At 72.1% G+C, this 57671-nt stretch carries 52 protein-coding genes (2 of these 52 running past the window's edge); 21 read left to right on the top strand and 31 right to left on the bottom strand.

Going from position 1 to position 57671, the window contains the following annotated elements; genetic code table 11:
• Nucleotides 1-543, top strand: the 3' portion of a protein-coding gene (locus ADK67_RS01655; RefSeq protein ID WP_053714524.1) for a YqgE/AlgH family protein. The gene continues 39 nt to the left of window position 1, outside the view; 543 of the gene's 582 nt are visible here — the last part of the coding sequence; the start codon falls outside the window, past its left edge; the stop codon is at nt 541-543.
• Nucleotide 544: 1 nt separating this feature from the next.
• Here ADK67_RS01655 and ADK67_RS01650 read toward each other — a convergent pair whose 3' ends face one another.
• Entirely contained in the window at nt 545-946 is a 402-nt protein-coding gene (locus tag ADK67_RS01650; protein WP_053714523.1) for an SdpI family protein, read from the bottom strand.
• Nucleotides 947-1047: 101 nt separating this feature from the next.
• Between ADK67_RS01650 and ADK67_RS01645 the strand changes: the two genes are divergently transcribed.
• Together ADK67_RS01645 and leuS are read left to right on the top strand one after the other, a co-directional pair.
• Complete coding sequence (locus tag ADK67_RS01645; protein ID WP_053714522.1) at nt 1048-2166, top strand: esterase-like activity of phytase family protein; 1119 nt, start codon at nt 1048-1050, stop codon at nt 2164-2166.
• A gap of 149 nt (nt 2167-2315) precedes the next feature.
• Entirely contained in the window at nt 2316-5117 is a 2802-nt protein-coding gene (gene leuS / locus ADK67_RS01640; RefSeq protein ID WP_053714521.1) for a leucine--tRNA ligase, read from the top strand.
• Nucleotides 5118-5151: 34 nt separating this feature from the next.
• Here leuS and ADK67_RS01635 read toward each other — a convergent pair whose 3' ends face one another.
• The 3 genes from ADK67_RS01635 to ADK67_RS01625 form a co-directional block, all read right to left on the bottom strand.
• A complete protein-coding gene (locus tag ADK67_RS01635; RefSeq protein ID WP_053714520.1) occupies nt 5152-5535 on the bottom strand; it encodes a hypothetical protein in 384 nt (127 codons plus the stop codon).
• Between the two features lie 143 nt (nt 5536-5678).
• Complete coding sequence (locus ADK67_RS01630) at nt 5679-6284, bottom strand: hypothetical protein (RefSeq protein ID WP_157619843.1); 606 nt, start codon at nt 6282-6284, stop codon at nt 5679-5681.
• A 163-nt stretch (nt 6285-6447) separates the two neighbouring features.
• On the bottom strand, nt 6448-7197 hold the full coding sequence (locus tag ADK67_RS01625) for a TetR/AcrR family transcriptional regulator (protein ID WP_053714518.1): 750 nt from the start codon (nt 7195-7197) through the stop codon (nt 6448-6450).
• Between the two features lie 123 nt (nt 7198-7320).
• Between ADK67_RS01625 and ADK67_RS01620 the strand changes: the two genes are divergently transcribed.
• Nucleotides 7321-9450: an MMPL family transporter gene (locus ADK67_RS01620; protein ID WP_053714517.1), complete on the top strand. Its 2130-nt coding sequence runs from the start codon at nt 7321-7323 to the stop codon at nt 9448-9450.
• A gap of 11 nt (nt 9451-9461) precedes the next feature.
• Here the strand turns inward: ADK67_RS01620 and ADK67_RS01615 are convergent, their stop codons facing one another.
• Together ADK67_RS01615 and ADK67_RS01610 are read right to left on the bottom strand one after the other, a co-directional pair.
• Complete coding sequence (locus tag ADK67_RS01615; RefSeq protein WP_053714516.1) at nt 9462-10475, bottom strand: YncE family protein; 1014 nt, start codon at nt 10473-10475, stop codon at nt 9462-9464.
• A 270-nt stretch (nt 10476-10745) separates the two neighbouring features.
• A complete protein-coding gene (locus ADK67_RS01610; RefSeq protein ID WP_082403130.1) occupies nt 10746-12839 on the bottom strand; it encodes a DUF2339 domain-containing protein in 2094 nt (697 codons plus the stop codon).
• Nucleotides 12840-12935: 96 nt separating this feature from the next.
• On the opposite strand from ADK67_RS01610, the gene ADK67_RS01605 reads away from it, so the two are divergent.
• The 3 genes from ADK67_RS01605 (at nt 12936) to ADK67_RS01595 (ending at nt 16439) form a co-directional block, all read left to right on the top strand.
• Nucleotides 12936-13799 (top strand): ribokinase, encoded by an 864-nt coding sequence (locus ADK67_RS01605; protein WP_053714514.1) that lies wholly within the window; start codon nt 12936-12938, stop codon nt 13797-13799.
• Between the two features lie 32 nt (nt 13800-13831).
• Nucleotides 13832-14740: a phosphotransferase family protein gene (locus tag ADK67_RS01600; RefSeq protein ID WP_053714513.1), complete on the top strand. Its 909-nt coding sequence runs from the start codon at nt 13832-13834 to the stop codon at nt 14738-14740.
• A gap of 67 nt (nt 14741-14807) precedes the next feature.
• On the top strand, nt 14808-16439 hold the full coding sequence (locus tag ADK67_RS01595) for a putative PEP-binding protein (protein WP_053714512.1): 1632 nt from the start codon (nt 14808-14810) through the stop codon (nt 16437-16439).
• Here the strand turns inward: ADK67_RS01595 and ADK67_RS01590 are convergent.
• Nucleotides 16433-17305, bottom strand: a complete 873-nt coding sequence (locus ADK67_RS01590) for a LysR family transcriptional regulator (protein WP_053714511.1) — start codon at nt 17303-17305, stop codon at nt 16433-16435. The genes ADK67_RS01595 and ADK67_RS01590 overlap by 7 nt on opposite strands.
• A 54-nt stretch (nt 17306-17359) precedes the next feature.
• Here ADK67_RS01590 and ADK67_RS01585 point away from each other — a divergent pair, with 54 nt between their 5' ends.
• Nucleotides 17360-17554, top strand: coding sequence for a hypothetical protein (locus ADK67_RS01585; protein ID WP_053714510.1), 195 nt, complete (start codon nt 17360-17362; stop codon nt 17552-17554).
• Nucleotides 17555-17558: 4 nt separating this feature from the next.
• Here ADK67_RS01585 and ADK67_RS01580 read toward each other — a convergent pair whose 3' ends face one another.
• The 6 genes from ADK67_RS01580 to macS all read right to left on the bottom strand — a co-directional run bounded on the left by ADK67_RS01580 (nt 17559) and on the right by macS (nt 23666).
• Nucleotides 17559-18737, bottom strand: coding sequence for a glycine C-acetyltransferase (locus ADK67_RS01580; protein ID WP_053714509.1), 1179 nt, complete (start codon nt 18735-18737; stop codon nt 17559-17561).
• Nucleotides 18737-19771 (bottom strand): L-threonine 3-dehydrogenase, encoded by a 1035-nt coding sequence (gene tdh, locus ADK67_RS01575; protein ID WP_053714508.1) that lies wholly within the window; start codon nt 19769-19771, stop codon nt 18737-18739. Before tdh ends, ADK67_RS01580 begins: the two co-directional genes overlap by 1 nt.
• Before the next feature lie 36 nt (nt 19772-19807).
• Nucleotides 19808-21271 (bottom strand): SDR family oxidoreductase, encoded by a 1464-nt coding sequence (locus tag ADK67_RS01570; protein ID WP_053714507.1) that lies wholly within the window; start codon nt 21269-21271, stop codon nt 19808-19810.
• Between the two features lie 68 nt (nt 21272-21339).
• Entirely contained in the window at nt 21340-21909 is a 570-nt protein-coding gene (locus ADK67_RS01565; protein ID WP_053714506.1) for a DUF1707 SHOCT-like domain-containing protein, read from the bottom strand.
• Between the two features lie 3 nt (nt 21910-21912).
• Nucleotides 21913-22563: a response regulator gene (locus ADK67_RS01560; protein WP_053714505.1), complete on the bottom strand. Its 651-nt coding sequence runs from the start codon at nt 22561-22563 to the stop codon at nt 21913-21915.
• Nucleotides 22560-23666, bottom strand: a complete 1107-nt coding sequence (gene macS, locus ADK67_RS01555) for a MacS family sensor histidine kinase (protein WP_053714504.1) — start codon at nt 23664-23666, stop codon at nt 22560-22562. Before macS ends, ADK67_RS01560 begins: the two co-directional genes overlap by 4 nt.
• A 224-nt stretch (nt 23667-23890) precedes the next feature.
• On the opposite strand from macS, the gene ADK67_RS01550 reads away from it, so the two are divergent.
• A complete protein-coding gene (locus ADK67_RS01550; protein WP_053714690.1) occupies nt 23891-25087 on the top strand; it encodes a GGDEF domain-containing protein in 1197 nt (398 codons plus the stop codon).
• Between the two features lie 5 nt (nt 25088-25092).
• Here ADK67_RS01550 and ADK67_RS01545 read toward each other — a convergent pair whose 3' ends face one another.
• Nucleotides 25093-26283, bottom strand: coding sequence for an AI-2E family transporter (locus tag ADK67_RS01545; protein WP_053714689.1), 1191 nt, complete (start codon nt 26281-26283; stop codon nt 25093-25095).
• A 131-nt stretch (nt 26284-26414) separates the two neighbouring features.
• On the opposite strand from ADK67_RS01545, the gene ADK67_RS01540 reads away from it, so the two are divergent.
• The 3 genes from ADK67_RS01540 (at nt 26415) to ADK67_RS01530 (ending at nt 33130) form a co-directional block, all read left to right on the top strand.
• Nucleotides 26415-28595 (top strand): hypothetical protein, encoded by a 2181-nt coding sequence (locus tag ADK67_RS01540; RefSeq protein WP_053714503.1) that lies wholly within the window; start codon nt 26415-26417, stop codon nt 28593-28595.
• A gap of 169 nt (nt 28596-28764) precedes the next feature.
• On the top strand, nt 28765-29562 hold the full coding sequence (locus ADK67_RS01535) for a hypothetical protein (RefSeq protein ID WP_157619842.1): 798 nt from the start codon (nt 28765-28767) through the stop codon (nt 29560-29562).
• A gap of 193 nt (nt 29563-29755) precedes the next feature.
• The gene (locus ADK67_RS01530) at nt 29756-33130 is read left to right on the top strand and encodes a hypothetical protein (protein WP_157619841.1); all 3375 of its coding nucleotides are present in this window, start codon (nt 29756-29758) and stop codon (nt 33128-33130) included.
• An 80-nt stretch (nt 33131-33210) separates the two neighbouring features.
• Here ADK67_RS01530 and ADK67_RS01525 read toward each other — a convergent pair whose 3' ends face one another.
• The 3 genes from ADK67_RS01525 to ADK67_RS01515 form a co-directional block, all read right to left on the bottom strand.
• On the bottom strand, nt 33211-33993 hold the full coding sequence (locus ADK67_RS01525; protein ID WP_053714500.1) for a sensor domain-containing diguanylate cyclase: 783 nt from the start codon (nt 33991-33993) through the stop codon (nt 33211-33213).
• Between the two features lie 66 nt (nt 33994-34059).
• Complete coding sequence (locus ADK67_RS01520; protein WP_053714499.1) at nt 34060-34944, bottom strand: exonuclease domain-containing protein; 885 nt, start codon at nt 34942-34944, stop codon at nt 34060-34062.
• A 25-nt stretch (nt 34945-34969) separates the two neighbouring features.
• Complete coding sequence (locus ADK67_RS01515; protein ID WP_053714498.1) at nt 34970-35527, bottom strand: TetR/AcrR family transcriptional regulator; 558 nt, start codon at nt 35525-35527, stop codon at nt 34970-34972.
• A gap of 193 nt (nt 35528-35720) precedes the next feature.
• Here ADK67_RS01515 and ADK67_RS01510 point away from each other — a divergent pair, with 193 nt between their 5' ends.
• Nucleotides 35721-37112, top strand: a complete 1392-nt coding sequence (locus ADK67_RS01510; protein WP_053714497.1) for a hypothetical protein — start codon at nt 35721-35723, stop codon at nt 37110-37112.
• Nucleotides 37113-37118: 6 nt separating this feature from the next.
• On the opposite strand, the gene ADK67_RS01505 is transcribed toward ADK67_RS01510, so the two are convergent.
• From ADK67_RS01505 to ADK67_RS01495, 3 genes are all read right to left on the bottom strand, one after another.
• The gene (locus ADK67_RS01505; RefSeq protein WP_053714496.1) at nt 37119-37307 is read right to left on the bottom strand and encodes a hypothetical protein; all 189 of its coding nucleotides are present in this window, start codon (nt 37305-37307) and stop codon (nt 37119-37121) included.
• A gap of 15 nt (nt 37308-37322) precedes the next feature.
• The gene (locus tag ADK67_RS01500) at nt 37323-37733 is read right to left on the bottom strand and encodes a VOC family protein (protein ID WP_053714495.1); all 411 of its coding nucleotides are present in this window, start codon (nt 37731-37733) and stop codon (nt 37323-37325) included.
• Nucleotides 37734-37819: 86 nt separating this feature from the next.
• Nucleotides 37820-38665, bottom strand: coding sequence for a helix-turn-helix transcriptional regulator (locus ADK67_RS01495; protein ID WP_082403129.1), 846 nt, complete (start codon nt 38663-38665; stop codon nt 37820-37822).
• 92 nt (nt 38666-38757) lie between these two features.
• Here ADK67_RS01495 and ADK67_RS01490 point away from each other — a divergent pair, with 92 nt between their 5' ends.
• Nucleotides 38758-39471: an SDR family oxidoreductase gene (locus ADK67_RS01490; protein WP_053714494.1), complete on the top strand. Its 714-nt coding sequence runs from the start codon at nt 38758-38760 to the stop codon at nt 39469-39471.
• Nucleotides 39465-39848, top strand: coding sequence for a hypothetical protein (locus ADK67_RS01485; RefSeq protein WP_197289223.1), 384 nt, complete (start codon nt 39465-39467; stop codon nt 39846-39848). The genes ADK67_RS01490 and ADK67_RS01485 overlap by 7 nt, the downstream gene beginning before the upstream one ends.
• 128 nt (nt 39849-39976) lie before the next feature.
• Here ADK67_RS01485 and ADK67_RS01480 read toward each other — a convergent pair whose 3' ends face one another.
• The 8 genes from ADK67_RS01480 to ADK67_RS01445 all read right to left on the bottom strand — a co-directional run bounded on the left by ADK67_RS01480 (nt 39977) and on the right by ADK67_RS01445 (nt 47852).
• A complete protein-coding gene (locus ADK67_RS01480; protein WP_053714493.1) occupies nt 39977-41029 on the bottom strand; it encodes an LLM class flavin-dependent oxidoreductase in 1053 nt (350 codons plus the stop codon).
• A gap of 55 nt (nt 41030-41084) precedes the next feature.
• Entirely contained in the window at nt 41085-43685 is a 2601-nt protein-coding gene (dnaB, locus tag ADK67_RS01475) for a replicative DNA helicase (protein WP_053714492.1), read from the bottom strand.
• Between the two features lie 412 nt (nt 43686-44097).
• A complete protein-coding gene (rplI, locus tag ADK67_RS01470; protein WP_053714491.1) occupies nt 44098-44556 on the bottom strand; it encodes a 50S ribosomal protein L9 in 459 nt (152 codons plus the stop codon).
• A 13-nt stretch (nt 44557-44569) separates the two neighbouring features.
• On the bottom strand, nt 44570-44809 hold the full coding sequence (gene rpsR, locus ADK67_RS01465; protein WP_015805710.1) for a 30S ribosomal protein S18: 240 nt from the start codon (nt 44807-44809) through the stop codon (nt 44570-44572).
• Nucleotides 44810-44862: 53 nt separating this feature from the next.
• Nucleotides 44863-45360, bottom strand: a complete 498-nt coding sequence (locus tag ADK67_RS01460) for a single-stranded DNA-binding protein (protein WP_053714490.1) — start codon at nt 45358-45360, stop codon at nt 44863-44865.
• 10 nt (nt 45361-45370) lie between these two features.
• A complete protein-coding gene (rpsF, locus tag ADK67_RS01455; RefSeq protein ID WP_082403153.1) occupies nt 45371-45712 on the bottom strand; it encodes a 30S ribosomal protein S6 in 342 nt (113 codons plus the stop codon).
• 127 nt (nt 45713-45839) lie between these two features.
• Nucleotides 45840-46763, bottom strand: coding sequence for a trypsin-like serine peptidase (locus ADK67_RS01450; protein ID WP_053714488.1), 924 nt, complete (start codon nt 46761-46763; stop codon nt 45840-45842).
• A gap of 84 nt (nt 46764-46847) precedes the next feature.
• Nucleotides 46848-47852 carry a hypothetical protein gene (locus ADK67_RS01445; protein WP_053714487.1) on the bottom strand — a complete coding sequence of 335 codons (1005 nt, stop codon included), beginning with the start codon at nt 47850-47852 and terminating at the stop codon, nt 46848-46850.
• Nucleotides 47853-48008: 156 nt separating this feature from the next.
• Between ADK67_RS01445 and ADK67_RS01440 the strand changes: the two genes are divergently transcribed.
• The 4 genes from ADK67_RS01440 (at nt 48009) to ADK67_RS01425 (ending at nt 51450) form a co-directional block, all read left to right on the top strand.
• Nucleotides 48009-48779 (top strand): deoxyribonuclease IV, encoded by a 771-nt coding sequence (locus ADK67_RS01440; protein ID WP_053714486.1) that lies wholly within the window; start codon nt 48009-48011, stop codon nt 48777-48779.
• Nucleotides 48776-50191, top strand: a complete 1416-nt coding sequence (locus ADK67_RS01435) for a glycosyltransferase family 87 protein (RefSeq protein ID WP_053714686.1) — start codon at nt 48776-48778, stop codon at nt 50189-50191. The genes ADK67_RS01440 and ADK67_RS01435 overlap by 4 nt, the downstream gene beginning before the upstream one ends.
• A gap of 153 nt (nt 50192-50344) precedes the next feature.
• Complete coding sequence (locus ADK67_RS01430; protein WP_063797472.1) at nt 50345-51217, top strand: helix-turn-helix domain-containing protein; 873 nt, start codon at nt 50345-50347, stop codon at nt 51215-51217.
• Nucleotides 51218-51231: 14 nt separating this feature from the next.
• The gene (locus tag ADK67_RS01425) at nt 51232-51450 is read left to right on the top strand and encodes a DUF397 domain-containing protein (protein ID WP_053714484.1); all 219 of its coding nucleotides are present in this window, start codon (nt 51232-51234) and stop codon (nt 51448-51450) included.
• Here the strand turns inward: ADK67_RS01425 and ADK67_RS01420 are convergent.
• From ADK67_RS01420 to ADK67_RS01410, 3 genes are all read right to left on the bottom strand, one after another.
• Nucleotides 51407-53014 carry a glycosyltransferase family 87 protein gene (locus ADK67_RS01420; protein ID WP_063797465.1) on the bottom strand — a complete coding sequence of 536 codons (1608 nt, stop codon included), beginning with the start codon at nt 53012-53014 and terminating at the stop codon, nt 51407-51409. The genes ADK67_RS01425 and ADK67_RS01420 overlap by 44 nt on opposite strands.
• Before the next feature lie 147 nt (nt 53015-53161).
• Nucleotides 53162-55768, bottom strand: coding sequence for a transglycosylase domain-containing protein (locus ADK67_RS01415; RefSeq protein WP_269435969.1), 2607 nt, complete (start codon nt 55766-55768; stop codon nt 53162-53164).
• A gap of 328 nt (nt 55769-56096) precedes the next feature.
• Nucleotides 56097-56501 (bottom strand): DUF5318 domain-containing protein, encoded by a 405-nt coding sequence (locus ADK67_RS01410; protein ID WP_197289222.1) that lies wholly within the window; start codon nt 56499-56501, stop codon nt 56097-56099.
• Nucleotides 56502-56668: 167 nt separating this feature from the next.
• Here ADK67_RS01410 and ADK67_RS01405 point away from each other — a divergent pair, with 167 nt between their 5' ends.
• Nucleotides 56669-57214 (top strand): PadR family transcriptional regulator, encoded by a 546-nt coding sequence (locus tag ADK67_RS01405; RefSeq protein WP_053714483.1) that lies wholly within the window; start codon nt 56669-56671, stop codon nt 57212-57214.
• 41 nt (nt 57215-57255) lie between these two features.
• A protein-coding gene (locus tag ADK67_RS01400; RefSeq protein WP_053714482.1) for an inositol-3-phosphate synthase crosses the window boundary here: on the top strand, nt 57256-57671 show its 5' portion. The gene runs 676 nt beyond the window's last position; only the first 416 of its 1092 coding nucleotides appear in the window; its start codon is at nt 57256-57258; its stop codon lies beyond the right edge, outside the window.

Genomic DNA, 57671 nt, shown 5'->3' with positions numbered 1-57671 from the left:
TCTCTGCTGGTCGCGGCACCGAGTCTGACCGACCCCAACTTCCGACGGACCGTGGTCTACGTCATCGACCACCGGGACGAGGGCAGCCTCGGCGTGGTGTTGAACCGCCCGAGCGAGGTCGCCGTCCACGACGTGCTGCCCGCGTGGGGCCCGCACGTGAGCAGGCCGCAGGCCGTCTACATCGGCGGGCCGGTGGAGCAGAAGACGGCGCTGTGCCTGGCCGCGCTGCGCACCGGCGAGGACCTGGCGTCACTCGACGGTGTGGTCGGCGTGCACGGACCGGTGGCGTTGGTCGACCTGGACGCCGACCCGGACGTGCTGGTGGCGAAGGTGCGCGGGATGCGCGTGTTCGCCGGCTACTCCGGCTGGGGCCAGGGCCAGCTGGGCAACGAGGTGGGGCGCGGCGACTGGATCGTGGTGAAGGGCCTGCCCGACGACGTGCTCACGCCGCCGAACGTCGACCTGTGGGGTCGGGTGCTGCGCCGTCAGGGCATGCCGACGGCGCTGATGGCGACGTTCCCGACGGACATCCGAAGGAATTAGTTCAGGCGCGGGTGAGGACGCTGCACCCGCCACCGCCGCACGCGCAACCGCCGCAGCCGGCCGGCGCCTGCTCGGGCATCGCCTCGGCGGCCCGGTGGCCCAGCACGCCGCCCGCGCTCGCGACCACGACGCTGCCGACGAGCCCGACCAGGCCGATGACCAGCGCCAACGCCGGGTTCACCGCCGCCGCGACGGCCGCCACGAGCGCGATCGCCCCCGCGGCCGTGTTGGGCACCCCGGCGACCTTGTTGGCCAGCGCGAACGTCTCGTCGTCGCGCAGCGTGGCCTTGGTGCGCACCCCGAAGAAGCGGTTGCGCTGCAGCCGGCCACGCACGCCGAGCACCCCGACCGTCGCGAACGCGACACCGATCAGACCCAGCACCACAGGCAGCACGATGTTCACCCTGACGAGGGTAGGCCGGTCCTCCGATCTTGGTCGGGCCGGCCCCGTGTTCACTCGATCTGCCCTTACGGGCGGCCGGACTCCTCGGCAGGCTCGACCCAATGAGACTTCGATCTTGTCTGATCGCGTTGGGTTTCGCCGCCACCGCGGTCGTCTCGACCGTTCCCGCCGCCTCCGCCGCACCCCACGTCCGGTTCCTCGGTGAGACGACCCTGCCGCACGGCCTGCAGTTCCAGGGCACCGCGGTCGGTGGCCTGTCCGGCGTCGACCGCGACCCGCGCACCGGCGAGTACGTGCTGATCAGCGACGACCGGGGGTACACGAACCCGCCCCGGTTCTACACCGCCGAGCTCGAAGTCGACGCCTCCGGAGTGCACGACGTCCGCCTCACCGGCACGCACGCCCTCCGGCACCCGGACGGTGGCGCCTACTCGTCACCGGCCCTCAACGACGGCCGCGCCGTGGACCCCGAGGAGATCCGGATCGACCCGCTGACCGGCGACTACTGGTGGAGCCAGGAGGGCGACCGCCCCACGGCCGCCGGGGCGCCGGTGATCCAACCGTCCGTCCAGCGGGCCCGTCGCGACGGCGCGTACGCCGCCGACCTGCCGTTGCCCGCGAACTACGCCATCACCCCGGACCGCGGCCCGCGCCGCAACCTCGCCCTCGAAGCGATCACGTTCTCCGCCGGCGGCCTGCTCGTCACCAGCGTGGTCGAGGGCCCGCTGGTCCAGGACGGCGACGTGCCGACCGCGACCGAGGGCGCGAACACCCGCCTCACCGTGCAGGGCCGCGACGGCACCGTCCTGCGCCAGCACGCCTACCCGCTCGAACCGCTGTTCGCCGCGCCCGAGCCCGGCCCGTGGGGTCCGGACACCGGCGTGCCCGCGATCCTCGCCGACCCGAAGGTGCCCGGCCGCTACTACGCCCTCGAACGCAGCTGGGTGCCCGGCGCGGACTACAAGGTCCGCCTCTTCCAGGTCGACATCGCGGGCGCGACCGACGTGCGCGACCAGGACGTCCTCGCCGACGACGTGCGCCCGGTGCGCAAGAAGCAGCTCGCCGACCTGGACGACTTCCCGCTCCCCGTGATCGACAACGTCGAAGGCCTCACCTGGGGTCCGCGCCTGCCCACCGGCGAACGCACCTTGCTGCTGGTCAGCGACGACAACTTCGCGGCCGAGGAGTTCACCCGGTTCATCGCACTTGCGCTGCGCTGATACCGTTGACGGCATGAGCAAGGCCCGCCTGCTCCTTAGCTAGCCGCGCAGACCTCGTCAACCAGGTCCGCGCGGCAACCCCTCACGCCCTTCCGGGCTGGGGGGTTTCGTCATGTCAGGGGCAGGTACCGATGGAGAGGGACATCCCGATGAGCACCGACGCGGCGGACGCGACGCCCGCCTACCGCTACACCGCCGAGCTGGCGGGCGAGATCGAGCGGCGCTGGCAGCAGCACTGGGAGGAGCAGGGCACCTTCCACGCGCCGAACCCGGTCGGGCCGCTCAAGGGCGACGTGCCCGCGGACAAGCTGTTCGTGCAGGACATGTTCCCGTACCCGTCGGGCTCCGGCCTGCACGTGGGCCACCCGCTGGGCTTCATCGGCACCGACGTGTTCGCCCGGTACCACCGGATGAACGGCCGCAACGTGCTGCACACGATGGGCTTCGACGCGTTCGGCCTGCCCGCCGAGCAGTACGCCGTGCAGACCGGGCAGCACCCGCGCAAGACCACCGAGGACAACATCCAGACGTACCTGCGGCAGATCCGCAGGCTGGGCCTGGGCCACGACGAGCGCCGGCGCATCTCCACCATCGACCCGGGCTACTACAAGTGGACCCAGTGGATCTTCCTGCAGATCTTCAACTCCTGGTACGACCCGGCGGCGGGCAAGGCCAGGCCGATCACCGAGCTGGAGGCGCAGTTCGCCTCGGGTGAGCGGGCCACGCCGGACAAGCCGTGGGCCGAGATGTCCCGCCCGGAGCGGGAGAAGCTGCTGGGCCAGTACCGCCTGGTGTACCTGTCCGAGGCGCCGGTGAACTGGTGCCCCGGCCTGGGCACCGTGCTGGCGAACGAGGAGGTCACCGCGGACGGCCGCAGCGAGCGCGGCAACTTCCCGGTGTTCCGGCGCTCGCTGCGCCAGTGGATGATGCGGATCACCGCGTACTCCGACCGGCTGGTCGACGACCTGGACCGGCTGGACTGGCCGGACAAGATCAAGGCGATGCAGCGCAACTGGATCGGGCGCTCGCACGGCGCCAGGGTCCGGTTCGCCGTGACCGGGCACGACGGCGTGGACGTCGAGGTGTTCACCACCCGGCCCGACACCCTGTTCGGCGCGACGTACATGGTGCTGGCGCCCGAGCACCCGCTGGTGGACGTGATCGCGTCCGCCGAGCAGGCCGGGGCGATCGCCGCGTACCGCGCCGAGGTGTCCCGCAAGTCCGAGCTGGACCGGCAGGAGAACAAGGTGAAGACCGGCGTCTTCACCGGCGCGCACGCGACGAACCCGGTCAACGGCGCGCAGATCCCGGTGTACATCGCGGACTACGTGCTGATGGGCTACGGCACCGGCGCGATCATGGCCGTGCCCGGCCAGGACCAGCGCGACTGGGACTTCGCCAAGGCGTTCGACCTGCCGATCATCCGGACCGTGCAGCCGCCCGAGGACTTCGACGGCGAGGCGTACACCGGCACCGGCCCCGCGGTGAACTCGAGCCACGAGAGCAGCGTCAGCCTGGACGGGCTGGACGTCGACGAGGCGAAGAAGAAGATCATCGCCTGGCTGGAGGAGCAGGGCCGCGGCGAGGGCACCGTGCAGTTCAAGCTGCGCGACTGGCTGTTCTCCCGGCAGCGGTACTGGGGCGAGCCGTTCCCGATCGTGTACGACGAGGACGGCACGCCGATCGCCGTGCCCGAGTCGATGCTGCCGATCGAGCTGCCCGACGTGGACGACTACTCCCCGCGGACGTTCGACCCGGAGGACGCGGACTCCGAGCCGTCGCCGCCGCTGTCGCGCGCCGGTGACTGGGTCACCGTCGAGCTGGACCTGGGCGACGGGCCGCGCGAGTACCGGCGCGAGACCAACACCATGCCCAACTGGGCGGGTTCGTGCTGGTACCAGCTGCGGTACGTGGACCCGTCGGAGACCGAGCGGTTCGTCAACCCGGAGAACGAGCGGTACTGGCTGGGCCCGCGCACGGCCGAGCACGGCGCGACCGACCCCGGCGGCGTCGACCTGTACATCGGCGGCGTGGAGCACGCGGTGCTGCACCTGCTGTACGCGCGGTTCTGGCAGAAGGTGCTGTTCGACCTGGGCCACGTGTCCGGTGACGAGCCGTACCGACGGCTGTTCAACCAGGGCTACATCGAGGCGTACGCGTACCGCGACTCGCGCGGCACCCCCGTGCCCGCCGAGCAGGTGGAGGAGCGCGACGGCAAGTACTTCTTCGAGGGCGAAGAGGTGCGCCGCGAGTACGGCAAGATGGGCAAGAGCCTGCGGAACGTCGTCACGCCGGACGACATGTGCGAGAAGTACGGCGCCGACACGTTCCGGCTGTACGAGATGTCGATGGGCCCGATGGACGTCTCCCGGCCGTGGGCGACGAAGGACGTCGTCGGCGCGCAGCGGTTCCTGCAGCGGCTGTGGCGCAACCTGGTCGACGAGACCACGGGCGAGCTGCGGGTCACCGACGAGGACCCGGGCGAGGACGCGCTGCGGCTGCTGCACAAGACGATCGCGGGCGTGCACGACGACTTCGCGAACCTGCGCTACAACACGGCGGGCGCGAAGCTGATCGAGCTGAACAACCACGTCACCAAGCACTTCCCGGGCGGCGCCCCGCGCGCGCTGGCTGAGCCGCTGGCGCAGATGCTGGCGCCGTTGAGCCCGCACGTCGCCGAGGAGCTGTGGGCCAAGCTGGGCCACGGCGAGTCGCTGGCGCACGGCCCGTTCCCGGCGGCGGAGGAGAAGTACCTGGTCGAGGACACGGTCGAGTACCCGATCCAGGTCAACGGCAAGGTGAAGGCGCGCGTGGTCGTGTCGGCGTCGGCGTCGGCGGACGAGGTCCAGGCGGCGGCGCTGGCCGACGAGAAGGTGGCCGAGCTGCTGAACGGCGGCACGCCGCGCAAGGTGATCGTCGTGCCGGGCCGGCTGGTCAACGTGGTGCTGTAGCGCGGTTCACGGAGGTTCGCGGACAAAGCGGGGTTCACGGACGGGGCAACTGGGCGGCCACTTCGGTCATCGCGTCGAGCAGGTCCGGCTCGACGTGCCCGGTTGCCGGTTCGGACTCGGCGATCGTGATCGTGTTCCCCCTCGTCTCCGACCAGTAGTGGTGGGCGGTGAACCGGATGTCCGCCAGACCGATCAGCGCGCCGTCGGCGTCACCCTCGCGCGCGTTCTTCTTGCTGTCCGCCTTGCGGGCGTTGAGGCCGGGGGTCGACCCTCCCGTCGCCGTGCCCGCGGACAACGCTGCTTCACCGCCGATGCCCGCCGCACCCGCGAGAGCCACGACGGCAGCCGCGATGACCGCGCCGCCCTTGCCTGCTCCGGGGTCGGAGCCGCCACCGGCGCCACCGATCCTGCGTCCCATGCCGCCTCCTGGTCGTCCCGCCCGTGGATGGAAGCGCGAATCGACCAGAGGTGTGGTGAGTACCGGCGGGTACCGCTCGAAAGGCCCAGCGATCCACCGCGATAGTGGTGTTCCGTCCGCGGCGCAGCCGTCGTTCGGCCGACCTACGGACGGGGCAGCTGGGCGGCCACTTCGGTCATCGCGTCGAGCAGGTCCGGCTCGACGTGCCCGGTTGCCGGTTCGGACTCGGCGATCGTGATCGTGGTGTCCTTGATCTCCGACCAGTAGTGCGTGGCGGTGAACCGGATGTCCGGCATGCCGACCACCCCGCCGCCCAGCGGTTTCACGTCGCCGGAGCCCGCGACGTCGATGACCCGGTCGAACTGCCGGGCCTGGTTGCGCCCTGGGAACGTCACCCACACCACCGACACCACGGCGGCGTTGCCCGCCTGGTCGCCGACGGCGAGGAGCAGGCGGTCCAGGGACGTGCACGGCGTGGTGGCGAAGAAGTCGCGCACCTGGCCGAACGAGTTGCCCAGGCAGTCGAGCTCCTGCTTGACGGCCTGCTTGCTGATCCCGACACCGAGGTGGCTCATCGCGCCTTCGGCGTCACCACCCCGTGCCGCGCGCTTGGCGTCCCACTTGCGGACGCCGATGCTCTCCACCGGGGCCGCCGCCCCGCCACCGCCGCTCGCGCCCGAGTTCAGCGCCGCGCCACCGGCCCCGCCCGCGCCCGCGAGGACGACGAGCACCGCGGCCACTAACGCCACGCCGCCGGATCCCTTGTCGGAACTCTTCCGTGCCACCATCCCCCCGCCCCGAGACGTTCTCGCCGTGCGGCCACCACATGCAACCCCGCCCGGGTGCCCCTGGTTGCGCCGCGGGTGCGAAAAGCGCTCGAACGGACCAGCAGGTATGCCCGGAAGTCGCAGCTCACGGACGCGTGAGGTGACGAAAACCCATCTCTCCCAGTATCTGCGCGAGCATCGAGTCGAACATGGGCTCGGGGTTGGACACCGCGAACGGGAAGCGGCCGAAGACCTCCAGGGCCACGTGGCCGTAGATCCGGACCCACGACTGCGTGACGTGGTAGACCGCGCCGAGCGGCAGCACGCTCTCGTCCACCTCGACGCCGCGGTCGTTGACGGTGGCCAGCAGCACCTGCTGGAACACCGCCAGGTCGGCGTGCAGGTCCTCCGGCACGTCGTCGCCGAGGTCGTCCGGCAGCGGGTGGCTCGCGATCAGCCGGCCCGCGACCTCCAGGAACACCCGGCCGAACTGGTCGCCGACCTGGCCGCGGTCGTCCGGTCCGCACGAGCCGAGGGCGTCCTCGGTGGACGCGAACACGAGCGTGAACTCCTGCGGGTGCGCGAGCGCCCAGCGCCGGAAGCCCCGGCACACCGCGTAGACCTGCGCGCTGACGTCGTCGGCGTCGATGCGGTCGAGCTCGGCTTCGAGTTCCGCGGCCAGGTCCGTGCAGATGTCCTCGGCGAGCCTGCGGAGCAGGTCCTCGCGCGAGTCGTAGTACCGGTACAGCGCGGGGGCGGTGATGCCGACCTCACGTGCAATGGCACGCAGAGTGACGGCGTCCCGGCCGTGCTCCACGAGCAGGGCACGGGCCTGTCGCCGAATGTCACGTTCGGTCTCAGCGCGTAGCCGCTCACGGCGAGTGGCCTCGGTCATAAGTCACCCAATCAGGTTGTGAGCGCTGTTCACCCGGGTATAACTTCGGGACGGTCGAGTGAACGGTGTTTACGTAGTTGACGCCATTCACCCAAACGGTAGCCCATCTGCCTGGGAGGACGCGTGTTCGCGAAGTGGGGATCGCTGGCGTACCGCCGCAGATGGGTGGTGTTGATCGCGACGGTGGCACTGGCGGTGGTCGGCGGCATCTGGGGACTCGGCGTGTTCGACCGGCTCAGCCAGGGCGGCTACGAAGCGCCGACGAGCGAGGCCGCGCGGGCCAACGAGGTCGCGCAGGAGGCGTTCGGCCGGCAGGGCGGTGACGTGCTGGTGGTCTACGACACCACCGACCCCGGCAAGCTCCAGCAGATCGCCGGCGAGCTGTCCGACCTCCCGGCGGACGCCGTGCTGAAGGTGTCGCCGCCGTTCCCGTCGCCGGCGAGCGGCAAGTCGCTCGTCGTGATCACGCTGACGTCGGGTGACTCGAACACGCAGCTCAAGCAGTACGACCAGATCGCCGACCGGCTCCAGGTCGACGGGCTGGACGCGCAGGTCGGCGGCCTCGTGCCGACCCAGAAGGCGATCAGCGACATGTCCGCCTCCGACCTCACCAAGGCCGAGGCCGTCTCGCTGCCGATCGTGCTGATCCTGCTGATCGTCATCTTCGGCGGCCTGGTCGCCGCGTCGCTGCCCGTGCTGGTCGGCGGCCTCGCGATCATGGGCTCCCTCGGCGTGCTGCACGCCGTCTCGCTGGTCGCCGACGTGAACTCGTTCGCGGTCAACGTCGCCAGCCTGCTCGGCCTCGGCATGGCGATCGACTACGGCCTGTTCATGGTCGGCCGGTTCCGCGAGGAGCTGGCGGCGGGCCGCAGCACACCGGACGCCGTGCGCCGGACGGTCATGTCGGCGGGCCGGACCGTGCTGTTCTCGGCGACGTTGCTGGTGATCGCGCTCGCCGGGCTGCTGCTGTTCCCGCAGGGCTTCCTGAAGTCCCTGAGCTACGGCGGCATGTCGGCGGTGGCGATCGCGGCGGTCGTGTCGCTCACCCTGCTCCCCGCGCTGCTGGCCGTCCTCGGCCACCGCGTGGACAAGCTCGCCATGCCGTGGCGCAAGAAGGCCGCCGGCGGAGCCGGCAATCAGACGACAGTGCCGTCCGAGCAGGGCTGGCGCAGACTCGCTGCTCGGGTGATGAAGCGGCCGGTGCTGTTCGCGCTGCCGATCGTGCTGCTCCTGCTCGCGCTCGGCTCGCCGTTCCTCGGCGTGAAGTTCGGCGAGGTCACCGAGAAGGTGCTGCCCGAGGGCAACCCGGCGCGCGTTGCCGCCGAGACGGTCAACAACGACTTCGCGGCGCTGTCCAACGCGGGCTTCAAGATCGTGATCACCGGTGACCCGTCGCAGGCCGACGTGCAGGGGTTCATCGGCGACGTCGGCGCGGTGCCCGGTGTCGGCGAGGCGCAGATCGCCGCGGAGCCCGCCGGCGGCGTGTGGCTGATCAACGCCGGGCTGGACCAGGACGCGTTGAGCGACGCGTCCAAGCAGGCGCTGCGGGACGTGCGCGCGCTCGACGGGCCAGGCGACGAGGTGCTCGTCGGCGGCAGCACGGCGACGGTGACCGACAGCCTCGACGCCATCGGCGAGAAGCTGCCGCTGATGATCCTGCTGCTGGTGGGCGCGACGTTCGTGCTGATGTTCCTGGCGTTCGGGTCTGTGCTGCTGCCGATCAAGGCCGTGGTGATGAGCGCGCTGAGCCTGTCCGCGACGTTCGGCGTGCTGGTGTGGGTGTTCCAGGACGGGCACGGCGCTTCGCTGCTCGGCGTCACGCCCGCGCCGCTGGAGTCCGGGATCGTGGTGCTGATGGCGGCCGTGGTCTTCGGCCTGTCCACGGACTACGAGGTGTTCCTGCTGTCCCGGATGGTCGAGGCGCGCGGTCGAGGCGCGTCGACCGAGGAGGCGGTGACCGCCGGCCTGGCGAAGACCGGTCGGGTGATCACGGCGGCGGCGCTGCTGCTGATCGTGGTGACGGGCGCGTTCGCGTTCTCGCAGATCACGATGATGCGGTTCGTCGGCGTCGGCATGATCCTGGCGCTCGCGCTGGACGCCACCGTGGTGCGGATGCTGCTCGTGCCCGCCGTGATGAAGATGCTCGGCGACGCCGCGTGGTGGGCGCCCGGACCGCTGCGGCGGATCCAGGAGCGGATGGCGATCCACGAGGACGCGCCGGTGGAGGACGAGAAGCTGCCACAGCACGTGTAGCCCGTCCTCGCTCAGGACGGGTCGAGCGGTTCGAACGCGATGGCCGTGGCCGTGAGGCCGCGGCCGTCGTTGTCCAACGCGCTGAGCTGGAACGTGTTCAGCACCCGGTTGTCGGCGCTGTCCAGCACGGTCGCGGTGTTGCCGCTGGACAGGAACACGCGGCGGTCGCCGGGCGCGATCGCCAACGCCTTCGCCTTGAGCCGCAACGTCTTCGCGACGCGGGTCGTGGTGTCGAGGACGGCGACGCGGCGGTTCAGCGCGATGTAGACGCGGCGGCCGTCCGGGGTGACCGCGATGCTGCCCGCGCCCTTGCCGACCGGCGTCGACCAGCGCAGCTCGTCGGTGCGCGGGTCGATCATGGAGACCGTGCCGCTGCCCTCGCCGAGGTCGAGCGAGCTGACGTAGACCGCCTCGCCGTCCGGGCTGACCGCGACGTGCTGCGGCATGCCCTCGACGTCGATCGTGGTCCGCGGGCTCGCGGTCTCGGTGTCGAGCACGCTTATCGTGCCGTCCTGCGCGTTGGCCACGTACAGCCGGCGGCCGTTGGGCGTGACCGCGATGCCCTGCGGCTGGCCGCCCGCCCGGATCGCCGCGACCAGGCGGAACGTCACCGGGTCCACCACCGCGACCGCGCCGCTGCCGGTGACGTAGAGGCGTTTGCCGTCCGGGCGCAGCACCGCCTGCGCCAGCCGCGCGCGGGCGTCGATGCGGCCCACGACCTTGCCCGCCACCGGGTCGACGGCCGTGATCACGCCCGCCCAGCCGTTGACCACGTACACCCGGCGGCCACCGGGTCCGACCGCCGCTCCCGTGGTCCACGCGCCGGTGTTGGCCGTCGCCACGACCCGGCCGTCGGTGGTGTCGAGCACCTGCACCCGACCGTTGTGCGTGATCACGTACGCCTTGGGCGCGGGCGTGCCGGCGGCGGTGACGACGTGCGAACGCTCCTGGCCGGCGGCGGAGAGCGCGGCGGCGAAGAGGACGGCTGCGGTGCCCAGGGCTGCGGTGCGTCGTCGTCCCCACATGGCTGGATGGGAACACCGACGCCCGGTCGGGTTCCACCTTCGTCCTACGGACGAGTGCCTTTTGTGCCGGACCGGGTGATGGGGGTCTGGCTGCCGCCCGCGGCGGCGGGACGGGCGGCAACGGCGGCGGTGCGCCCGGCGCCGGTCGCTCGGGGGGCGAAACGACCGACGCCGGACCCCTGCCGGTGCCGGAGCACCGGTGGTCGTACCCCGACGACGTAGACCTCTACACCAGGTTGACGCAGTCCGGGCCGTTTTGGATCCCGAGAGCTACGAATCAGCCGAAATTCGTCGAGTTGCCACCAGCTTGGCGTAACGCGTGCCCGCCGTCAGGAGGACGAGACCGGCGCCGATGAACGCGAGCACGCGGGCGATGCCGTCCAACGCGGCCATGTCGAACAGCAGCAGCTTCGCCACGGCCGCCCCGACCAGCACCAATCCGGCCACCCGCAGGGACTTCCGGTCGATGCCGCGCACCAGCAGCACCAGTGCGGCGACCGTCCACGACACCGTCACGATCGAGTGACCGAAGAGGAATCCGGTCACGTCCTGCGACACCAGCAGCGCGCCGCACAGCACGACACCCGCCGCCGCGTACAGCAGGACCACACCCGTGACGATCCACGGGAACGGGTGCCTGCCGAGAACTCCGAGGCCCGTCGCGACCCACGGCAGCACGACCACGAGCACGCCGAGGACCAGGGAGGTCAGCATCCCGGACACCAGGAACCCCGGAGTGTCCACGCGCCACGGTTCGTCCAGCAGCAGTCGCGGCGGGACGGCGGCGGCGATCGTGAGCAGGAAACCGATGGCGCCGAACACGAGCGACCCGAGCAGCGGGCCGCGTGACGAGAGGACCTTCGCCAGGAACGCCAGCACCAAGGCCTCCGCCAGCACCACCGCGGCACGCGTGCTGCCGTCGAGGGCGATCGTCGTGGCCTGGAACAACGCGAACACGCCCACCGCGCCGACCGCCGCGGTGAAGTTCTTCGGCAACGAGCGCCGACCGGCCGCCCACAACGCGAGCATCAGCACCGCGACCGCGCCGGCGACACCCGCGCCGGTGGTGCGGTCGAGGACGGCGGTGGTGAGCAGGGCGGGCAGCGGCGAGCCGACGGCGAGGGCGAGCGCGGTGGTGTCGCCGGGCCGGACGTTGATCGTGAGCACGGCGGCGGCGACGCCGATCACGGCGGCCAGCAAGGAGATGCCGGCCAGCGTGTACTCGTCCGTGCGGCCGATCACCAGGACCGAGGCGAGCAGCGGCGGCACGCCCGCGGTGACCGCGAGCCACGGCCAGTCGCGCTTGAGGTGCACCGGGCTGGCCGCGATCTTCAGGACCAGCAGGAACGCCACCAGCAGCGGCGTGAACCCCTGCGTGATGACGGGCGCGCACACGGCGCAGGCGGCGACGACGCCGATCGCGAGGGCGGCCGAGTCCCAGCGCAGCGCGAGCAGCAGCCCGCCGCCCGCGATGAGCAGGCCCGCGGCCAGGCCGCCGCCACCGGGCAGGTACTCGTAGATCGAGGTGGCGGCGATGACGTCCAGGTAGAGCACGGCGATGCCGGTCGCGGCGAGGGCGAACGCGCCGGTGCGGCCGGCCGGGGTGCGGTGCAGCCACAGGCCGAGGCCGACCAGCACGGCGCCGAGCGCGGCGCCGCCGAGGACGCGGGGCAGGGGGCCGAGGTAGCCGCGTTGCACGGCCAGGACGAGGAGGAGGACGACGCCGAGCAGCGTAACCGCGCCGCCGACCCAGGCGAGGAACTTGCTGCCCGCGCCGTCCTTGCCGAGGCGGTCGAAGAGGGTGGGGCCGGGCGGCGGCGGAGGGGTCGGCGGCCAGTAGGGCGCGGGTTGGCCCCAGCCCGGAGCGCCCTGTGCCTGCGGTGGCGCGTAGGGGTGCTGAGCTGCGGTGTACTGCGCGGGGCTGCTCGGGTGGGGCGCGGGCCGGGGTGCCGCTTGGTAGGCCGGTGCGTGCGTGGCCGGGCCGGTCGGGTGAGCCGGGGCTTGCGCGGTCTGGGCCGCTGCGGCGGCGGGCTGTGGGACCGGCGTCTGCTGTGGGGCCGAGGCGGCCTGTCCGGCGGGGGCAGATTGTGCGGCGGCAGTGGGCTGAGCGGCCGGTTGGGCAGGCGCGGCGGGCGCGGCTGGCTGGGCGGGCGTGGCGGTGGGCGCACTGGTCGCGGACGTGCTGGTCGGGGACGTCCCGGCGGTCGATCCGGCCGCCGCGGTGGCGGGCGGTGCGGGCAACGTCGCCACCGCCTGGGTGCTGCCGACCCGGTGCAGCTCCTGGCCGACCGCCTCCAAGCGGCGGCCCAGGTGCCCGAGTTCGTCTGCCAGCCTTATCAGGGGGTCCTGCCCAGTACCGGTCATGTGACCAGAGTCGCCCGAGATCGGTGTATCCGGAATCCGTACCACTACTCAACCGGGTACCGAACCGGTCACGCCGGGACCTGGCACAGTGCCACCGTGACTGTTCTCGTGCTCGGTTCGGCCAACGCCGACCTGGTCGTCTCGGTGCCACGCCGACCCGCCGGAGGTGAGACGGTGCTCGGCGGCGACACGGTCGTGCTGCCCGGGGGCAAGGGCGCCAACACCGCGGTGGCCGCCGCTCGGCTGGGCGCTCCGGTGGCGTTCGTCGGCGCGGTGGGCGCGGACCAGTACGGGGAACTGCTGCTGGAGTCGTTGTCGTCGTCGGGTGTGCGGACCGGGTTCGTGCGCACGTCGTCCCGGCCAACGGGCTTGGCCTACATCACCGTGACGCCGGACGGTGAGAACTCGATCGTCGTCGCCCCCGGCGCGAACTCCGACGTGGGCGTGTCCGATGTGGACGCGCTGACCTGGGACGACGTGTCGGTGCTGGTGTGCTCGCTGGAGGTGCCGGTGACGACGGTGTCGCACGCGGTGGGTGCGGCGGCGTCCCGGGGCGTCCGGCCGGTGCTGAACCTGTCGCCGGTGGTCGAGGTGCCCGCGTCGACGTTGGCCCTGCTGGACCCGCTGATCGTGAACGAGCACGAAGCCGCGTCGCTGGCCCCGTCGTTCCAAGGGCTGTTGGCGCTGGGGCCGAAGTCCGCCGTGGTCACGTTGGGCGCACGCGGCGCGGCCGTCGTCACGCCGTCCGGTGTGGTCGAGGTGGGTGCGCCCGAAGTGTCCGTTGTGGACACCACGGGGGCGGGCGACGCGTTCGCGGGCGCGCTGGCGGTCGGCCTGTCGTCCGGCTGGTCGCTGGAGGAGTCCGCCCGGTTCGCCGCTCGCGTGGCCGCCCTGTCCGTGACCTCGGCCGGCGCGCAACCGTCGTACCCGACTCTGGAGCAGGTGCGGAAAACCGGGTGAAAGCCGGCGGTGAGGTCCGGGACCATCGTGGCGTGGAAGGGATCGGTGGCAACCGGCTCACCTGGGCACGACTGCCCGCGTCCGTGCGCGCCTCGGTGGAGGGCGGGCTGGGATCGGCGGTCGTGCGGGCGGTGAACTGCGCGGGCGGGTTCTCGCCGGGCCTCGCGTCACGGCTGGAACTGGCCGACGGGCGGTGGGTGTTCGCCAAGGCCGTGAGCGCTGCCACCAACCCGCACAGCGTGGGGATGCACCGGCGGGAGGTGGGGATCGCCCCGCTCGTGCCCGGTCCCCGGCTGCTCTGGTCCGGCGACGACGGCGACTGGGTGGCCCTGGTCTTCGAGGAGGTCGTCGGCCATACGCCCGTGCTGCCGTGGGCCGCGGGTGAGTGGGACCGCGTGCACGCGGCCATGGTCGAGTTGGCGTCGGTGCGGGCGCCGGACGGGCTCGCGTCGATCGCGGCCGACGAGGCCGCGCTCTCCGGGTGGCGGTCGTTGGCCGTCGAACCGTTGCCGGGCGTCGACCCGTGGGCGCTGGCCCGGCTGGACGAGTTGGCGTCCTGGGAGGAGCAGTGGGCCGAGGCCGCCGCGGGCACGTCGTTGGTGCACGGCGACGTGCGTGCCGACAACGTGCTGCTGACCTCGTCCGGTGTGGTGTTCGTCGACTGGCCGCAGGCCGGCTCGGGCGCGCCCTGGGTCGACCTGGCCCTGCTGCTGCCGTCGCTGGCGATGCAGGGCGGACCGGAGCCGGCGGAGGTCTGGCGGTCGTCGCCGCTGGCCCGCGGTGCGGACCGGGACGCGGTGACGGCGGTCGCGGCGGCCAGTGCCGGGTACTTCGTCCACTCGTCGTTGCTGCCGCCACCGCCCGGGCTGCCGACGCTGCGGGCGTTCCAGGCGGCGCAGGCCGGGCCGGCGTTGCGCTGGTTGAGAGGGCTGCTGGGGTAGCGGGTTCGAGGCGGGTGGCGTTGGCTTGTCCTTCACGTCCCGTCGACCTGAGGGTATGGTCTAGACCATGGCGAGTGCGCGGCTGAGTGGTGTCGGCGTGAGTTCCGGGCGGGCTTCGGGGCCGGTGGTCCGGGTCGCCGAGCCCCTGGGTGAACCGCCGGCGGGGCCCGCGCCGGCGGACCCGGCGGCCGAGGCGGCGCGGATCAGGCCCGCGGCGGACGTCGTGGTGGCCCGCTTGCACGAACGCGCGGCCGCCGCGAGCGGTGACGCGAAGGACGTGTTGGAGACGACTGCGGCGATGGCGGCCGACCCCGCGTTGCTGTCCCAGGCCGAGAAGCTGGTGACCGCCGACGGTCTGCCCGCCGCACGGGCCGTGCACCAGGCCGCCGCCGGGTTCATCTCCGCGCTCGAAGCCGCGGGCGGGTACATGGCCGAACGGGCCCGTGACGTCCGCGACGTCCGCGACCGGCTGGTCGCCGAACTGCTCGGCGTGGCCGCGCCCGGTGTGCCGTCGCTGGCCTCGCCGTCCGTGCTGGTGGCCCGCGACCTGGCGCCCGCCGACACCGCCGGCCTCGACCCGGCCAAGGTGTTGGCGCTGGTCACCGAGGAGGGCGGACCCACCTCGCACACCGCGATCCTGGCCCGGTCGCTCGGCATCCCGGCCGTGGTCGCGTGCCGCGGCGTGCTCGACCTCGACGTGCCCGCCCTGCTCGTGGACGGCGACACCGGCGTGGTGCAGGCGTCCGACGGCACGGTCCGCGCGGCGCACGTCGCGGGACGGGCGGAGTGGAACGGCGTCGGCGTGCTGCGCGACGGGTACCGGGTGAAGGTGCTCGGCAACGTCGGCTCGCCCGCGGACGCGGTGGCCGCGGCGGCGGGCGGCGCGGAGGGCGTCGGCCTGTTCCGCACCGAGTTCTGCTTCCTGTCCGCCGCGACCGAGCCGTCCGTGGCCGAGCAGCGCGAGGCGTACGCGGCGGTGCTCGCGCCGTTCGCGGGCAAGCCCGTGGTCGTCCGCACGCTGGACGCGGGCGCGGACAAGCCGCTGCCGTTCCTGGCGCCCGACCCGGAGCCGAACCCGGCGCTGGGCGTGCGCGGCCTGCGGGTCGCCTTCGACCGCCCCGACGTGCTGGAACGCCAGCTCGAAGCGATCGCCCTCGCCGCCGCCGACACCGACGCCGACGTGTCGGTGATGGCGCCGATGGTGGCCACCGCCGCCGAGGCCGCGTGGTTCGTGGCACGGGCGCGCGCGGCCGGCCTCCGGCGCGCCGGCGTGATGATCGAGATCCCGGCGGCGGCCCTGAACGCCGCCGAGGTGCTGGCCGTGGTCGACTTCGTCTCCATCGGCACGAACGACCTGGCCCAGTACGTGTTCGCGGCGGACCGGCAGGTCGGCGCGGTGGCCGCGCTCAACGACCCGTGGCAGCCCGCCCTGCTGCGGATGGTCAAGCTGGTCGGCGACGCGGGCATCGCCGCGGGCAAGCCGGTGGGCGTCTGCGGAGAAGCCGCCGCCGACCCGCTGCTGGCGTGCGTGCTCACCGGGTTGGGCGTGTCGAGCCTGTCGATGAACCACACGGCGCTGTCGGGCGTGGGCGCGAAGCTCGCCTCGACCAGCTTCGACCTGTGCCAGCTGGCGGCTCGCGGCGCGGTGGCGGCGGCCGACCCGGCGTCGGCGAAGCTCGCCGCCCGCGCTCCTCACTGAGCGACGGCGTCCAGGAGGGCGTCGCGCACCAACCCGATCAACGGGTGGTCCTCGCTGCCCGCGCGCACCGCCGCGACCACCCGCCGCAACGGGGCCGTGCCGCGGACGGGCACACCGCGCACGGCGTTGCGCGGCACCAAGGCCACCCCGGCGCCCGCGCGCACCAACGCGCCGATGGCCCGGAAGTCGTCGGACGTGTGCGTGATCCGCGGCGCGAAACCGGCGTGCTCGCACGCCAGCTGCACGACGTCCCGCACCGGGTTGCCGGGCAGCGTCACGACCCAGTCGTCGTCCGCGAGGTCGGCCAGGTCCACCTCGGCCGCACCGGCCAACGGGTGCGCCGGCGGCAGCACCACGTCGAACGGCTCGGTGTAGAGCGGGAACCGGGTCAGCCGCCGGTCGTCGGTGCGCAGCCGGTACTCCTCGGTGATCGCCAGGTCGATCTCGCCGTCGAGCAGCAGCGGCACGCTGGCGTGCCCCTCCACGTCGCGCACGCGCAGCGTCACGTCCGGCGCGGACACCCGCAGCGCGGCCAGCGCGGGCGCGACGACCTGCGTGATCGCCGACGCGAAGCTGCCGACCTCGACCCGGCCCGTGGCGCCGGACGTGAACGCGGCCAGCGTCGCCTGCGCCCGTTCCAGCTCCGCGGCCACCGCGTTGGCGTGCCGGACCAGCAGCTCGCCCGCGGCCGTCAACGACACCCGCCGTCCCCGCCGGCGCAGCAGCTCGTGGCCCACCTCGGACTCCAGGGCGGCCAACTGCTGCGACACCGCGGACGGCGTGAGGTGCAGGGCCTGCGCCGCCGCCGTCACGGTGCCGTGGTCGGCGAGCGCGCGCAGCACCCGCAGCCGTCGCGGGTCGATCACCCGGTGCCACCCGTCACGATGTGCACGCCGGGTGCCGGTGCGGTACCAAGAGCCATGCGTTCGCTCCGCACCACCGAAACGGTCATCGCCGGCCTCGGCCTGCTCGTGCTGGTCGTGTTCGGCTTCATCGTGCCCAGCGCCCGGGCGGGCGAGCTGGAGATGAACGGCGTCGTCGTGACCCTCTCGATCCTGGTGTCGGCGATCCTGCTCGTGTTCGCCGGCATCTGGGGTCCCGGCGGCAAGAAGTGAGGCGTCACATCCGGTCGCGTGCCGCGATGAACGCGTCCACCGCCCGGTTCACGTCGTCGGTCGAGTGGGCCGCGGACAGCTGCGTCCGGATCCGCGCCTTGCCGTGCGGCACGACGGGGTACGAGAAGCCGATCACGTAGATGCCCTGCTCCAGCAGCAGGTCGGCCATCCGGGACGCCTCCGCCGCGTCGCCGATCATCACCGGGATGATCGGGTGCTCGCCCGGCAGCAGGTCGAAGCCCGCCTCGGTCATCCGCGAGCGGAACAGCGCGGTGTTCTCGCGCAGCCTGGTCAGCAGCTCGCCGGACGAGCTGAGCAGGTCCAGCGCGGCGATCGCGGCGGCGGTGATCGACGGGGCCAGCGAGTTGGAGAACAGGTAGGGCCGCGACCGCTGCCGCAGCATCTCCACGATCTCCGCCCGCCCGGACGTGTAGCCGCCCGAGGCGCCGCCGAGCGCCTTGCCGAGGGTGCCGGTGACGATGTCCACCCGGTCCTGCACGCCGAACAGCTCGGGCGTGCCGCGACCGTTCGGGCCGGTGAAGCCGACGGCGTGCGAGTCGTCGACCATCACCAGCGCGTCGTACCGCTCGGCCAGGTCGCAGATGTCGTCCAGCGGCGCGAGGTAGCCGTCCATGGAGAACACGCCGTCGGTCGCGATCAGCCGGTAGCGGGCGTCGGCGGCGTCCTTGAGCTGCCGTTCCAGGTCGTCCATGTCGCGGTTCTTGTAGCGGTAGCGGCGTGCCTTCGACAGCCGCACGCCGTCGATGATCGACGCGTGGTTCAGCTCGTCGGAGATGATCGCGTCGTCCGCGCCGAGCAGGGTCTCGAACAGGCCGCCGTTGGCGTCGAAGCACGAGCTGTACAGGATCGTGTCCTCGGTGCCGAGGAACTCCGAGAGCCGCAGCTCCAGCTCCTTGTGCGGCTCCTGCGTGCCGCAGATGAACCGCACCGACGCCATGCCGAAACCCCACCGGTCCAACGCCTCGTGCGCCGCCTCGACCAGCCGCGGGTGGTCGGCCAGGCCCAGGTAGTTGTTGGCGCAGAAGTTCAGCACCTCGGCGCCGGAGCCCACGCGGACGGCGGCGCTCTGCGGTGTGCCGATCACCCGTTCCGCCTTGTAGAGCCCGGCCGCGCGGATCTCGTCCAGCCCGGTCCGCAGGTCCTCGCGCATCGCGCCGTACATCAGTGAGCTCCCGTCCAGTCGAGGATGACCTTGCCGCACTTGCCCTCGCGCGCCGTCGCGAACGCCTCGTCGAACGCCGTGTAGTCGAACCGGTGCGTGATCACCGGCGTCAGGTCGAGGCCGCGTTGCAGCAGCACGGACATCGAGTACCAGGTCTCGAACATCTCGCGGCCGTAGATGCCCTTGATCTGCAGCATCTTCAGCACGACGCTGCCGAAGTCGACCGCGAACTCCTCGGCGGGCAGGCCCAGCATCGCGATCCGGCCGCCGTGGGTCATGTTGCCGATCATCTCCCGCAGCGCGACCGGCCGGCCGGACATCTCCATGCCGACGTCGAAGCCCTCGGACATGCCCAGCTCGGCCTGCGCCTCGGCGATGGTGCGCCCGGTGACGTTCAGCGCGAGGTCGACGCCGACCTTGCGGGCCAACTCCAGCCGGTGCTCGCTGACGTCGGTGATGACGACGTTGCGCGCACCCGCGTGCTTGGCCACGGCCGCCGCCATGATCCCGATCGGGCCGGCGCCGGTGATCAGCACGTCCTCGCCGATGACCGGGAACGACAGCGCGGTGTGCACGGCGTTGCCGAAGGGGTCGAAGATCGCCGCCACGTCCAGGTCGACGGGCGCGCGGTGCACCCAGGCGTTCTGCTCGGGCAGCACCACGTACTGCGCGAACGCGCCGTCGCTGTGCACGCCGAGGCCGCGGGTGTTGGCGCACAGGTGCCGGCGGCCCGCCTTGCAGTTGCGGCACGTGCCGCAGACCAGGTGGCCCTCGCCGCTGACCAGGTCGCCGACCTTCACCCCGGTCACCGAGGCGCCCGTCTCGACCACCTCGCCGACGAACTCGTGCCCGAGCACGAGCGGCGCGCTGATGTTGTGCGCGGCCCACTCGTCCCACGAGTCGATGTGCAGGTCCGTGCCGCAGATGCCGGCGCGCAGGACCCGGACCACCACGTCGCCGGCTCCGGGGGTGGGGTCGGGGACGTCGGTCAACGACAACCCCGGCCCGGCGGTCGCCTTGACCAGTGCCTTCATGCGGGCGAGTGTGCACCCGCCCTCTTGTGCAGTCCATCAGGACTTTCTGAATTCACTCGTAAGTTGAGCTTCATTGGCGATGTTGCGGGCCATGCCGCCGAACACCAGCCCGTGGAACGGCCACACCAGCCACCAGTACACGTGCCCGGCCAGCCCGCGCGGCACGAACACCGCCCGTTGCGAGTAGGTCGACCCACCGCCGTCCGCCGCCGCGACCCGCAGCTCCAACCACGCCAGGCCCGGCACCCGCATCTCCGCGCGCAACCGCAGCAACCTGCCCCGGTCGAGTTCCTCGACCCGCCAGAAGTCCAACGCCTCGCCGACGTGCAGCCGCCTCGGATCACGCCGCCCGCGCCGCAGCCCGACCCCGCCGACCAGCCGGTCCAGCCACCCGCGCACCGCCCACGCCAAGGGGAACGAGTACCAGCCGTGCTCGCCGCCGATGCCCTCCACGACCTGCCACAGCCGTTCCGGTGAGGCGCCGGTCCGCCGTTCCCGCACGTCGACGTACGACGAGCCGCCGGACCAGTCGGGGTCGGTCGGCAGCGGGTCGGCGGGCGCGCCCGGCACCGACGCACCCGACCAGCGGGTCTCCACGTCCGCGCCGCGGACCTTGGCCAGCGCGAGGGCCACCGCCCGGTCGTAGCCGGTGTTCTCGCCCGGCAGCCACGTCTCGACGTCGTGCTCCCGGCACACCACCTCGTGCACCAGCGACTCGATCAACGGCGCGGCGATCGCCCGCGGCACGGGCGTGACCAGGTCGACCCAGTAGGCGGACAGGCGAGGCGTGAGCACCGGCACCGGCAGCACGCGGCGCCGGGGTAGCCCGGCCACCTCCGCGTACCGGAGCATCATCTCCAGGTAGGTCAGCACGTCCGGGCCGCCGACGTCGAACGCCCGGTTGACGTCGGCCGGCAGCCCCACCGCGTCGACCAGGTACCGCAGCACGTCCCGCACCGCGATCGGCTGGACCCGGTTGCGCACCCAGCGCGGCGTGACCATGACCGGCAGCCGTTCGGTGAGGTAGCGCAGCATCTCGAAGCTCGCCGAGCCGGACCCGATCACCACCGCCGCCTGGAGCACCGCGGCGGGCACCGGGCAGCGCAGGAACACGTCCCCGACCTCTTCGCGCGAGGCGAGGTGGGGTGACAACGCCACCCCGGGCGGGTGCAGCCCGCCCAGGTAGACGATCCGCCGCACCCCCGCGTCCGCCGCGGCGCGCGCGGTGTTCTCCGCGGCGCGCCGGTCCGCGTCGGCGAAGTCCGGGTCGCTCAACGAGTGGACGAGGTAGTGCACGACGTCGACGTCGCGCACCGCCGCGTCCAGCGACGCCCGGTCGAGCACGTCGCCGCGCACGACCTCGACCTGCCCGGCCCACGGCACGTCCCGCAGCTTGCGCGGGTCGCGGACCAGGCACCTGACCCGGTGACCCGCCGCGACCAACCGGGGCACGAGCCGTCCGCCGAGGTAGCCGGTCGCGCCGGTGACGAGGCAGTGCACGTCACGATCCTCGTCGGCCGGCGGGCGGGGCGCACGACGGCGTCACGCGGCGGCCGGGACGACCCCGGTCACGCGTGCCGGAACCAGCGGGCCTTCTTCTTGATCTCCACGTTGCCCGCGCGCACCAGGCCGTGCACGACGAAGTGCGGTCGACCGTTAACGCCGGTGCCGACCTTGTCCTTCAGGTTGCTCGCGGCCAGCTCGACGCCGTCGGCGTTGACCGTCGCGCCCTCCGGCAGCACCAGCTTCACCGACCCGGCGGTCACGTCCAGCTCGATGTCCACCACCGCGTGCGGGATGGACGCCTCGCGGAAGTCCAGGTCCGTCGAGCCCATCCGGCTGCGCACGACGAGCTGCCGCGGCACCGTCCAGTTGCCCTTGCGGTTGACCGTCGACATGGTGGCCTTGAGCTCCTGCCGGTCCTGCGGCACGGCGAGCACCTGCTCGTTGTGCACCATCCCCGGCAGGTCGAGCAGCACCGCGTTCAGCTCGCCGCGGGTGCGCGCGGCCAGCGCGGTGTCGGTCCGCTCGGTGAACTCGTCCAGCGTGATCAGGCCGCGGCCGATCGCCTTCTGCAACAGGCCGACGACGTGCTCCCGCTCGGCGTCGGACACCCGGAAGTCCTTCGGGTCGGTCATGGCTCAGCCCTCCGGCTCGACGTCGAGCCCGTGCTCGATCGCGTACCGCGCCAGCTCGACGCGGTTGTGCAGTTGCAGCTTGCGCAGGGTGGACTGCACGTGGTTCTCCACCGTGCGGTGCGAGATCACCAGCCGGTTCGCGATCTGCCGCGCTGTCAGGCCCTTGGCCACCAGCCGCAGCACCTCGGTCTCCCGCTCGGTGAGCTGCGGCTTGTCGTCGTCCGGCGTGGCGGCCATCCGCCGGTACTCGCCGAGCACCAGCCCCGCCAGCCCCGCGGTGAACACCGCGTCACCGGCCGCGGTCCGGTTCACCGCCTCCACCAGCTCCTCGGCCGACGCCGACTTCACCAGGTAGCCGGACGCGCCCGCCTTCACCGCCTCCAGCACGTCGCTGTGCTCGCCGCTCGCGGACAGCACCAGCACCCTCGTCCCGGCCAGCGACCCGGTGATCATCGTGGTCGCCTCCACCCCCGTCGTCTCGCCCAGGTTGAGGTCCATCAGCACCACGTCGGGCCGCACCGCGCGGGCGATCCGCACCGCCGACGCGGCGTCGCCCGCGGTCGCGACCACCTCGAAACCGCGTTCGGCCAGGTCACGCGCGACGCCGTCACGCCACAGCGGGTGGTCGTCCACCACCATCACGGAAACGCTCATCTGTAGACCCGCACCTCCCATTCGGTGCCCTCCCCCGGCCCCGTTTGCAGCTCAAGGGTGCCACGCAGCGCCTCCACCCGGCCCCGGATGGACTGGGCGACGCCCATCCGCCCCTCCGCCTCGGCGGAGGCCAGCCTGCCCTCGGGGATGCCGGGGCCGTCGTCGCGGACGCTGATCACGACCTCCTCGCCGAGGTCTTCGAGCAGCACCCACGCCCGCGCGTCCGGGCCCGCGTGCTTGTCCACGTTGGACAGCGCCTCGCGCACCACGGCGGTCAGCTCGAACGCCGTGGCGGCCGGCAGCATCACCTGCGTGGCCGGTGTGGACACCTGGAACCGGGACGTGGCGAGCAGCTGCAACGCCGGCCGCAGGTCCGCGTCGCCGTCCACGGTGGACTCGGTCGGCGCGGCGGCCACCAGGGACCGCAGCGCGACTTCCTGCTCACCGGCCAGTTCCGCGAGTTCCGCCGCCTCGCCGCCGAGTTCCGTGCCGCGCTTGCGCACGCGTGCCAGCACCTGCAGCACACCGTCGTGAATGGACCGGGCGAGCCGCTCGCGCTCCGCCGTGGCCGCCTCGGTCCGCAACGCCTGCGCCAACCGCACCGCCGAGCGGCGCGCCGTGGACGACGCCATGCCGACCACGAAACCGGCGCCCGCCAGCAGGACCACGTCCCGCACCAGGTCGATGGTGAGCTCGACGCGGTTGAGGTAGGTGCTCAAGCCCACCACGAACCCGGACACCGCGCCCGCGACCTGCCCGCCGAGCGCGCCCGCCGCCACCGGAGGCCCGGCCGCCCAGATCGTGGTGATCAGCGGGACGGCGAACAGGAACTGAGCATCCGTCATGATCAGCGGCGAGAGGGACATCAGGCCGCACGTGACCCCGACGTCCGCCACCACGATCCACGGCCGCCGCCCGCGTTCCCGGCTGTAGGCCTGGATGGTGAACACGGACCAGACGGCCATCGCCGCGATCGTCGCCCACGCCAGCCACGGGCGTTCGTAGTAGTTGTGCTGGACGATCACGTTGCCCAAGGCGAACAGGAACGTCACTACGCGTAGCGCTACCGTTCCCCGCCAGAGGTGCGCGACCGGGTCCTCCATGGCCGCTGTCCCCTGGTCGGATGGCTTCGTGTGCACGGTGTGCTCCCTTCGTCCCCAATCTTGCCGTGTCGGAGTGGCGCAGCTAACCCCCAGGTGGCCGTCTGTTCCGATACCGACACATGTGGAAGGCTGGCGGGAGTCACCGAGCGTGATCTCACGGAGTCTGATTACCTCCGGGGGTGAAGATCACGTCCGTGGACTGCTGCGGCGAGGGAGGGCCGAGCGTGCGCCACTGGCCTCTGTGGACGCTGAAGCGCTCCGCGCTGGCCTACTGGCTGCTCGTGGACCTGCTCGCGCTGGCCGTCGTGGTCTACGCGATCGTGACGTGGCCCCAGCCGTCGCCCGGTGAGATCGGCCGGTTCGCGGCCATCGCGGGCACCGCGGGCGCGGTCGTCATCGGCAGCTCGATCTACAGCCACCGGGCGGGCGAGGCCGCGCGCAACCCGTGGGCCGCCCACCTGTGCTACCTCACCGCGGGCCTGGTCGCCCTGCCGTGCAACCTGCTCGTCCTGCTGCTCTTCGGCCCCGCGCTGCACGGCGTGCTGACCCAGCGCCCCGAGTCGCACCGCTGGGTGTTCACCCTGTCCGCGACCACGCTGGCCGTGTTCGGCACCCGCTACGCCATCGGCTGGGCCGAGCCGCGCGCGGACCTGGCCGTCATGGTGCTCGGCGGGACCGTGCTGCTGGTGGTCCGCGCCGGCGTGATCGCGCTCGGCCTGAAGCTGCGCAGCCCGCACGCCAGGGGCGAGGAGGTCATCGGCGAGCCGATCGACGTCGTGCTCGGCATCGTGGCGGTGAGCATCGGCGGCCTGATGGGCTTCGTCGCCGTCACCACCCCGGTGCACGCGCTGATGGCCGGACCGCCACTGGCCCTGCTGGAACGGGCGGCGCAGCTGCCGCAGTGGCGGCGGTCCGCCCAGCGCGACGCCAAGACCGGCCTGGCGAACGCCGTGCACTGGGACAGCCGGGCCCGGTACGAGCTGTCCAAGGCACGGGTGCGCGACCGGCCGATGGCCGTGATGCTGCTCGACCTCGACCACTTCAAGCGGGTCAACGACGAGGTCGGCCACCTGGCGGGCGACTCGGCGCTCAGCGCGGTCGCCCTGCTGCTGACCAGCACGGTCCGGCGCGGCGACCTGGTCGGTCGCTTCGGCGGCGAGGAGTTCGTCGTGCTGCTGCCGGACGCCGAGCCCGCCATCGCCCGGTCCGTGGCGCAACGCGTGCGGCACGCCGTCGCCGACCTGGCCGTGCCCACCGTCGGCACGGACGGGCGGGAGCACCTGCTCACCGGCCTCACCGTGAGCATCGGCGTGGCGACCACCCAGCGGTTCGGCTACGAGCTGCCGGACCTGCTGGTGGCCGCCGACTCCGCGCTGCTCGCGGCCAAGGGCTACGGCCGCAACCTGGTCGAGATGGCCTGACCTCTCTACTGCCTGCCGCTGTGCTCCGCGGTCGGGCCCTCGGTGTCGTCGATGTCCTCGACACGATCCCCGCCCGTGTCGATCGGTCCGCTCTCCTGCGGCTCCAGCACGTCGACCTGGCGCGGCTCCACGTCCCGGTCCGACTCCGACAGCAACGACCTGATCCCCGAGTTCAGCACCGCCAGCAGCGGCACGGACAGCAGCGCGCCCGCGATGCCGCCGACGACCAAGCCGGCCGTGATCGCCAGCACCACGGCCAGCGGGTGCAGCTTCACCGCGCGTCCCAGCAGCAGCGGTTGCAGCACGTGGCTCTCCAGCTGCATCACGCCGATCAGCACGGCCAGGATGATCAACGCCTGGATGGGCCCGTTGGCCACCAGCGCCACCAGCACCGCCACCGCGCCGGTGATCACCGCGCCGACGATCGGGATGAACGCGCCGAGGAACACCAGCGCCGACAGCGGCACGACCAGCGGCACGTCCACGATCCACAGGCCGATGCCGACGCCCACCGCGTCCACCACCGCCACCAGCGCGGTCGCCCGCACGTACGACACGAGCGAGGCGAACCCGCGCCGTCCGGCCACGTCCGCCCGGCCGCGCACGTCGCGCGGCACGATCCGGATCATGAACCGCCAGATCCCGTCGCCGTCGTGCAGGAAGAAGATGAGCGTGAACAGCGCGAGGATCAGCCCGGTCAGCAGCTCGCCGACGGTGGCCGCCGTGGTGAGCGCGCCCGACGTGATCTCGGACTGGTTCTCCTTGACCGTCTCCACCACCCGGTCGAGGTACTGCTGGAGCTGGAGGTCGCTCAGGTGCAGCGGCCCGTCCTTGAGCCAGCCGCGGATCGTGTCCAGGCTCGCGCTGACCTGCTCCTGGAGGTCCGGCAGGCCCTTGGAGAACTCGGTGATCACGAACGTGAGCACGCCGCCGACGACCGCGATCCCGCCGACGAGCACCACGCCGGTGGCCAGCCCGCGCGGGATGCCCGCCCGGTTGAGCTGCGACACCGCGGGCGACAGCAGCGCGGCCAGCAGCAGCGCCACCCCGGTGGGGATGACGATCGTGGCCAGGAACCCGACCACCTGGAACACCACGTAGAGGGCGGCGACCACGGCCACGAACCGCCAGCTCAACGCCGCGGTCACGCGGAGCAGCCGCGGCACCCTTTCGCTGATCTCATCACTCCCCGTCACGCCGATCACGGTAGCCCGCCCCACCGCCGCGAGTGGGCCGGTCGGAGACGGACGCGGGCATGTCGAACCCCACGTTTCGGATTGCGGCAAACGCCGGCGGAACCGGCGCGCCGGGTGATCGGATCGCAGGCGTGACCGCCGAAGAGACCGTCGAGGACGCCGTCCGCGCCGCGTTCGCCGCCGGACGCCTGCTGCGGTTCGACCCGAGGACGCCCAAGCGGGACCGCACGGTCCGCGGCGAGCTGCTGTCGGAGCTGCTCGCCGACGGCACGCGGACCGCCGCGCTGAGACTGGCGGGCGCGAACGTCGTCGGCTCCTTCGCGCTCGAAGGCGCGCAGGTCGACCACGTGATCGACTTCCTCGACTGCTCGTTCGAACGCCCGCCGGACCTGCGCATGGCCCGCCTGGTGGGCCTGCGGATGCGCGGCTGCAAGGTGCCCGGGCTGTGGGGCCGCAACCTGCGCGTCGGCAGCGACCTGGTGCTGGAGGCCGGGTTCACCAGCGACGGCGTGGTCGACCTGACCGACGCCTCGGTCGACGGCACGTTCCGGCTGGCGGGCGCCGTGCTGCGGAACAAGGGCGGTGACCACGCCCTGCTCGCCGCGCGCATCCGCCTGTCCGGCTCGTTGCAGGCCATCGCGCTGCGCGCGGGCGGCGAGGTGCGGCTGCGCGGCGCGAACGTCGGCGGCAACGTGCACCTCGGCGGCGCGCGCCTGCTCAACGCGGGCCAGAACGCCCTGGACGCCACCGGCGTCACCATCGCGGGCACCCTGTTCTGCGACGCCGAGGGCGGCCGGTTCACCGCCGAGGGCCGCATCCTGCTCGACGGCGCGCGGGTCGGCGGCAGCGTCGTGTTCTCCGGCGCCCGCCTGCACGCCAGCGTGGTCGACCGCCCGGTCCTGGTGATACCGCGCGGCACCGCCGACGAGGCCGCCGCGCTCGTCGCCGACCGCATGCGGGTGGAGGGCAACGTCGAGCTGGACGACGGCTTCACCTCCTCGGGCACGGTGCGCCTGCCCAACGCCGAGATCGGCGGCTACCTGCGGCTGTCCGGCGCGGTGATCGGCCGCCGCGACGTGGTGGAGGAGCCGGCGGACCACACGGGCGAGGTCGTCCAGCGCATCCCGGTCGCCCTGCACGCGGACGGCATCCAGGTGCGCGGCGACCTCGAAGCGCGGGGGACGCGCAACAGCGACGGCGAGCGGGAAGGCGCGTTGCGGGCGTACGGGCAGGTGCGCCTGGTCGACGCGTACGTCCGGGGCAGCGCGTCCCTCTCCGGCGCGCACCTGCACGGGCCCGGCCTCGACGTGCTGTTCGCCGACCGGCTCCGCGTCGGCGGCACGCTGTTCCTCCGCGACCTGCGCGCCCGGGGCTCGCTGCGCCTGCAGAACGCCGCGATCGGCTCCACCCTGGACTGCTCCGGCGCGTCCCTGCTCGCGCCCCGCCGCCGCCCGGACGGCACGGTCAAGCCGTCGCTGGACGCCCGCGTGGCCACCATCGGCAAGGACCTCCTGTGCAGCCACGGCTTCACCGCCGCGGGCGGCGTGCGGCTGCGGCTGGCCGAGGTCGGCAAGATGGCCACGTTCGCCGGCGCCCGGCTGGGCGGGCCGGGCAGCGACATCGCGCTCAACGCCTACGGGCTCGCGGTGGGCCAGCTCGTGGTGCGGTTGTCCGAGGACCGGGTCCCGGTCGGCCGGGTGGTGCTGACCAGGGTGAGCGCGGCGACCGTGATGGACGGGCCGGGCCTGTGGTCCGCCACCGGCGGCGTCGACGTGGAGGACTTCACGTTCCGCTCGATCTCGTCCACGCCGCACGTCGACGTGCGCACCCGGCTGCGCTGGCTGCGCGAGGTGCAGCCGGACTTCGCGCCCGGCCCGTACGAGCAGCTGGCCGCGGTGTACCGCGACGGCGGCGAGGAGGAGCTGGCGCAGCTCGTGCAGCTGGAGAAGCAGCACCGGCGCTACTCCGAGCTGGGCGTCGCGGGCCGGGTCTGGGGGTTCCTGCAGCGCTGGACGGTCGGCTACGGCTACCGGCCGTGGCTCGCGATCGCCTGGCTGACCGCGTTCTGGCTGCTCGGCACGGGCTGGTTCCTGGGCCACGAGATGCCGAAGCTCAACGAGGACGAGTCGCCGTCCTGGAACGCCTGGCTGCTGTCGATGGACCTGCTGATCCCGATCGTCGACCTCGGCCAGGACGGCAAGTGGAAGTTCAGCGGCGCCTCGCAGTGGATCTCCAGCACGTTGATCGCGGTCGGCTGGATCCTGGCGTCCACGGCCGCCGCCGGCGCGGCCAGGGTGCTCAAGCGCGTCTGATCACCCACCGTCACGGCCGAAGGCACAGAGTGTTCGTCACACGATCCGGCGAACCAGGTGTGGATGGAGTGCGCCCGCACCTCGCGGGCTGGCACTCTCACGTCGTCGGCTTGATCACCTCGATCACGTCGCCGGCGAATCCCAGTGCTCTTCGGCGGAGGTTCCAGCGATGTCGTGCGTTGACCAGCGAGTGGGAACGGGGGCGGGCCGCGTTCGGCGGCTGCTCTCCCGCGCCCTGCTGGTCGTCGGCGGCACGCTGGCCGGCACCGCCGCGGCCTGGGCGCTGTCCGCGACCGCGGCGTCGGCGCAGATCCCGGTGGTCGACCCGGTCACCGAGGTCGCGCACGACACGCTGCCGCCCCGTGCGGCGGAAGGCTCGGTCGAGGCCGCGTTGGCCCCGGTCGGCCGGGCCGTGCACGACCTCGACACGGCGCTGAGCACCCCGCGGGTGCCCGAGCCGAGCCCGCCCGACCTGCGTCGGGTCGCGGAGGACCTCCGCGGCGCCGTCGGAGGCGTGCGCGACTGGTTCCAGCACCGCGCGTCCGAGGAGGCGCCCGTCGACGTGGTCGTCGGCGGCGCCGTGACGCGGCACGTCACCGAGACCACCCCGGCCGCCACCGCCGTGCCGGTTCCCGCCGGCACCCCGGTGGTGCAAGGGGTGTTCGGCAAGCTCAGCCGGATGTGGCTGGACGCGCCGCGGCAGCCGGTCGCCGCGCTGTCCGGCGCAAGCGGGTCCTCCCTGCCGGGAGACCCGTCCGGGCTGCCGTCGATGCCGTTCGCGCCGCTCGGCGCGCCGGCCCACTGCTCCTGCGGTGGCGACGGCTCCGGTTCCTCCGGCGGCGGCAACGGCCCGTTCACGGCCGTCTCCGCCGACCGCATCGACTCCGCGGTGGCCCGGGCTCTGTTCCCCGCCACCGAGCGGAACACCGTGACGCCGGGCAAGCAGCCCGGCATCACGCCCGACTGACCACAGCGCGCGGTCCGCGGCAGCTCTCGACGAGCTGACCCGGTACTCGACCGTCGCGCCGCTCGCGTGCGCTCCCACACCGGTCGAGATGCCGCGCTCCCCCTCGAGAAGACCCGGGTGGTCGTCCTCTCCGACGCGGTCGCCGCGTCCGGCCACCCCTCACCTCCCGCAAGGGACAGAAGAAGGAGAACCCATGCAAACCTGGGCCAAGCGCGGTCTCCAGACCGCACTTGTCACGGGTGGTTTGCTGATGCTCGGTACGGGCATCGCTTCAGCCCAGGAGAACGTCAACCCCGACGCGAAACCGAATCCGCTCGACGCCAAGGTGCGCGTGCCGGTCGACGTCGACCACAACAACCTGGGCACCCTGGTCGGCAACCACGACCTGCCGTCCATCCACCAGGAGTTCGGCACGCCCGGCGCGGCCGACCTGCCCGTCCGCGACATCGCCGTCCCGGCCAACCCCCTGGTCCGCAACGCGCAGGAGCGGGCGGCGGGCGTCGACGGCGCGGGTCTGACCCGCGGCAACACCGCCGACGCCGACGTCGTCGTGCCGGTCAGCGTCTGCGGCAACGCGATCGCGGCCGGCGGCGACGCCTACACCGACGGCGTGTGCGTCCAGTCGGCCAGCAGCGCGGGCGAGATCAACGCCGACGGCTCCCGCGGCACCCTGGCCGGCAACGTGGCGCACGCCGCCGCCGCCGTCTCACCCCAGGTCAACGGCAACGCGATCGCCGCCCTGGCCAACGCCGAGTCGCGCGCCGCGTCCTACCAGCGGGCGACCGCGGGCGACCGGGTCCGGACCTCGGGCGAGGACGGCTCGCTGTCGGGCAACATCGCCGCCGTCCAGGGCGCGCTGCCCGCGCAGGTGACCAACAACGCGGTCGCCGCCGGCGGCAACTCCTACAGCCGGGCCACGTCGGCGAACGACGCGCAGGCCGTCGGCTCGCTGACCACCACCGGCGACCGCAGCTCCGGCGGCGGCAACGTCCTCGGCGTGCCGCTCGCGCCGGTCGTCGCGGTCACCGGCAACGGCGTCGGCGCCGCGGGCAACGCGGACACCGCCAGCGAGAACCGGGCGTCCTCGGACGCAGGCACCACCCAGCGCGACCGGACCGACCTCCCGATGTGGACGGCCACCTCCGGCAACGACGGCACGCTCTCGGGCAACGTGGTCCAGCCCGCGTTCGCCGGTCCCGTCGCCGCGGGCGACAACGCCCTGGCGGGCGGCGGCAACGCGCAGGTCTCCAACGCGATGGCGCACGACGCCGAAGCCGGCGGCAACAGCTTCACCGCCGGCCAGGACTCGGTGCTGTCCGGCACCTTCGTCGACGCGCCCGTCGCCCTGCCGGTCTCCGGCGCGGGCAACGCGCTGTCCGGCGTGGGCACCGGCTCGGCCCGGCACGCGAACGAGGCCACCGCGGTCTCCGGCGGCGACACCTACACCAACGGCGACCGGTCCGTGCTGTCGGCGAACTCGGCGAACCTGCCGCCCGCCGGCGCGGCCGACCTGTGCGGCAACGGCCTGACCGGCGGCGGCATCGCCGACGCCGAGTGCGGCAACGACGTCGTCGCGGACTCCGGCGGCTACAACGGCACGACCGGCAACGACGCGGTCGGCTCCGGCAACGTCGGCCAGGTGCCGCTCGGCGCGCCCGCCGAGGCGTTCGGCAACGGCTTCGGCGCGGCGGGCACGCCCACCGGCAGGGCCACCGAGAACAAGACCGTGCGCTCCGGCCGGGTCGCGACCAGCGTCGACGACAACGGCACCGTGTCCAGCAACGTGGTGTCCGCACCGACCGCCCTCGGCGGCCAGGTGTTCGGCAACTCGGGCGGCGCGGTCGCCAACCCGACGTCGAAGACCGACAGCGACACCGAGATCGACCTCGGCAACCCGCCGAAGGCCAACGGCAAGCACGGCTCCGCCTCGGGCAACATCGTGCACGTACCCACCTCGAACCCGGCGCAGGTCTTCGGCGACTCCGCGGTCGCGGTCGGCAACGGCTCGTCGGAGACCGACAGCAAGCTCGACTCCCGCTCCGGCGGCGCCGCCACCACCACCGGCGACGAGGGCTCGCTGTCGGGCAACGTGCTGTCGCTGCCCGAGGCGTCCTCGCCGCAGGTGTTCGGCAGCGCGATCGGCGCGGGCAGCAACGTCGAGTCGGAGAGCCGCAACCAGTTCGGCTCGCACTCCGGCGGCGACGTGCAGACCTCCGGCGACGACGCGTCGTTCTCGGGCAACGGCATCGGCGCGCAGCCGTCGATCCCGCTGCAGGTGTTCGGCGACGCCGTCACCGCCGCCGGCAACGGCGAGTCCCGGACGGACAACAGGACCGGCCTGATCGCCGGTGGCCGGCACCTGACCTCCGCCGAGGACAGCGCGTGGTCGGGCAACCTGCTCACCGCGCCCGCCGGTGTCACGCCGTCGGTGCACGGTGACGCCGTGACCGTCGCCGGCCTCGCGGACGCCGCGACCGCCAGCCGGTCGCAGAGCCAGTCCGGTGGCGTGACCACCACCGAGGGCCGCGGCGCGGTCACCGCGCACGACATCGAGGCGCCGACCGAGGCGTTCGCGCGCATGTTCGGCATCCCGGTGGACGTGCTCGGCACCGCCACCACGAACGCGCACGACAGCAACGACGTGCGCACCGGCGACGACCGGGGCGACGCCGCGCCGGTCGCCGACGCGAGCCGGGGCATCCAGCTCCCGGCGAGCCTCGACAGCCTGCTGCGGGTCACCGAGCTGCCGACCCTGGACCTGCTCGGCCGCGTGTCCCAGTACACCGTGCCGGTGGCCCTGCCGGGGATCCACGACCTGCGCGGCCTGCCGATCGACCGCCTGCACCAGGTCGAACTGCCGGGCAGCGACCTGCTGGCCAGGTCGGTCCCGAAGCCGGAAGCGCCGGAGTTGGAGGCGCCCGAGCTGGATGCGCCGAAGCCGGAGCTGCCCAAGCCGGAGCTGGCGGAGGCGACCGCGCCGATCGCCGCGCTGTCGAAGGCCGAGCTGCCGGAGGCCACCGCGCCCCTGACCGCGCTGTCGAAGGCCGAGCTGCCGACCCAGCAGATGCCGCGCATCGGCAACATCGACCAGGTGCTCCGCCACGGGCTGCCGCCGATCGCCGAGGCGACCCGCGCCGCCCTCCGCACGGTGCCCCTCGCGGGTCTGCTGACCCGTTCGGTGACGGCCGAGTCGGCCGAGCGCTCGTTCGGCGGCAGCCTGCCGCTGGTCGACGACCTCGCCGTGACGCAGGGCATCCCGGCCGTGGAGAGCCTGCCGGTGCACGACGTGCTCGCCGGTCTCGTCCCGGGCGGTCGCGCCGTGTCGTCGCTGCCGATCGCGGCGCCGGCCGGGCTGCCGTTCGTGCTGCCCGTGCCCGGTGTGGCGCAGCCCCGCACCGAGTCCCCGATGGTGCCGCCGCTGTCGCTGAGCGGTCTGAACGTCAACCCGGTGCAGGGTGGCGCCGGTCCGACGCAGTTCACCGAGGCCCAGGCGCCGGCCCTGGCGGGCATCGACGCGCGCAGCGTGTTCAACCCGCTTGAGGACACCGCCGTGATGCCGCGGATCTGATCCGCCGCTCGACACCCCCCGCGACCGGGCCCCTGGCACCTCAGTACCAGGGGCCCGGTCTCGTCGCGGGGCTGGGCAACTCAGTGGCGCAGGCGTTCCTCGACGTGCGCGATCACGGAGTGCAGCGGCGCTTCGCCGTCGCTGGTCACCCAGCACACCCGCACGCCGGTGCGCACGCGTTCGCCGCCGAGCCGCACCGCGCGCCCGGCCAGCTCGCGCACCCGTGCCGCGACCGCCTCGCCGCTGCCGTTCGGGTGCTCCGCGACCACGGCGAACGAGTCGCCGCCGTACCGCGCCACCGTGTAGTCGGCCCGTAAACCCTGCCGCAGCCGTTTCGCCAGCACGGCCAGCAACTCGTCGCCGCGCCGGAAGCCGTGGGCCGCGTTCACCGCCGCCATCCGGTGCACGTCCGCCAGCACCAGGGACGCCAACGTGCCCTGGGTGCGTGCCCGGATCAACGCCTGGTCCAGCCGGTCGAGCAGCAGCGCCCGCCCCGGCAGCCCGGTCAGCGCGTCGAGCAGGCCGGCGCTGTGCGGCACGTCCGCCTGCACCGGCCGCAGCAGCACCAACACCTGACCGCGCACCCCGATCGGGTAGTACTCGGCCCACACCTGGGCGTGCGGCAGCATCATCGGGATGGTCAGCGGTGATCCGGTGCGCAGCACCTGCGCGGCCAGGTCGGCGCAACTGGGCAGCGGCGCCCCGGAGTCGTCGCGGGCGCAGGCGTCACCGAGCAGCGACGACGCCATCGGGTTCGCGGCGAGCACCACGCCGTTCTCGTCCTGGAGCAGTACCCCGACCGGCAGTTCCGAGACGAACTCGTCCCACACCGCACGGGAAGCCGTTGGCTGCACGGTACTCATAGGACTCGTGCCTTCCGCTGAGGCATGGCCTGTCCGTGAAGAGCCTCCCCGCGGCCGGCGGGCTTTTCAATAGTCCCGACGCCACCCGGTCCGGTGATCTTTGTCCGGCGCTGTAACACCCAGCAGGCCGAGCATCCCGGCGAAGTCCTCCTCGGACACGATCGGCACCCGGTACGCCCGCGCCCGTCGCGCCTTGCTCGACAGCGTGAACGGGTCGGCGGCCACGACGACGCGGGTCGCCTTGGTCACGTGCCCCTGGCTCACCAGCCCGGCCGACGCGGCCAGGTCGACCCACTCCTCGCGCGGCGCGTGCATCTGGCCCGTGAACACCACCCGGTCGCCGCGCACCAACGTCACCAGTTCCGGCCGGCGCGACACCGGCGCGGCCGTGCCCCGCCGCACCTCCACCACGTCGTCCGGCAGCGGCACGCGCGGCACGGGCTCGGCCGCCGGCACGCCGAACCGCAGGTAGTGGGCGAACAACGCGGCCGTGGCGCGGGCGTCGTGCAGCGCGGAGTGCGCCGAGTCGAGCACCACACCGGCCGCCTCGCAGCACGCCGCCAACGACCGCCCGACCCGGTTCGGCAGGTACCGGTCGGCCAGGCGCATCGTGCACAGGCCCGTCACCGGCAGGTCCACCCCGGCGCGGGCGAACTCGGCGGTCAGGAACCGGGCGTCGAACGACAGGTTGTGCGCGACCACGACCCGTTCGGCGAGACGTGCCGCCAGCGCGCCGGCGGCCTGCGCGAACGTCGGCGCGTGCCACACGTCGGCCGCGCGGATCCGGTGCACGTGCTGCGGCCCGAGGTCGCGCCGTGGGTTGAGCAGGGTGCACCACTCGTCGGTGACCCGGCCCGCGTCGTCCAGCCCGACGACGGCCACCTCGACCACCCGATCCGAACCGTGCGCGGAGAACCCGGTCGTCTCCACGTCGACCACCGCGTACCCCATGATCGACGAACCTTACCGATCATGGTCACCCGCTCAGCGCGCGGAGCACCAGGTCGACCACCGCGTCGGCGAACTCGCCGGTCAACGGCGCCGTCCGCAGGAACCACCGCTGGTAAACGGGGCCCAACAACAACTCCGCCGCCGTCGACACGTCGGCGTCGGCTCGCACCTCCCCCAATCGCCGGGCCCCGTGTAATCGCTCCTCCAACGCCATCCGGCGGGGCATCAGCAGCAACATCACCAGGTCCGTGCGGGCCTCGTGCACCAACGCCCGGCATACCTGGTCGAACCGCCGCTCGGTCAACTCCTCGGCCGCGGCCCGCAGCTCCCGCTTGAGGTCGACGGCCAGCACACCGCTGGGCGGCTCGTCCGCCGCGGCGGGCCCGAACTCCACGAAGGCGTCGAACAGCAACGGCCCCTTCGACGGCCACCACCGGTAGATCGTCTGCTTGCCGACGCCGGCCCGGGCCGCGACCGCCTCGATGGTCAACCGGGAGTGGCCGAGCGCCTCGACCAACTCCAACGCGGCCAGGAGGATCGCCCGCCTCGAACGGTCGCTGCGCCGCGCCGCGTCGGGTGGCATCTCTTGATCGTATGCGCAGTTCCGCGGGTGCGGGAATGATCCGCGAGCGCCGCGACCGGGCGACCTCGAACGCCGGCTGATCCGGCCCTGGTGTCCGTTGTTCGCCTGACATCACGGGTGTCGCGGGGATCGTATGGTGCCGGAGTCGCCGGCTGCCCTGCCGCATGCCGCGAATCCCAGGGGAGAACTCAGCTTGTCCTACCAGCAGCAAGGTCCGCAGCACCGTCCGCCGCCGCGGTACCCGGCGCCGCAGTACCCGCCACCGCACCACTTCCAGCCGCCGCAGGGGATGCCGGTTCCGCCCGGCCCGCCGAAGAAGCGCACGGGCCGGGTGGTCGCGGTGATCGTCGTGGTGCTGGTGGTGGTGCTCGGCGGCGGGGTCGGCGTGTGGTTCTGGCAGTCGGGTGGCGGCTCGTCCCCGGTGGGCGAGGACCTACCGAAGAACGCCGCGCTGGCCCAGCTGGCGTTCCCCGACCTGGGCGCCCTCCGCCACGGCGACGGGGTCGACGCGATGTGCGGCTCGGTGGAGAAGGCGATGACGCCCAGGGGGTACCGGCGGATCTCCGCGGGGGAGACGAGCGGCGGGATCAACTGCCGCTTCATCACGCCCGGGCTGTCCTTGCTGACCGACGGCGCGATCATGATGAGTTCCGACGTCGCCAGTTGGCGAGGCGACACGGAAGACCTCTTCCAGCGCTTCTACGACCAGGCCGTGCGCATGCGGGACGCTGAGCTGAAGAACCCCAGCTACGCGTCGAGCAAGATCGAGCACTTCCCCGCTGGCGACGGCGGGTACATCTTCCACCGGGTGACGAAGGCGGTCGGCGCCACCAACGCGCGGACCGACACCGAAGCGGTGTTCCGGTCGGGGGACGACCTCATGTGGGTCGCGCTGTGGGGCAACGTCCACCGTGCGGCCAAGGGCGGCGAACGCGTGTTGGCGGATCCGCTCACCGAGGAGATCACCTATCGGGAGATCTCCGACATCGTCAAGGCGCTCAGCGGTGACGGGCAGCCGGGCGCGCCGCAGATCACCAAGCCCGACCTGGCGCAGCACCCGACCCTGGCCGCGACGGGGGCGAAGCCGGTCGCCGGTGGCACCACGACCGAGGCCGTGTGCGGGAAGTTCGGCGCGGCGGCCGGGAAGCTGGGTGTCGTCCTCATGCCCAAACGCGGTGGTTGCACGTACGAGCCGCCCGACGACCGGTCCTACAGCGAAGGTTCCGTGCACCGCACGGTGGGCATCGCCGTCGAGGTGAAGGAGAAGGACTCGAACACCCCCGCCGAGGAAGAGCTGGCGAGGGAGCTGCGGAGCCTGCTGGAACGATCGTCCGACGACAAGTACAAGTTCGGGCCGGTGTACGAACTCCCGCTCGGCGGCACCGGGTACGCCGTCGTCTACACCTTGGAGGGTGGCGGGGGCAGCAGCTCGGGTTACGTGCAGGCCGGTTACGTGGTCGACGGCACGACGCACGTCCTGGTCAAGCTCACCAGCAGGGTCAAGAACGGCCGCGACCTGGTCGCCCCGCCCGAGGAGGCCCTGGTCGCGGACCTGGTGACCATCTTGACCGCGATCGGCGGCTGACGCGGTTCAGCCGCCCGAGCCGCCGACCGTGACGACCGCGCCCGCTCCACGCGCCGTGCCGGCGGGGATGAACGCCTCGACGTCCGCCGGCCCCGTGTCCCCGGGGTCGGTCCGGTCGTGCGCTCCGCGCGACCGCGCCAGGTCTTCGAGCCGCTGCGCCTCGGCGCGTGCGCGGGCCCAAGAGGGGTGGCACATGGTGGGACCTCCCGGTCAGCTGAGCTCTTGGATGCGGATCAGGTTGCCCGCGGGGTCCCGGAAGGCGCAGTCGCGGACGCCGTACGGCTGCACGGTCGGCTCCTGGACCACCTCGGCGTCGCCCGCCTGCACCTTCTCGAACGTCGCGTCGAGGTCGTGGGTGGCCAGCAGGATCCAGCCGTAGGTGCCCTTGGCCATCATCTCGGTGATGGTGCGGCGCTCGTCCTCGGTGATGTTGGGGTCGGCGGCGGGCGGCGCCAGCAGGATCGACGTGTCGGGACGGCCGACGGGACCGACCGTGATCCAGCGCATCCGGCCCTGGCCGACGTCACTGCGGACCTCGAAGCCGAGGGTGTCGCGGTAGAAGGCGAGGGACGCGTCCGGGTCGTCGTGCGGGAGGGCGCTCGTGTGAATCGTCAGGTCCATGGCGTTCAGCCTAGGCACGCGCCCTGACCTGCGCTTCTCGATTCCTGATCGCTCACGCGGCAGCCGGCCGGCGATCCCGGCGGGTGTCAGTGGCTGAACTGCTCGAGACCGGTGACGCGGAGCAGGCCCAGCGCCGATGCCGAGGGTGTGCCGGGAGCGGCCGAGTAGACCAGCAGGGTCTGGTCCGACTCCGGCACCAGGAGGACGTCGCAGTCCAGGGTGAGCGGGCCGAGGTCGGGGTGCTCGATCGTGGTGCGGCCCGCCCGCAGCCGCCCGGAGCGCCCGGCTCGCCACAGGCCGTCGAACCGCGCGCTGCCGGCGCGCAGGTCGGCGACGAGGCGGGCGAGGTCGGGGTCGCGCGGGTAGCGGGCCTGCGCGGTCCGCAGGCAGGCGACGCAGTCGGCCGCCGAGTCCGAGTCCGGTGACAGGGTGACCCGGCCGACGCCGGTCCCGAGGAACCGCTGCCGGATGAGGTTGCGGCGTTCGGGCGGCAGCTCGGAGAAGTCGCCGAGCAGCGCGGTGGCGAGCGGGTTCCAGGCGAGCACGTCGGACTTCGCCGACAGCACGAGGGCGGGCAGGTCGGACATGCGGTCCAGCAGCCGGAGCACGCTCTGCCGGACCAGCACCGGGACCCGGCCGGCTTGCGGCGGCGCGGAGTCGGCGAGCCGGAACAGCGTGTCGCGGTCGTCGTCGCTCAGCCTCAACGCCCTGGCCAGCGCGCTGAGCACCTGGGTCGACGGCTTGGGGCCCCGGCCCTGCTCCAGCCGGATCACGTAGTCGACGCCGAGACCCGCGAGCTGGGCGACCTCCTCGCGGCGCAGACCGGGCACCTGCCTGCGCGGACCGGCGGGCAGGCCGACGTCCGCGGGCTTGACCCGTGACCGCGCGGTGCGCAGCACGGCCGCCAGTTCAGCTCTGTCCACGACCACCATCCTGCCGAAGCGGCGACTCCTCGGGGTGGTACCGGCGATCCCAGGCGCCGGCGGTCCTGGCACCAGGCGGCACCGGCGGCGAGGCTGCGGTCATGACGACGACTGCCCTGGTCACCGGGGCGAACAAGGGGCTGGGACGGGAAACGGTGCGCCGGCTCGCGGCACTGGGGTGGGACGTGTTCCTCGCGGCACGGGACGCCGGACGCGGTGGCGCGGCGGTGGCGGAACTGGCCGCGGCGGGCCTGGACGTGCGGTTCGTCCCGCTCGACGTGACCTCCGACGAGTCCGTGGCGACGGCCGCCGACACCGTGAGGGCCGAGGTCGGCCGGCTGGACGTGCTCGTGAACAACGCCGGGGTCGGCGGCCGGGTGAGCCCGCCCACCGACACGACGGCCGCTTCGCTGCGCGAGGTGTTCGAGGTGAACGTGTTCGGCGCCGTCCGGGTGACCAACGCCTTCCTGCCGCTCCTGCGCGCGGCCGAGCGGCCCAGGGTCGTGATGGTGTCCAGCGGGATGGGATCCTTCACCGTGGCGAACGACCCGCGCTGGTTCGACCTCGTGCCCGCGCAGCTCGGCTACCCCGCGTCGAAAGCGGCGCTGAACATGATCACCAGCCAGTACGCCCGCGCCCTCGACGGCGTCCTGGTCAACGCGGTCGACCCCGGCTACACGGCGACCGACCTCACCGACCACGCGGGCTTCCAGACGGTGGCCGAGGACGCCGACGTGATCGTCCGGCTGGCCCGCGTCGACTCGGACGGGCCGACCGGCGGCTTCTTCGACCGAAAGGGGATCGTCCCGTGGTGATCGGAATCCTGTCGCTCGGCCTGCACCCGAGCGCCATCGACTACAGCCGGTACCCCGGCCTCGACCAGGAGACGCTGACCGCCCGGATCGCGGCGGGCGAGGCGGCACTGCGCGCGGAGGGGTTCGACATCGTGCCGTGCCAGGTGTCCGCCGACCCGGACGAGGCGGAGCGGAAGGTGCGGGAGTGCGTCGCCGACCACCCGCTCCGGGTCGTGATGATCGGCGCGGGCCTGCGGATGGCGCCGGAGCACACCCTGCTGTTCGAACGGCTCGTCAACCTGATCAACCGGCTCGTCCCCGGCATCGTGTTCTGCTTCAACACCTCGCCGGAGACGACGGTCGACGCCCTGCGCCGCGCGGTGGCCGCGGACGCCTGACTCAGCTGCCGGGTGCGAACTCGGCGAAGTACTTGCGCACCGGATGAGGTCGTCGACATCGGGACCTCGTCCTCCGGGAAGTTTCCTGTCCGAGGCGGGCTCGGCGCTCGTGGTGGTGCGGGGTCCGCTCACGTGAGGAGATCGGCGAGCCGTGCCATCTCGGTGGGCGGGTCGACCACCGGCTGGATGAGGAGTTCGGCGATGCCGGCCTGCTCCAGGGCGGTGACGCGGGTGCGGAGGTCGTCGCGGGTGCCGACCAGGGCGAGGGCGTTCATCAGCGAGGGCAGGACCAGGTCGCGGTCCCGGGGTGCGATGCGGCCGAGGTAGCCGGGGTAGAGCTTGGTGTGCCGGTCCGGCGCGGTGGCGGTGGTGCCTCGCCGGTCGAGCAGTCGCCGCACCGCTTCGCGTTCCTCGGGGCCGAGCCGCTCGGCGAACGAGGGTGTGTCGGCGGCGGTGTCGGCGGCGAACGCCAGCAGCGACAGGACGAGGTGGCCGGTCGCGTCGCGGGCCGCGTCGCTGCGGGGGTCCTCGCCCTCGTCCAGCACGTGGAGCGCGGTGACCACGTAGGAATCCGTGGGTGCGCCGGGGTGTCGGGCGGCGCGGCGGCGGGCGTCGTGCAGCACGTGCCAGGCGGCGGGGTCCAGCAGGCCGAAGGAGATGAGGCCGGTGCCGAGGCGGCCGGCGACGGCGGCGGCCTTCGGTCCGAGCGCGGCCACGACGAACTCGATCGGGTCGGTGGTGTTCACGTGCGCCCCGGTGCGCGGGAACCGGATGTCGCGGACCCGGTCGCCTTCGCGGTACCCGGTCGACCGTCCGGCGCACAGGTCCTGGAGCGCGGCGGTGAACTCCTCGAGGGTGGCCGCCGTGGTCGGCGGCATGCCCAGGGTGCGCCGGGCGGTGTTCCCGGTGCCGACCCCGCAGATGATCCGGCCCGGCGCCAGGGCGTTGAGGCTGGCGAACCCGCTCGCGGCGGCCGGTACGGAGCGCAGCGCCGGCGAGGTCACGCCGACGCCGAGCCTGATGCGGCTGGTGGCCTTCGCGCACAGTGCGAGGGCGACGAAGGGGTCGCCGTGGACCATCGGGGTGTCGTTGACCCAGAAGCTGCGCAAGCCCAGTTCCTCGGCCAGCACGGCGAGCTCCTCCACACCGGGCTGTGCCGTGACCACGACGCCTGCGCGCACGATGCCTCCGACGTGCTGTCGTTGCTCCGGCCGGCCGGGTGGACCCGGGCCCCCGTCAGCCCTGGGCGAGGTCGGCGAAGCGGCTGTAGTGGAGCTGGTGGGCGACGGTGATGGTGGCCGTCGGGCCGGCGCGGTGCTTGGCGATGATCAGGTCCGCCTCGCCGGCGCGCGGGTCGTCGCGTTCCCACGCGTCCGGGCGGTTGATCAGGATCACCATGTCGGCGTCCTGCTCCAGCGAGCCGGACTCGCGCAGGTCGGACAGCTGCGGTCGCTTGTCGGTCCGCTGTTCCGGGCCTCGGTTCAGCTGGCTGATCGCGATCACCGGCACCTCGAGCTCCTTGGCGATCAGCTTGAGGTTCCGGGAGAACTCCGAGACCTCCTGCTGGCGGGACTCGGTGCGCTTGCCCGACGACATCAGCTGGAGGTAGTCGACCACGACCAGCCGCAGGTCGTGGCGCTGCTTCAACCGCCGCGCCTTGGCCCGGATCTCCATCATGGTCAGGTTCGGCGAGTCGTCGACGAACAGCGGCGCCTCGCTGATCTCGCTCATCCGCCGCGCCAACCGGGTCCAGTCGTCGTCGCTCATCCGCCCACCGCGCATGTCGCCGAGCCGGATGCGCGCCTCGGCCGAGAGCATGCGCATGACGATCTCCGTGCGCGACATCTCCAGCGAGAAGATCGCGCTGGTCAACCCGTGCTTCACCGAGCACGACCTGGCGAAGTCGAGCCCCAGGGTGGAGTTGTGGGTCGGGATCATGGATCGTCCGGCCAGGTACAGGTGGTCCTCGTTGTCCACTTCCACGCACCGCACCGGCACACTCGGGATCGGGCGCACGTCGACGATGAACCGCGACCCCGTCCGAACCACGTTCCGGGCACGCCGCCGTTCCTTCAACGTCAGCCGCTTGCGCTCGATGCCGAACACGTCGTCATCCGTACCGAAGGTCAAGGTGTACGCGGTGGAGGTCAGTTCGCTGCGTCCGCGGACCGGTTTGGTGCTGATCGAGCACCGGTAGCCGAGGCTCACCACGAGTTCGCGAACGTCCTCGGCCAAGCGTTCGTTGGTCACCGAGAACTGCACGGACCCACCGGCCGTGACGGTGCCGTCGGTGTCGAGCAGCCCAGCGAGCAACGCCCGCCGCTGTGCGACGGATGCCCGCAGGTAAGCCGACGGGACGTGCTTGTCGCCCAGCACGCCGAGGCCTCGCAGGAGCGCCTGGACGGTGCCGTGGTCGTGGTGGCAGTCCTGGCATCGGCGCATGCCGGACGACGGCGCGCCGCAGTCCGGGCAAGTCGGCGCGGGCACGGGGCTCGACGTGAAGCGCGACTTGCCGCCGCAGCTGCGACCGCAGGTCTTGACCTGCGTGGTCTTCGGCGTGAAAGCAGTGCCGCAGACGACGCACTCGCGCACGTCCGAGGTGTTCGCCGTGGGCAGTTTGATGCTGTAGAGCAGCCCGCCCCGCGGCACCACGTCGTAACCCTCGGCCTCGATGTTCCACACGATCTCGGGGTCAGCGGTGGTGATCCTGGAGCTGGCGGAATGGCCGTCGCCCAGCCACGCGCCGAGCGTGTACGGACCGATCGGCAGCGACGCGTCGGGCAGGTCCAGTGCCCGGGTGTTGACCACCGAGTGGTTCAGCCGGCCGTCCGCCGTCTCGCACCGCAGGGTTACGGCGATCTCCCGGGTGGTGCGGATGCCGTTCGCAACCCGTTGCCCGCGACCCGGCCGAGCCGCGGCCTCCTGCGCCGAACGACGTGACCCCCTGGTCTCGGTGAGCCATTGGTGCTCGGCATCGGCCACGACCACGGAGCCATCCGAGAACTCGACCTCGTAGCACGGCCTGCCGTGCATCACGTCGGTCGCGGCTACCACGGTCGTCGGCCGACCGTCCGCACCGATGAGCAGGTCGCCGACGGCGACCTGACCCATGGTCGTCCACCCGGTGGGGGTTGCCAGCGGGGTCTCGAGCGCGAGTGCCTTGCCGACGCCCGGCCGGGCCGCGACGATGATCATCTGACCGGGGTGCAGGCCGTTGGTCAGCTCGTCCAGGTCCGCGAAGCCGGTGGGGATGCCCAGCGACGAGCCGCCGCGCGAGGCGATGGCGTCGATCTCGTCCATGGTCGGCTGGAGCAGCTCCTCCAGCACCACGTAGTCCTCGGTGGTGCGGCGCTCGGTGACCTCGTAGATCGCCGCCTGCGCCCGGTCGACCACCTCGTCCACGTCCGCGCCCTCGGCGCCGTTGTAGCCGAGCTGCACGATCCTCGTGCCCGCCTCGACCAACCGCCGCAGCACGGCCTTCTCCGCCACGATCTCGGCGTAGTAGGAGGCGTTGGCCGCTGTCGGCACGGTGGCGATCAGGGTGTGCAGGTACGGCGCGCCGCCCACGCGCAGCAGCTCGCCGCGGCGTTCGAGCTCGGCGGACACCGTGATCGGGTCGGCCGGCTCGCCGCGCCCGTACAGGTCGAGGACGCAGTCGTACACGGCCTGGTGCGCGGGCCGGTAGAAGTCGTTGGGCGCCAGGACCTCGACCACGTCGGCGATCGCGTCCTTGCTCAGCAGCATCCCGCCGAGCACCGACTGCTCGGCGGCGAGGTCCTGCGGCGGCTGCCGTTCGAAGCCGGGCTCGGCCATGCCCCGGTCGTCCACCAGCGCCACCGTGAGCTCACCCCAATCTGCTGCCGTGCGGATGTTGTACCTCGTGGGTCCGACAAAGTCCGCCACGCCACGCCCCGTGGTCCAGCGACGCTAGAGCCACCTGGATGGCGTAGGCAAACCCACCTGTGGACAACTCGGTGGACAGCTTGGGGATGGCCGCGTCCAACTGACCACAGGCCTGGGGAAACCTGTGGACAACCTGGGTACAACTCGGGCCCAGACAAAAGTTAGGCTAGGTCAAGCCCTGTGGATAAGTTTGTGGAAAAGTCATGCGTCACACCTTCGGCGTGTCGCGTGTAACCGCCGGCACGGCGTGTCGCGCGCAACGTGTCACAAGAGTTGTCCACAGCCAGACGTGCGAAAGCGCCGCCCGACCAGAACACCTGGTCGAACGGCGCTTCCGGGAAAAACGTCAGACCGCGCTCGCGACCTCGACCGAGAGCGACACGGTGACCTCCGGGTGGAGCCGGACGTTCACCGAGTGCTTGCCGAGGGTCTTGATGTGACCCGCGATCTCGACGGCCCGCTTGTCCAGCGCGGGACCGCCGGCCGCACGCACGGCCGACACGACGTCGGACGAGGTGACGGAGCCGAACAGCTTCTTCGAGCCGGCCGCGGACTTGGCCTTCAGCGTCACGGAGCCGAGGCCCTCGAGCGTGGCCTTGATCTCCTTGGCGTGGTCCAGGTCGCGCACCCGGCGCGTGTCCTGCGCCCGGCGGATGACCTCGACCTGCTTGGTCGCGCCCTTGGTGGCGAGGATCGCCAGGCCGCGGGGCAGCAGGTAGTTGCGGCCGTAGCCGTCCTTGACCTCGACGATGTCGCCGGGGCCACCGAGGCCGGTCACGTCAGCGGTGAGGATGAGCTTCACGATGCCGTCCCCTTTCTCAGCGAGCCGTCGAGGTGTAGGGCAGCAGCGCCATCTCGCGGGCGTTCTTGACGGCGACCGCGACGTCGCGCTGGTGCTGGGAGCAGTTGCCGGTGACCCGGCGGGCGCGGATCTTGCCCCGGTCCGAGATGTACTTCCGGAGCAGGGTGGTGTCCTTGTAGTCGATCAGGTTGGCGTTCTTGTCCTTGCAGAACGCGCAGACCTTCTTCTTGGGCTTGCGCACAGGCGGCTTGGCCATGTGTGAACTCCTGGGTATTACGCAGTGAAGTGTGGAGTGGACCGGTGCCGGGTCTAGAAGGGGGGCTCGTCGGCGAAGCCACCGGAGCCGGCCGGGGGCGCGGAGCCCCACGGGTCGTCGGCCGGTGCGCCGCCGCCGCCACCGCGAGACTGACCGCCGCCGCCGAAGCCGCCGCCGCCGTCTCCACGGCTGACCTTGTTGACCTTCGCGGTCGCGTAGCGCAGCGAGGGGCCGATCTCGTCGACCTCAAGCTCGATGACGGTGCGCTTTTCGCCTTCCTTCGTCTCGAAGGAACGCTGGCGCAGCCGCCCGGAAACGAGCACGCGCGAACCGCGGGTGAGGGACTCGGCCACGTTCTCCGCGACCTGCCGCCACACGTTGCACCGCAGGAACAGCGCTTCGCCGTCCTTCCACTCGCCGCTCGCCTTGTCGAACGTGCGCGGAGTGGATGCCACGGTGAAGCTCGCCACCGCGGCGCCGGACTGGGTGAAGCGGAGTTCGGGATCGGCGGTCAGGTTGCCGACCACCGTGATCGTCGTCTCGCCTGCCATGTCGGGGCTCCTAGGCCTTGGCCGCGGCCTTGGCGGCGATCCTCGCCGCGGTCTTCGCGGCCTTGGCGGGATCGCGCCGGATGACCTTCGTCCGGAGCACCGTCTCCTGCAGGCCGAGCTGGCGGTCCAGCTCCTTCACCGCGTCGGGGCTCGAGATCAGGTCGAGGACGGCGTAGATGCCCTCGGCGTTCTTGTTGATCTCGAAGCTCAGGCGGCGCTTGCCCCACACTTCGACCTTCTCCACGTTGCCACCCGTGGTGCGGATGACGTTGAGGAACGTGTCAAGGGACGGCGCAATCGTGCGCTCGTCGAGACTGGGGTCGAGGATGACCATCACTTCGTAATGACGCATGAAGACCACTCACCTCCTGTGGACTCGGCGGCCACGGACGTTCCGTGGCAGGAGGGTCGTCGCGTCAGCAACCCGTGAAGGGTAACAGGCCGCCGGCGCACGCTTGCCGGCGGCCTGTCCGCGCAGGTCAGAGCGCCCAGGTGGTGAGGTTCTGGTGGACCTCGGGGATGATCCGGGTGCCCCGGTTGTGGGTGCCGTGGCCGTACGCGTGGATGGCCACCGCGCAGTACGTGGCGCAGCCGGTGTTGTAGACCGGCGAGCCGCTCTGCCCGCCGATGGTGTCCAGCAGGTAGGCGAGCTGGCGGGCGTTCGTGCTGGTCACGGTGTTGGACGTGAACCACTGCGTGCCGGAGGGCTTGTCCTGCGGGTAGCCCGCGGTGCTGACGGTGGTGCCGTTGAGCGAGGCGGCGGACGTGTTCAGGCCGAACCAGCCCGTGGTGTTGCCGATGGAGCAGGTGAGCTTGAGGGCGGCGTAGTCGTACTCCGTGCTCCCGCCCTGGATCCACCCGGCGACGCTGTAGGCGTTGGACACGCCGCAGCTGCCGTACGGCGACGAGGTGCCGTTGCGGCCGGGGTACACGGTGAAGTTGGTGTTCCACGCTGCAGCGGAGACGTTGTAGACGCAGTGGCCCGCGGTCGCCACCGCGTCCGCCGCGTACAGCCAGCCCGTGCACCAGCTCGTCGTGCCGCTGGGCTTGGTGTAGGTGAAGCGGACCGTGGCGCGGGCCGGGTAGGTGGTCGTGTCGGTGACCTGGACGCGCTCGTCCGGCGCGATGACCGACTGGGTGGAGAGCTCGTCGGGGTTCACCGTCGGCGGTTCGGGCCTGGCCACTCGGCGCACGCCCTCGGCGTCGGACAGATCACCGGTGCCGGCGAACCCGTCGCTCGCGCCGGGATCGCCGGCTATCCGTTTGCCGATCGACCCGACGCGGCCGTCGCTGGAGACGGGCGTGTTCGGGTCGAGGACGGGCGTCGCGGTCGCGGTCGGGGCCGAGGCCAGGGTCAGGGACAGGCACAACGCGGCGAGCGCGGGAACGGTTCTGCTGATCATGTGAGGAACGCTCTCAGCGCGGCCGGCGGCTGGACAGCGAGCAGACGCACGAAGAACCGGTGACCGGTTGGTCCGGATGGGCCCTTACGCCGAGGCGACGGCTCGGCGCAGCACCCAGGTGCGCACGAGGGCGCCCGTCACGCACGACAGCAGCAGCACGGCCAGCAGCACGGGAGCCCCCACGCCGCCGCCCATCCGGCCGGAGCCGGGCAGCGCCTGGGCACGGCCCGCGGTCTGCACGCCGTCGGAGTCCGCGCCCGGCACGCCGTAGCCGGGCCGGTAGCCGCTCACCCCGCCGCCGTACCGCACGCCGGGCGACGGCGCGTACCGGCCGGGCACGGCGAACGGCAGGGAGCCGTAGCTGAACAGCGGCACGCGGCCGAAGTTGCCGCCCCACGGGTTCGAGCCGTACAGCGGCACGTCGAGCGCGCCGACGCCGCCGACCGGGCTGTTCGCCGGCGCCTGGCCTGCCGGGCTGGTGCCGGGGTTCGAGGTGCCGGGGTTGGTGCCCGGCTGACCGGTCTGCGGCGGCTGGTTCGGCGACGGCTTGGTGCCGGGCAGACCCGGGAGTTGGCCGGTGGCCTGCTCGGAGGCGTCCGCGAGCGCCTTCGACCCGTCCTGGACGGGCGCTGCCGCGGCGTTGACGCCCTGCACGGTGACGCCGCACAGCTTGGTCAGCTCGGCGCGCACACCGTTGGAGAGCGTGACGATGATCGGGCCGAGCAGCGGCAGCTTGACCAGCTCGGCGTTGACCTTGTTCGCGATGTCGCCGCCGGTGATGACGCCCGAACCGGTGGGGATCGCGCCGATCGCGATGGGCGGCAGCGCCGAGAACGCCTGGCGGAACGGTTCCGCGAGCGGCGGCCCGAGCAGCGGGACCGCCCGGATCAGCTGCAGGATCGGGTCGAGCACCGCGACCGGGCTCAGCGCCACCGGGGTGCCCGGCGCGCCCTGCACGGTGGTCGCGCAGCTGCCGACCACGACGGGTTCGGCGGCGACGGCCGAACCGGAGCCCGCCGCGGCGCCGGCCGTGCCGACCGCGAACACGACGGCCGCCGCGCTCACCAGGCGAGTGAGCCGGATCCGCATGTCTGGCCTCCTGGCGTGCCGGCGGCGTACTCGGTTTCCTACTTACAAGTAACGAGCGTAGGTGCTGATAGTGACGCGGACCATCCCCCTCGATGACAATTTTGGTATCGGCGGCCGTCGGCGGTGCGTTTCCGCGCCCGACTACCCTGCACAGTCATGCGAATCGGGGCTCACGTCCGCGACGACGACCCGCTCGGCGCCGCCGTCGACCGCGGCGCCGACGTGGTGCAGTTCTTCCTGGCCGATCCCCAGGGGTGGAAGGCGCCCAAGCCGCACCCGCAGACCGAGGGGTTGCTGGCCGCCGACCTGGACGTCTTCATCCACGCGCCGTACCTGGCCAACGTCGCGTCGCTCAACAACCGCATCCGCATCCCGTCGCGGAAGATGGTGCTGCAGCACGCCGAGGGCGCGGCCAAGGTCGGCGCCAAGGGCCTGATCGTGCACGGCGGGCACGTCGCCAAGGGCGAGGACCCGGGCGACGGCATCGCCAACTGGCGCAAGATGTTCGAGCGGCAGGCGGACAGCGGTGGCTTCGCGGTCCCGATCCTGATCGAGAACACCGCGGGCGGCGAGAACGCCATGGCGCGGACGTTCGACATGCTCGGCAGGCTGTGGGACGCGGTCGGCGAGTTCGGCGCCGGGTTCTGCCTCGACACCTGCCACGCGTTCGCCTCCGGCGAGGACCTGGTCGGCATCGTCGACCGGGTGAAGGCCATCACCGGGCGCGTCGACCTGGTCCACCTCAACAGCTCCCGCGACGAGTTCGGCTCCGCGCGGGACCGGCACGCCAACATCGCGTCCGGCACCATCGACCCGGAGCAGCTGGTCGCCGTGGCCGCCGCCGCCGGCTCGCCGGTGCTGGTCGAGACACCCGACGAGGGGCAGGCGGCGGACATCGCGTTCCTCCGCGAGCACTTGGGCCGCTGAGCGTGACCCGGGAGGTGGTGGCCGTGCCGGGGCGCGCGGACGCCGGGTCGTCACCGCCGCGGTTCGGCCGGGTCGCGCTCGCCGCGGTCGTCCTCCTGTGCGGGCTGACGATGTTCGCGGGTTTCCTGAACAAGGACCGCTGCACCGGACCGGAGTTCGACCAGTGGGGCCGCAGCGCGCCGGACTACGAGAAGCGCAACAAGGCCGAGGTCTGCTACTCCGACATCCAGCACCTGTGGATCGGCCGTGACATCGACCGGCACGTGTTCCCGTACGTCAACGGGAGCATCACCAGCCGGGGCGTGCTGGTCGGGGGCGTGGTCGAGTACCCGGTGCTGACCGGCCTGACGATCTGGGCGGGTGCGATCCTCGCGCACGACGACGCCGCGTTCCTGCTGTTCTCGGCGCTGCTGATGGCGCCGTTCGGGCTGGCCACCGGGTGGCTGCTCGGCAAGCTGAGCCGGTGGCGCGCGCTGATCTGGGCGCTGGGCCCGCCGATGGTGCTGTACGCGTTCCACAACTGGGACCTGCCGGTCGTGCTGTGCGCGGTGGCGGCGGTGTACGTGGCGCACCGCGGTTGGGGACGGCGGGAGCGGCCCCTGGTCGACCGCGCCGTGGTCGCGTCCGTGCTGCTGGGCATCGGGTTCGCGTTCAAGATCTACCCGGCGATCTTCGTGCTGCCGCTGTGCCTGTACGTGCTGACCGGCGGCCCGGGCGGCCGGTGGCTGCCGCGCGGCGCCCGGTACGACGTCGTGGGCGCGGTGCGGGTGGCGCTGGCGGCCCTGATGACGGTGGTGCTGGTCAACCTGCCGTTCGCGGTGGCCGGGCTGGAGGGCTGGAAGGCGTCGTTCGCGTTCCAGGGCCTGCGGCGGGTCGACATCACCACGAACTCGATCTGGTTCTGGTCGATGCGGCCGTTCATGTCCGACGCCGCCATGCAGTCGCTGGTGGGCGTGCTGTCACCGGTCGCGATCGTGCTGTCGTTCGCGCTGGCGTGTTGGCTCGGCTGGCGGCGGTACCTGCGCGAGGGCAGCTACCCGTGGGTGCCCGTGTCGGCGGCGATGCTGTGCGGTTTCCTGCTGCTGCACAAGGTGCACTCGCCGCAGTACACGCTGTGGCTGGTGCCGATGTTCGTGCTGCTGCGGGTGAACTGGGGCTGGGTGGCGGCGTACTTCGCGGCGGACCTCGCGATGGGCGTCGGCATCTTCCGGTGGTTCTACGCGATCGAGTTCGGCGAGCCGTCCGGGATCTACGACGGCTTCGCGGCGCAGGCCGTGGTGATCGGCGTGTGGGGCCGGGCGGCGCTGCTGGTGGCGCTGTTCCTGGTGTTCCTGAAGTCGGAGACCACGTTCACCGACCACCTCACGCCCACCCGCCGCCGGCCCCGCCCGGCTCCCACCGCAAGCGCGTGACCTGCGGAAAGCGTTGCGCGGACGCACTGTTGGAATATTTCGATTGGAATTCCGCCTCTTTCGAGTGAAGTCGGACCGCCAAGGTGGTTCCGATTCGGGCCCGAGGCCAAGGTGATGGTCATCCAACCGCCGGGTTCGAACGGAGGCATCACCATGACCGCGCCACGGGGGAGCACTTTGCGCAGGCGGCGACTCGGGCACGAGTTGCGCCGACTGCGCGAGGAGGCGAACCGCACGCACCTCGACATCGCCGGAATCCTGCACTGCCAGCAGAGCCGGGTGTCGAAGATCGAGGCCGGGCACCTGCGGATCCGGCCCGCCGAGGTCAAGGACGTGCTCCGTTACCTCGACGTGCCCGAGGACCACTGGGACGGCTTGGTCACCTTGGCCAAGGAGGCGAACCGGCGCGGTTTCTGGAGCAGCCACGCGGACGTCATGTCCCCCAGGTTCATGACCTACGCCAACCTGGAGGCCGAGGCGACGCGCGTGCTCTTCTACCAAGCCGAGGTCGTTCCAGGCCTGATGCAGACCGAGGCGTACGCCAATGCGGTGAACACCGCGACACGACCGCGAGAAGACATCGACCCCGAGCGCTACACCGAGGTCCGACTCGCCCGCCAGGAACGGGTCCTCAAGGGCGACCTGGACCTCTGGGCGGTGTTGAACGAGTCGGCCATCCGCCGGGTGGTCGGCGGCGAGCAGGTGATGCGTGAGCAGTTGCAGCACCTGCTTGAGCTGGCGCACCAACCGTCGATCACGTTGCAGGTCTTGCCGTTCTCGGCCGGGCAGCACCCGGCGATGAGCGGGCCGTTCGTGATCGCCCGGTTCGCGGATCGACGGCAGGACCCGGACGTGATCTATTTGGAGAACCAGACCGGTGGCCTCTTCATGGAGGACAAGCCGGAGATCGAGCGGTATAACGTCACGTTCGACCGGTTGATCGCGGACGCGTTGGACGTCGGGCGGTCGGCGAAGCTGATCGGCCGGGTGATCGACGAGCTGTCAGGGGAGACGATCCCCTACTGACCTCAGGGGGCGGCATGACCTCGACTTGGCGCAAGAGCAGCTACAGCACTGCGGGCCAGAACTGCGTCGAGGTCGCGTGGCGCAAGAGCACGTACAGCACTGCTGGTCAGGAGTGCGTCGAGGTCGCGCACGGCGAGAGGTCGGTCGGCCTTCGGGACTCGAAGAACCCCGAAGGCGACCGGCTCGCCGTCACCCCACGGGCGTGGCGGAGTTTCCTGGCGACGGTGCGCTGACCGCCTTCGCCCGTCGGCCGAACCGCAGCGCGAACCGGTCCGGCGCCTCGTCGACGAACCCGCCGCACGGGTCGTCGTCACCGGCTTGGCGCACCTTGTCCAGCGCCGGCCGGTAGATCTCGCGCACGATGAGGCAGCACAGCACGATCACCGCGACGTCACGCGCCACCACCGCGCCGAGGAACCAGTCGATCGGCAGGCCCTTGTTGTCCACGCCCAGGTAGAAGAGCATCCGCGGCACCCACACCAGCGCGTCCACCGCCATCCACGCCAGCAGCAGCTTCCACCGCGGCAGCGCCAGCACGGCCAGCGGCACGAGCCACAGCGAGTACTGCGGGCTCCACACCTTGTTCGTCAGCAGGAACGCGGCCACCACGAGGAACGCCAGCTGCGCGAACCTCGGCCGGCGCGGCGCGGACATGGCCACGAACCCGACCGCCGCGCAGCACACCAGGAACAGCACCGCGCTGACCGTGTTCAACACCTCGGGCGCCTGCCCGTGCGCGAGACCCGGGTCGAAGCCGGGCCACCCGGTCCACTGCGCGATCACGTTGTAGAGCGAGTCGGGGTCGACGCCGCGCTCGGTGTTCAGCCGGAAGAACTCGCGCCAGCCGTCCGGGTAGAGCCACGCGATCGGCGCGTTCACCAGGCCCCAGGTGGCCAGCGTCGCGCCGAACGTGGTCCACCCGGCCCGCAGCTTGCCCGCGCGCCAGCACAACAACAGCAACGGCCCGAGCAGGAACAGCGGGTACAGCTTCGCCGCGCCGCCCAGCCCGAGCAGCACGCCCGCCAGCACCGGCTTCTTGCGCGCCCACGCGAGCATCCCCGCCGTGGCGAACGCGGTGGCGAGCGTGTCGAAGTTGGTGAACGCGTGCACGATCACCAAGGGCGACACCGCCACCATCACCGCGTCGTACGGGCGTCGCCTGGCCAGCTGCGCCACCGCGTAGGCGGTCACCAGCCACGCCAGCGCCAGCCACAGCGCGGTGATGTTGAAGTACACGATCACGGTCATGGGGTTGGGCAGCCACCCGGACGAGGCGATGACCGTCCAGCCCTGCGCCATGCGCGCGTTGAGCAGCTGGAACATGCCCGTCAGCACGGGGTACTCCATGTACCGCACGTGCGCCGTCGGCTTGCCCTCGTCGTCCACCCACGACGTCTTGTAGGGGAACGTGTCCGGCTTGTCCAACCGCTCCGCCGTGTACAGCGGCACGGTGTCGGAGTAGCACATCGCGGTGAACTGCTTGCTGCCGCGCCAGTCGAGCTGCACCACGCCGTTGTCGTCCACGTACTGCTGCACGCACGGCGACTTCTGGAACCACGCCAGCGCCAGCGTCACCACCGCGAACAGCAGCACGACCCGCAGCGGCGTCCAGAACCACTGCCGCCCGACCGACGCGTGCTTGCCGACGGGGCCGCCCAGCGGCTTGCTCGCGGCCCGCGCCAGCGGCTCGGTCCACGTCGGGTTGACGCGCTCGTCGGGGCTGAGCGAGTCGGTGTCGTCGGCGTTCGCCTGCGAACCGTCGGGGATCGCCTGCGAGTGCTGCGAAGGGCTGGCCACGGTGACGGATGCTACGGGCAGGGGTCAACGGAAGTTGTGAGGTCGTCACGAACCCGCGTGGATCGTCGCGCCCGTTCCCCGGCCCGCACGCGAAGAGGGGCCCGGCGCTCGGCCGGACCCCTCTCACGCGTTCACTGGCTTCGGGCGCTAACCCGTTGGCGGACTACCGCCACCACCGATCGGATCAGGGTCGTTCTCCGCCGTCGTGGTGGTCGTGGGCGGGCACGCCAGCCCGATGCACGTGGGACGGGTGCGCGTCGTCGTGGTGGTCGTGGACCGGGTCGTGGTCGGGTCGGTCGTCGTCGAGCGCTTGTCGTCGTCCTTCTTCTGCGTGGTGGTCGTCGTGGTCGTCGTCGTGGTCTGCTTCGGCTCGTCGAACTCGTTGAGCTTCCGCGGCTTGGGGAACGGCTCGGGCTGCGTTCCCGCCAGCGACTTGTCCATGAACTTCTTCCAGATCTGACCGGGCAGGCCACCACCGAAGATCGGGTTGCCCTTGTTGTCCTGCAACGCCACGTTGCCCTCGTCGCGACCCAGCCACACCGCCGCCGACAGCGACGGGGTGTAGCCGACCATCCAGGCCTTCGAGTTCTGGCTGGCGTTGTCGGGCAGCTCGTGCGTGCCGGTCTTGCCGGCGCACTCGCGGCCCGTGCACGGGATCTTCGCGTACGTCAGGACGGGCTTGAGCGACTCGGTGACGTTGTCCGCGATGTCCTGGTTCATCTGCGGGTCCGGGTCGAACGCCTGCCGCGACACGTCGACGTGCTGGTAGACCGCCTTGCCCTCGGCGTTGGTGATCTTCGAGATGAAGAACGGCTCGTGGTAGATGCCGCGCGCGGCGAACGTGGCGTACGCCGAGGCCATGTCGAACGGCCTGACCTGCGCCTCGCCACCGCCGATCGCGATACCGACGTTCGGCGGGCCGCCGTTCTCGTTGACCAGCAGGTTCTTCTGCACGCCCTGGACCTCGACGGTCTTCGGGATGCCCGCCGCGTGCGCGGCGTCGGCGACCGGCTGGGTGCCGATCTTGATCACCATGTCGTAGAACACGGTGTTCAGGGACATCTCCATGGCCTTGCGGATGGAGCACTTCTCGCCGCAGGTGTTCCTCGGGTCGGACGCGTTGCGGATCGTGATGCTGGTGCCGCCGAGCTCGAACACCTTCGGCGACCGGCCGTCGTAGGTCGAGCCGAGGCCCTTGCCCGCCTTCAGGGCGGCGACCAGGTCGAACGGCTTGAACGACGAGCCGGCCTCTTGGAGCGTGTCGGTGGCGTAGTCGAGGCCCGTGCCGTCAGCGCCCGCGTAGTACGCCTGCACCGCGCCCGTCTGCGGGTTGATCGCGGTCAGCGACGACCGCAGCTCCTTGGGCTGCGGGCCGAGGACCTCGTCCACCGCCTGCTCGGCCGCCAGCTGCTTCGGCGGGTCGATGGTGGTGTGCACGGTGACGCCGACCGTCTGCGCCTTCTTGACGTCCCACTCGACCTTGTCCATCTCCTTGAGGATCTGGTCGCGGATGTGGAGGCGGGGACCGGCCAGACCGGACTCGTCGGTCTGCGGCACCGGCTCCGGGAACGGCTGGGTCTCGCGGTAGGACGGCTCGATCCACTTGTACTCGAGCATCTGGTCCATCACGTAGTTCCAGCGCTCCAGCAGGTACGCGGGCTGCCAGTCGCGACCGGGGTTCTGGATCATGCCCGCCAGCAGGGCGGCCTGCGAGTCGGTGAGGTTCTTCAGGTCGTCGTGACCGAAGTACGCCTTCGCCGCCGTCTTGATGCCGTAGGCGCCCTTGCCGAAGTAGATCGTGTTCAAGTACGCGGTCAGGATGTCCCTCTTGTCCTGCTGCTGCGACATCTTGTACGCGGTCACGGCTTCGGTGAACTTGCGGCTCAGCGTCATGTCCGACTGGTCGGTGGCCTCTTTGACGTACTGCTGGGTGAGGCCCGAGCCACCGCTCTGCTCGCCCTTGAGCTGGTACCAGCCGGCGCGGGCGATGGCGGTCAGGTCGAAGCCGACGTTCGTCTCGAACGTCGGGTCCTCCGCGGCGAAGACGGCGTGCTTGATCGACTCCGGCAGGTCCTCGTACTTGACCATGGTCCGGTTCGCCTCGCCGGGGGCGTACTTCGTCATCACGGAGCCGTCGGCGTAGAGGATCGTGATCGCCTTGCCCTGCTCGGCCGCGAGGGCCTCGGGGTTCGGGACCTCGACCACCTGGTAGGCGATGGCGAACGCGACGACCGGCGCCAGCAGCATCAGCCCGAAGGCCACGTAGGTGGTGCGGCGCACGCGGCGCCAGATCTTCTTGCGGCGCACGGCGCGGGCCTCCTCCTCGGTCAGCTCCTCGTCGTACTCGTCGTCGTAGAACGGCTCGAGCTCGACCTCGTCCTCGCGGTGGGTGAGGAGCTCGGGCTCGCGCGGCGTGGACTGGTACACGGGCGGCAGCAGGTCCGTCGGCTCCTCGCCGGGACGCCGCGGAGGGGTACCCGGGCCACCTGGCCTGCGCGGACCACCAGGACCACCAGGACCGCCGACCGGTGGACGGCCGCCGGGAGGCACGGGACCTCCGGGTCGGTGCACGCCACCGGGGGGCGTGGGTGGTCGCTGGCCGGGGCCGCCGGGCACGCTGCCCGCGGCGGACGTGCCGCCGGGACCGGTCGGCGGGCCACCCGGCCTGCCGTGGGGGCCGGGCGCGCCGGGACCGGCGGGTCGGCGGGGCGGCGGGCCGCCGCGGGGGATGCCGCCGGGCGGCGTGCCACCCACCGGTGGACCTCCGCCCGGGGGCGTGGCCGGACGGGAGAACCCGCCCGGCGGGGTGCCGTGCCGAGGGCCGGGGCCGTCCATCTGAGCGCGCGCGAAACCACCTGGCGGGGTGTTCGGACGCTCCGGCTGATCCCCGGCTCCGTGGCGCGGTGGGTGCCCGCCGCCGTCCGGGTCCTCCCCGGTCGGCCATTGCGGCTCCGCGCCACGATGCCTGTCGTCATGCTGGTCGTTCACGAAATGGCCTCCCAGACCGGCGTGCCGTTGCACGCGGTTCGGTGGTCGTACGCCGCTGCTCCTCGCCGGAGCGGCGCCCGTGGTCGGAGCAGGTTCACTCCGCCGCGGTCCTCCTGCGTGGCTTGCGAGTGTTCAGGCCACGCGTTCCCAGGACGTATGACTGCACCAGGTGGTTCCAACTACATGTGCGGCAAACTTCGACCACGTACACGGTGAACTCCTCGTAGAGGGTCGCCATGCGGGCCAGCTCATCGGCGGTGCGCGCGGACCCGGCCGCGTGCTTGAGCTCGTCGCCGTAGACCCAGGACACGAGGGTGAGCGGTTCCTTGCGGCACACCGGGCACGTCACGTCGCTCGGCCGGCCGTGGAACTTCGCAGCTCGCAGCAGGTACGGGCTCGCGTCGCAGACCTCCATCGTGCCCACTCGGCCCGCGTAGACCTCCGCCAGCAGCGCACGGCGCTGCAAGGCGTAGTCCACGACCTGGCGTTGGGTCGACACGACGACCAGAGTACGTGCCGCCCCAACCGCGTCGATGGGCCGTTCAGGGCAGTGGGCCGAAGGCAGGGGTCGCTGTGTGGCACGCGACACTGCGTCGGCGTGCGCGGATGTATCGCACCGATATACTGAACACACCCATCGGCGCTCACCGGAGCGAGGAGGTGCCCGTGCTGGAGTTCGCGATACTCGGCCTGCTGCACGAGGCGCCCATGCACGGCTACGAGCTGCGCAAGCGCCTGCACGAGCTGCTGGGTGCGTTCCGCGCGTTCTCCTACGGGACGCTGTACCCCACGTTGCGCAAGTTGCAACGTGGCGGCCTCATCGTCGAGGAAGTGCCCGAGGACGACTCGGCCCGGTGGGGCCGTCGGGCGCGCAAGGTCTACAAGCTCACCGCGGAGGGCAAGGAGAGGTTCGCCGAACTGCTGGTCAACGCCGGGCCGCAGACGTGGGACGACGACTCGTTCGGCGTCCACCTGGCCTTCTTCTCCCGCACCCCGGCCGAGATCAGGATGCGCATCCTGGAGGGCCGCAGGCGCCGTGTCGAAGAGCGCCGCGAGGGGCTGCGCACCTCGTTATCGGCTACGAGCGAACGCATCGACCGGTACACCCGGGAGCTGCACCGGCTCGGGCTCGAGAGCACCGAGCGCGAAGTGCGGTGGTTGAACGAGCTGATCGCCCATGAACAGGCCGAACAGCGCGAGCGGGACCAATAACCCCCCGAATACGAGCACGGAAGAACTAAGGAGGACTCGGCATGGGCGACAACCGCCGCACCGTTCGAGTGGCCATTGTCGGGGTCGGCAACTGCGCGGCGTCGCTGGTGCAGGGCGTCCACTACTACCGCGATGCCGACCCGAGCACCCGCGTGCCCGGTCTGATGCACGTCCGGTTCGGCGACTACCACGTGCGCGACATCGAGTTCGTCGCCGCGTTCGACGTGGACGCCAAGAAGGTCGGCGCGGATCTGTCCGAGGCCATCGGGGCGAGCGAGAACAACACGATCAAGATCGCCGACGTGCCGCCGCTGGGCGTCACCGTGCAGCGCGGTCACACGCTCGACGGTCTCGGCCGGTTCTACCGGGAGACCATCGAGGAGTCCGACGAGCAGCCGGTCGACGTGGCGCGGGCGCTGCGCGACGCCGAGGTCGACGTGCTGGTGTCGTACCTGCC

The organism is Saccharothrix sp. NRRL B-16348 (assembly GCF_001280085.1).
GTDB lineage: Bacteria > Actinomycetota > Actinomycetes > Mycobacteriales > Pseudonocardiaceae > Actinosynnema.
Note: the sequence above shows the minus strand (reverse complement) of the source record. Positions and strands in the feature narration are given on the sequence as shown.

Bases quoted from the DNA above. Each gene is read 5' to 3' on its own strand.
- ADK67_RS01645 (WP_053714522.1), top strand. From the start codon at position 1,048: ATGAGACTTCGATCTTGTCTGATCGCGTTGGGTTTCGCCGCCACCGCG.
- leuS (WP_053714521.1), top strand. From the start codon at position 2,316: ATGAGCACCGACGCGGCGGACGCGACGCCCGCCTACCGCTACACCGCC.
- ADK67_RS01635 (WP_053714520.1), bottom strand. From the start codon at position 5,535: ATGGGACGCAGGATCGGTGGCGCCGGTGGCGGCTCCGACCCCGGAGCA.
- ADK67_RS01625 (WP_053714518.1), bottom strand. From the start codon at position 7,197: ATGACCGAGGCCACTCGCCGTGAGCGGCTACGCGCTGAGACCGAACGT.
- ADK67_RS01615 (WP_053714516.1), bottom strand. From the start codon at position 10,475: ATGTGGGGACGACGACGCACCGCAGCCCTGGGCACCGCAGCCGTCCTC.
- ADK67_RS01610 (WP_082403130.1), bottom strand. From the start codon at position 12,839: ATGACCGGTACTGGGCAGGACCCCCTGATAAGGCTGGCAGACGAACTC.
- ADK67_RS01595 (WP_053714512.1), top strand. From the start codon at position 14,808: ATGGCGAGTGCGCGGCTGAGTGGTGTCGGCGTGAGTTCCGGGCGGGCT.
- ADK67_RS01585 (WP_053714510.1), top strand. From the start codon at position 17,360: ATGCGTTCGCTCCGCACCACCGAAACGGTCATCGCCGGCCTCGGCCTG.
- ADK67_RS01580 (WP_053714509.1), bottom strand. From the start codon at position 18,737: ATGTACGGCGCGATGCGCGAGGACCTGCGGACCGGGCTGGACGAGATC.
- tdh (WP_053714508.1), bottom strand. From the start codon at position 19,771: ATGAAGGCACTGGTCAAGGCGACCGCCGGGCCGGGGTTGTCGTTGACC.
- ADK67_RS01565 (WP_053714506.1), bottom strand. From the start codon at position 21,909: ATGACCGACCCGAAGGACTTCCGGGTGTCCGACGCCGAGCGGGAGCAC.
- ADK67_RS01560 (WP_053714505.1), bottom strand. From the start codon at position 22,563: ATGAGCGTTTCCGTGATGGTGGTGGACGACCACCCGCTGTGGCGTGAC.
- macS (WP_053714504.1), bottom strand. From the start codon at position 23,666: ATGGAGGACCCGGTCGCGCACCTCTGGCGGGGAACGGTAGCGCTACGC.
- ADK67_RS01535 (WP_157619842.1), top strand. From the start codon at position 28,765: ATGTCGTGCGTTGACCAGCGAGTGGGAACGGGGGCGGGCCGCGTTCGG.
- ADK67_RS01530 (WP_157619841.1), top strand. From the start codon at position 29,756: ATGCAAACCTGGGCCAAGCGCGGTCTCCAGACCGCACTTGTCACGGGT.
- ADK67_RS01525 (WP_053714500.1), bottom strand. From the start codon at position 33,993: ATGAGTACCGTGCAGCCAACGGCTTCCCGTGCGGTGTGGGACGAGTTC.
- ADK67_RS01520 (WP_053714499.1), bottom strand. From the start codon at position 34,944: ATGGGGTACGCGGTGGTCGACGTGGAGACGACCGGGTTCTCCGCGCAC.
- ADK67_RS01515 (WP_053714498.1), bottom strand. From the start codon at position 35,527: ATGCCACCCGACGCGGCGCGGCGCAGCGACCGTTCGAGGCGGGCGATC.
- ADK67_RS01505 (WP_053714496.1), bottom strand. From the start codon at position 37,307: ATGTGCCACCCCTCTTGGGCCCGCGCACGCGCCGAGGCGCAGCGGCTC.
- ADK67_RS01500 (WP_053714495.1), bottom strand. From the start codon at position 37,733: ATGGACCTGACGATTCACACGAGCGCCCTCCCGCACGACGACCCGGAC.
- ADK67_RS01495 (WP_082403129.1), bottom strand. From the start codon at position 38,665: ATGGTGGTCGTGGACAGAGCTGAACTGGCGGCCGTGCTGCGCACCGCG.
- ADK67_RS01490 (WP_053714494.1), top strand. From the start codon at position 38,758: ATGACGACGACTGCCCTGGTCACCGGGGCGAACAAGGGGCTGGGACGG.
- rpsR (WP_015805710.1), bottom strand. From the start codon at position 44,809: ATGGCCAAGCCGCCTGTGCGCAAGCCCAAGAAGAAGGTCTGCGCGTTC.
- ADK67_RS01460 (WP_053714490.1), bottom strand. From the start codon at position 45,360: ATGGCAGGCGAGACGACGATCACGGTGGTCGGCAACCTGACCGCCGAT.
- rpsF (WP_082403153.1), bottom strand. From the start codon at position 45,712: ATGCGTCATTACGAAGTGATGGTCATCCTCGACCCCAGTCTCGACGAG.
- ADK67_RS01450 (WP_053714488.1), bottom strand. From the start codon at position 46,763: ATGATCAGCAGAACCGTTCCCGCGCTCGCCGCGTTGTGCCTGTCCCTG.
- ADK67_RS01445 (WP_053714487.1), bottom strand. From the start codon at position 47,852: ATGCGGATCCGGCTCACTCGCCTGGTGAGCGCGGCGGCCGTCGTGTTC.
- ADK67_RS01440 (WP_053714486.1), top strand. From the start codon at position 48,009: ATGCGAATCGGGGCTCACGTCCGCGACGACGACCCGCTCGGCGCCGCC.
- ADK67_RS01430 (WP_063797472.1), top strand. From the start codon at position 50,345: ATGACCGCGCCACGGGGGAGCACTTTGCGCAGGCGGCGACTCGGGCAC.
- ADK67_RS01425 (WP_053714484.1), top strand. From the start codon at position 51,232: ATGACCTCGACTTGGCGCAAGAGCAGCTACAGCACTGCGGGCCAGAAC.